Raw genomic sequence first — 56,545 nt, 5'->3', positions numbered from 1 at the left:
TTCTGACCGAGTCTCACCGCCTGAGTAGACGAGTGGTTGCTGTCCTGCCCCGGGGTCGGCACGCACGCCTGATCCCGGGCGGCGATCGGCCTACCTTCGGCTGAGAGGGGGCGCGCCCGCACGCGGCGCCCCCGCCGCGCGACCGCGCCGGCGGCGGGGGCCCGGCCCGTGCGGGGAGTGACGTGCCGCGGCTCCAGCTGCCGGTGCCTGCGACAACTGCGCAGCATGACGGCAGGTCACCGGTTCTTCGTCGGGGCTGTGTTGTCAGTGGTGGGCGATACGTTCGGGGTCTTGGAACCGCTGTTGCACGACAGGAGTGGACGATGACCGAGAACAGTGTGCTGCCCGCGCTCAGGGTGGTGCTGACGGACCTCAACGAGCGTGTGGTGGAGGCGTGGCGCGCCGCGTTCGCCGACACCCCCGGCATCGAGATCCGCAAGGGCTCGATCCTCGACGAGGACGTCGACGCCTGGGTCACCCCCACGAACTCCCGGGGGCGGATGGACGGCGGGGTCGACGCCGTCATCAAGCGGTACCTTGGGTCCGGCATCCAGGTGCGCGTTCAGCGGGCGATCCGCGACCGGTTCGCCGGTCCCATGCCGGTGGGCAGCGCGGTCTGCGTCCCGTCCGGCGCAACCGTCCCCCGGTACCTGATATCGACGCCGACGATGGTGCGGTCCTCGCAGAACGTGAGCGCCACGCTGAATGTGGCGCTGGCCTGCGCGGCCGCTTTCCAGGCCGTTCACCGGCAGAACCGGAAGAAGCCGGGCAGTATCCGGTCCGTGGCGCTGGTCGGGATGGGAGCGCAGACCGGCCAGGTGCCGGCCCGGGTGTGCGCCAATCTGATGTGGACCGGCTACACGCTCTTCCACGACCACTGGTTCGAGGACGACGACGAGCTGCGGTCCACGATCATCTCCCAGCTTCAGGGGATCGAGAAAGCGCCCGTCGACCGGCGGGTGCGCATCGTGCCGCCGGCGGCCGTCACGCCCGTCGCCCCCGCGCCGGCACCCGAAACTGCCGCTCCCGCTCCCTCCGCGGCCCCCTGCTCTCCTTCTGCCACGACGAGTGAAAGCGCCTCCGCCATGACTGGATCGACGACCGGCGCCCCGGCTCCGGGCCAGCCGCTGCAGCCCCATCCCGATGCGAACGATCCCCTCGCCCTGACCGAGCTCTTCGACGGCGGCGGGGAGGCCTGGCTCCCGCTGCTGAAGCCGGTCATCGAGGCACAACCGGACGCCGCACGGTTCATCGGGAAGGACCGCAGCCACGAGGTGGTCCCAGTCCGCGAGCTGACGTTCCAGGCGCTCAAGCCGAACCCGCCGCACAAGTGGAAGGTCGTGGTCTTCGGTCAGAACCCGTACCCGCGGCCGGAGAGCGCCACCGGCATAGCCATGTTCGACAACACCTTCAGCGACTGGAAGGACAGCCAGTTCGGCCGGGTCGTCAGCATCCGGTGTCTCATCAAGGCGGCGGCGATGTGGAAGTACGGCATCGCCAAGAAGACCCCGATCGCCGACGTGCGGGCGCTGCTGAAGGAGCGGGACACGGTCCAGCCGCCGGAGTGGTTCCAGGCGATGCTGACGCAGGGCGTGCTCCTGCTGAACGCGTCGCTGACCGCGAGCGGCGACGGGGCGATGGGTGCGGACCAGCACACGGCGTTCTGGCGGCCGGTCGCCGAGCGGATCGTCGAGGAGATCCTCAAGGCCAAGCAGGACGCGACCGAGGAGGACCGCGGGGTCGTGTTCGCGTGGTGGGGGGCGCACGCCCGCAGCCTTAAGCGGGTCGTCCTGCGGCTCCAGCAGAAGTACCCGGACGTCGAGGTCCGCCACCTCGACCACGCGAACCCGGCGGCACAGGGCGACATCTTCTGCGAGGGCGACCACTTCGCCCAGGTCAACGACGCCTTGACCTCGCTGGGCGCCGACCCCATCGACTGGCTGCCGAGCAAGGGGTGGAACGTGTCGGCGGCCGGCGTGGGCGGTGCGGACGGGGGTGTCTCGGCGCGCATGGGCGCTTTCATCGAGTCGACCATGAATTTGCACCAGCTGTACCTGGAGCGCCTCACCAGCGTCAAGGACGAGGGCCTGGTTCTGCCCGCGATCACCGGTGTCTTCGACACCCCGGTGATGGACTTCCAGGACGCCGTCGCCCCGGTATCCGCGGCACTGTCCGGGCTCGCCGGGCACATCCAGCGCTCCCACGACTTCGGCAAGCTGCGTGCCGACCAGGCGGCCGGCGACGGGCTGTCCGCCGACGCGATCGCCGCGCTCCACCTCTACACCTGTGAGTCAGCCTTCTACCGCGAGATCAACAGGGTTCTGCGCTCCCCTGACCGCACCAGGGTCACGCCCTACCTGCCGTACCTGCGGCTGCTGTTCTCGGCGGTCTCGCAGCTGCCGGCCTACACGCAGCCGTTGTGGCGCGGGGTGTCGCTGGACCTTCGGGCGCAGTACCCGGTGGGCCGGACGGTGACCTGGTGGGGCGTCTCCTCGTGTACCTCCGAGCTGAAGGTGGCCAGGGCGTTCTTGGGCAGTCGCGGCAAGCGGACCCTCTTCGAGGTGACGCCTGCCCGGGCGGTCGGGATCAAGAGCTTCTCCGCCTTCACCGGCGAGGAGGAATACATCCTTACCCCGGGTACCCAGCTGAAGGTGACGGAGGTAAAGCACGAGCTCCGCGGGCTGTGCACGGTCCGGCTGAGCGAGGTCACGGACAACGCTCCCGTGGTGTCCTGAAACCGCCCCTGCCAGCCCACGGTGGTCACAGTCGTGGCTGTGGAACGCTCGTGCCCGGCAACCATGCAGCAGAGGCCGATACCGGTTTCGTCGCTGCCCCAGCTGCAACCTGGGGTGGCTTCGTTCACGCATTGGCGTGAACAAAGCCACCCGGTTGTGTTCCGACCCTCGCCGACGGCTGCCCCTCAAGTCGTCGCCGCGGCGAGACGCGGCGCCAGCGGTGGCCCAAGACCCAAGTTCGTGACACGACCTGTCAGTTCCCTCATCCAGGGTCGCCCGCATGGCTGAGCCCTCGTTCCCGACCGCCGTCCGTGAGTCGGACGACACGGACACCGCTGATTACCTCGAACGCGTCCCGCCCCCCACCGAGATGGACCCGCTGGCTTTGTTCATGACCATGAGCAGCCGCCTCATACCCCGGCGCTCCACGAGCGGCGGGTGCCGCCACCGTTGATCGCATCGATCGGTCGAGAGGGGCTGCATTCAGCTCGGCCCGCGAGGCCCCCGCTCGCGTTCGTCCTGACCGCCGGGCAGGCTGCGGACAGCCCTCAATTCATCCCCGTGCTCCAGGAAGTGCGAGTTGTTCGGGCGGTGGCCTGCGGTGTCGTAGATCGCATCCCTGGGTCACCGCTCGCTCGGCATGAGAGGCGGGTCGGCCTGCATCCCGTCGCACAGCCGTTCCAGTGTGCGCAGATTCGGCACCTGGGCAGACCAGGCTGTCATCAGTTCCGGGCCGTGGCTGAGCGGACCTCCGTCCGCGGGGCCGCAGCGCACAGTCACCAGGCCGCGGTTGCCCTTGGGCGGCGTATCGTTCCACTGGTAGCCGTAGAAGATGAGCGGCTTGGCGGACCACGGCACGAGTTCGCCGTCGCCGCGCAACCCGTTGCGCGAAACCGTGAAGGGCCCGAACCGGGCCTCGGCACCCTCCGCGATCTGCCGGCACAGGCGGGCCATCTGGGCGGCGGCGACTTTGTCTCGTACCGCGCTGACGAAGGGCGCAAACTCATGCCGTAGATCCTCGCGCATGCCGTGTACGGCGTAGTCGGAGGCCAGCGTGCGGTCGGGTGCGTCCCACAGTTCCAGGCTGAGAGCAGCACTGCCGTCGATGCCGAACGTCAAGAAACGGCCGAACTGGTGGCGGACACTGCCGATGTCCAACTGAGGGTCGATGCGAACATGCACGTCGAACAGCAGCGAGTGCACGTCTTCCCAGTAGGGCGCGGCGACGACACGGTCGCGGCGGTCGGTGAAGACCGCGCCGTCGTCGAAGGCATACAGGGTCAGCCGTCTGCGTTTGGGGCGGCCGCCACCGCGGGCGTACGCGATGGCCCGGCCAAGACCCAGTTCGGCGACAGCCTCGCTTACCTCGTCGGGCAGGGAGACGGGCACCAAGTGGCGCGGTATTCCCTTCGCGGCTTCGGCCATGTGCCGGCTCCTCTTCAGACTCGTCGCCGACGCTTGCCCGGCGGATTCTTGCTGACCTTCATGCCTAGTGCCTCGCCGTTTCGCTCGGGTACGGCTGGCGTTGGGGCGGAAGCGCGAAAGTGAAGTTCCTTCCTGACCTGGGACGATGAACCTTGCTGAGGGGTTCTGTCGGTCCAGGCGGAGGGCACTTCTACGTGCAGGCTATCGGGTTGCGTCCCAAGGTCTGTGTGAGAGCCGATGGTTCGGGGGTCGTCGGGCATGCCGGGGCACGGTTGCCGGCGGATCTCGCCGACGCCACAGGGCTGACCGCCGCGTACTCCGCCGCTCTCGGGCCGCTTGGCCGCACGGGACCGGACATGATCCGGGCCGGGTCGCCATTGCATGGCGGCTTCTGGATCAACATCCACAACCCGGGCTGCCCGAACGACGCGCAGCGGTGGCGTCGGCAAGGGCAGCGACCCGAACGCCAGTGCCATCCGGGGCGCCTTCGCAGCAGCTCCAGTCCAGCGGTACCGCGCAAAACGGCTGACTTGCTTGCCAGAGCTGGGGAAGGATCTCCTCATGCGCCGTAAACGGCAGGAGGAGAGCAGTGGTTCGGCGGGATCGAAGGCATTGACCCCACTCTCTTCCTCCGCACCGAGCAAGCTGACGCGCCCGATCACGGACCGCCCCCGTTGATCTTGGATTTCCCCACTGTCGGCTGAGCGCAACTGATCCATGTACGAGCCGCTGGTCGGACAAGTGCAGAGAAGGTACAAGGTCCGCCGCCGGGACACCACCGAAGCGGTCATCGGCGCGATCACCGGAACGCTTGCACATCCGCAGAGCCTGCTGCAGGGCCGGTACGACGCGACCGGCGCCCTACGCCCGGTGGCCCGCAGTGAGCCTCCGCCAACTTGAAGCCGCAGGTCAAAGGGCTGGTGTGCCTCGTGCTCGGGGGACTCACGCAGCTCATGAGCGACTGTCTGCGCAGTAGATCGTTCGTCAGGAGTTGCTCTCGTTGGAGGAGGCACCGACGGCGGGGTGAAGGAATTCGTCCTGAGGCACCTGTGCGATTACGGTGGCGCGATGGTGCACGTGCGGGAGATGGATGCGGCCGACGTCGAGGCCGTTTCGACGATCCGAGTCCGGGGACGCAGGCGGCGTACGCCGGCATCGTTCCCCAGACGTATTTGGATGCCATGACGGTGGAGGGTGATGCCAGTCAGCGGCGGCAGTGGGTTTCTCAACCCGGACGACAGTCACGAGATCTTGTGGCGCTCGGTGACCGTGGCCTTGTGGGGTGGATCTGCTTCGGGCCGTGGCGAGGTGAAGTGCCTGGTCCGGGACCGGTCGGTGAGATTTACGCCCTGTACGTCTCGCCGGATCTGATCGGCCAGGGCATCGGCCGGAGGCTCCTGGAGGAGGCCCACGCGCAGATGAAGAGTCAGGGCTTCGAAGTGTCGGCCTTGTGGGTTCTCTCTGACAACCAGCGAGGCCGGCGTTTTTACGAGCGGTCTGGCTATCAAGCCGACGGTGCTACTCAGGACGACCCCTACGACGAGATCACGCTTACTGAGCTTCGCCACCAGCGTGTGCTCTGAGTTCAGCGGCAACGGCCCTGCACTCCCGAAGCTGCCGCGAAGTGACAAGTAACTCGCGGTAGCCGAACTGACGACCTGTTGTCACAGCTTCCTGCATTCACCTTGTGGTGCACTGCACTGCTGGGTTAGGAGTAGAAGCCCTGGCCGTAGTCCTCGCGTGACACCGCGAAGTCGTCCGGGCGATCCCGGCGGAGCTCTTCGTAGCGTTCGGCGAAGACGTCCAGCGCCTCGTGGAGTGTGCAGACGCGTGCCTTACGGATCGCCTTGAGAGCGTGGATGATCCGGTGGTTCACGATGTCGCGATCGACACTCTCGGGCGGCTGTTCCATAGGGCCGACAGGGTAACTCCCCGAGCTTAGGGTCAGCGGGCTGCGATCTCCCGTCGGGCGGCATCCCAGACTTCCTCGAATTCGTGCGAGGTCAGCTGATCGGGTTCGTGGCCCTCCCACTGGGACACCGGGAGGCTGGCGGTAACCCCGAACTTCCTCTCGTGCTCGGCCAGACCGCCTGCCTGCTGGGCGCGCTGCCATTCGTCCAGGGAGGCAGCCACGATCGGGATCGGCTCAGAACCTTGAAGTTCGACCTGCCGGGTCACCCAGCCTTCGGCACCGACCTCGAAGTAGAACCAGGTGACTTCCTCGTCCCAGTAGCAGCGCATCCACGTCGTCACCGGTGGGCCCTGCCTCTGTGACAGGGCAATGCGACGGCGCGTGAGATCGACATCGATGATCTTCACGGTGAGGGCGTCGCCGACCTCGACGACGCCCTCGGGCGATTGATCCAGCTCGCTGGTGTGCACGAGCCCCTCGAAACCGTCCAGCCGGTCTTCGATGCGGACGAAGACGCCGAACGGCACGGTCTTGGTGACCGGCCCGGTGACCACCTGCTCGATCCGCTGTGCTACCTGTGGCCATCGGTCCTCCTGCACTGCTCGCAGCGACAGCGGCGGGTTCATCTGCGCTGGGGGCGCGGGCGATGGCGGGTTGCCCGCCGCGCCGGGCCGGCTACTTCGGCCGCAAGTCCACCGCCCGTGCCCTGCGGGGTCTCGTGGGCCCGCTCGTGCGGGACTTCGCCGAGGCGGATCCGCTGTGCTTCGTCCTGCTGCCCGCTCCGGTCTTCATGCTCCGCCCGACACCTCGCCCCGGGACGCGTAGCAGCTCGCGGACCTGTTCAAGGCCGTCCTGTGCGTGCCCGCCGAGCAGGCGTACGAGACGGCGCTGGCCCGGCTGGCCGAGCAGCGTGATGTCCTGTCGCCGTACCTGGTCGACCGGTTCCGGGACGGCAGCGGTGCCCCGCACGATGGGGCCCGGCGACAGCTGGCGACCCTGGTCGAACCCGACGGTTTCCGCGAGCTGACCTTTCGACAGGCATCCGCGGTGGTGGCGGCGTTCGAGGAGGTCATGGCATGACGGACACCCTGGCCGGGACCGGGACCCGCATCGCGCAGCGTCCGATCCGCATCGCCCTGGAGGAGCCGTTCGTCAGCAATCGCGGTGTCACCACGCACGTCCGGCAGGCCGTCCTCCGCCTGGACTGGCAGGGCCTGACGGGTTACAGCACCGCGCTCGCCGCCGACGCCGCGGAACTGGCGGACTGCGCGCGCCTGCTCGCCGGCGCCGGGCCGTACGACCTGCGCCGTGTCCTGGACGCGCTGCGGGACGCCGGAGTCCGGCCTGCCGTGACCGCGGCCGTCGACATGGCCCTGCACGACCTGCTCGGCAAGGCCGCGGGCGTGCCTCTGCATCGGTTGCTGGGCCTAGCCGGGCTTCCCCTCGCCGCGACCGCGCTCTCCCTGGGCGCGGGTGACGAGGCCGAACTGCTGTGCAGCGCACGGCAGCTGGCCGACTGGCCGGTCCTCAAACTGAAGCTGACGCCGGACGACGACGGCAGCCGCGCGGGCCTGCTCCGCTCGGTCTACGGCGGCCGGATCTGGGTCGACGGCAACGGCTCCTGGAACCCGCGGCGCGCGGTGAGGGTGGCTCGCGAGCTGGCCGAGCAGGGCGTCGAACTGTTCGACCAGCCCGTGGCCCGCGGGGACCTGGAGGGGCTGGCCCATGTGCACCGGCACACGCCGGTACCCGTCGTCGCCGACGAGGACTGCGTCCTACCCGAGGACGTGCTGTCGCTGCGTGGCCGGGTGTCGGCGGTGAACATCAAGCTGACCAAGTGCGGCGGACTGCGCGCCGCCCTGGACATGATCACCGTGGCCCGGCGGGCCGGCCTCGGCGTGATGCTCGGCTGCAAGACCGAGAGCGCGCTCGGCGTGACCGCCATGGTCCAGCTGGCCCCGTTGGCCGATTGGCTCGATCTCGACGGTCATCTCGGTCTCAAGGACGACCCGTTCACCGGGGCAGTGATCGACCGGGGCAGGATCGTGCTGCCGGGCGACCCCGGACTGGGCGCCCGGCTCTGTCCCGACAGCGTGATTCCCTGGGAGGAATGACATGCAGTTCCGCTGCGCCGTACTCGACGACTTCCAGAACGTGGCGACCACGTCCGCCGACTGGTCGGCCCTCGGTGACCGCGTGGAGGTCGTCTCCTTCACGGAGCACTTCACCAGCGAGGACGACCTGGCTGCGGCCCTCGCCGACTTCGACTGCGTGGTCACCTTGCGCGAGCGGGTGCCGTTTCCGGCCACCCTGCTGGACCGGCTGCCCCGCCTGAAGCTGCTGATCGCCTCCGGCATGCGCAACTCAGTGATCGACTACGCGGCGGCGAAGGCCAACGGCGTCACCGTGTGCGGCACCCAGAGCTCCTCCACCCCGCCGCTCGAACTCACCTGGGCCCTGCTCCTCGGTCTCGCCCGCGGCATCGTCCAGGAGAACAACGCCCTGCGCGAGGGCGGTCCCTGGCAGTCCACCGTTGGTGCCGACCTGGCCGGCCGCACGCTCGGACTGCTCGGCCTGGGCAAGATCGGCAGCCGGGCGGCCCAGGTGGGACTCGCCTTCGGCATGGACGTCACCGCCTGGAGTCAGAACCTCACCAAGGAGCGCGCCGACGAGGTGGGCGTACGTCTCGCCCCCTCCAAGGAGGAACTCCTCGCGAGCAGTGACTTCGTGTCCGTGCACCTCGCGCTGAGCGAGCGCACCCGCGGCCTGATCGGGGCCGCCGAGCTCGCCCTGCTCAAGCCGACGGCGTACCTGGTCAACACCTCCCGGGCTGCGATCGTCGACCAGGACGCGCTGCTCGCCACGCTGCGCGAAGGCCGCATCGCCGGCGCGGGCGTCGACGTCTTCGACGTCGAACCGCTGCCCGCCGACCACCCGGTGCGCACCGCGCCGCGGCTCCTCGCCACCCCGCACCTGGGCTATGTGTCCCGCGCCAACTACGAGCGCTACTACGGCCAGGCCGTGGAGGACATCCAGGCCTACCTCGACGGCGACCCGGTCCGGGTCCTCGCCTGACGTCTCGTCGTGAGTTCGGCGGCCCACCTGCCCGCCGGGCCGCCCCACCCGTCCCACCGTTTCCCGTACGATCGGAGACCACCACGGTGAGCGCGTCCCGCCGCATGATGAAACTCGGCGACCTTCTTCTCAGCCCGCGTATTGATCTTCTGCACCAGCTGGATGAACAGGTCCACCAGCGAGTCGGTGATCTCGGTCTCGCGCACGTGGCACAGGGCCGCAAGCGGCGTGTACCGCACCAAAGCTGGCGCGGCCACCAGGTCGGACGGATACTCCTTCGCCGCCCGCGCCCGCCACGCCGACACCAGCTTCTCCGAGAACTCCCCGAACAGCTCCGGCGGCAGCTCCAACTGCCGCACGCTCTGCAGCTTGTTCACCTCGGTCAGCAGACTGTCCAGGCCCAGCGCGCCGGGGTCCGCCTTCAGCTCGGTGAAGAACGTCCGGCCCCCGCCCACGCCGCCCTCATCCGAGTCGTGCTCGGCCACCAGGTCGTCCAGCCGGGACCGGGAAGCCGCGGACAACCGCTCCACCGTCGTCGCACAGAACCTCTCCTCGAAAGGGTTCCCCGCCGAGGCGACCAGACGCGTCACCCTCGCCGGCGCTGGCGGCTCCAGGCGGTCCTTGCGGCACCGGGCTACCACCGCCTCGGCCAGCCGGTCCCGGTTCAACTCCACCGGGCACAGCTTCGCTGCCAACCACTGCGCGAGCTGGACCTGGTCCTCCTGCGTGCACTCGCGGAACCCGAACGCCGCGCGGATCTCCATCCGATGCCGCTTGATCGCCCGCCCGGACCAGTCGTAGACGCCCCACTCCTCAGCCGGTACCTTCACCTGCTGGGCCACGTACGACACCGCGGCCGCCGGGACCTCCGCGGCATCCTCCGTGAAACGCGCCTCCACCTCGAAGAACTTCAGCAGCAGGGCGAAGCCCAGCCGGTTCGCCCCCGGCTTGTTCCGGAGCCGATCCTGGTCCTCCTCCAGCAGCGTCCAGACCTCGATCAGGTCCTCCGGTTCCCAATCCCGACGCACGCCCAGCTCCTCGCCTCGATCACCCACAGCGCGACCACGGTGACGCGAGCACAACAGAGCTCGGAGCAGAACACAGGAAACCGGGACAACAGGACATCAGATCGGCCACGGACAGCTACTTGTCACTTCGCGGCAGCTTCGGGAGTAAAGGGCCGCAACGGGTGATCCTGGTCAGCTGGAAGACCGCTGTCTCTCGTTCCAATGGTCAGCTTGCTGATTCTCGCTCGCAGCAGTTCGGTAGCCTTCTACGATCCGGTGCATGCTGGATCCCGAGCTGCTGGAACGGATCACCGCGCGGCGCGCGGAACTGGACGAACTCGAAGATCAGCTGGCCAAACAGCTGGCGGAAGTGCGGGCCGAGCGGGACGAACTCGCCGTCGCTGAACGTGTCCCTGAACGGATGACGGGGCAGCTCGCTGAGGAGCGTTCGTCAGCCCGGCCGATGCCGAGGCAGGTGGGCGGACGGGCGGTGATGCTGATCCCGCACCGCGAGCCGGGCGTGGAGGAGGACCCGCTTCCGTGGGACTACCAGCGCATCATCGCCGCCGTGCGTCAGGCCGCTGGGCCGGTCATGGCCCGCGAGGTCGGCGAGGTAGTGGGAGTGGACGTCAGCGTGCGGTCCAAGCTGGAACCGCTGCGCAGCAAGCTGGTCGGACTCGTCGACCGGGGCTGGCTCCGGAAGCTGCCCGACGGCCGGTTCACCACCCGCCTCTGACCAGAAACAACGCCACTCGGAGCAGCTCGGCCCGGGCGTAACCGGCGTGCCCCCGGCGGCCGTTGGCATTGTGTGACGAATACCAAAGAACGCGCCGAGGACACCTGCCCGCTTGTCTACCAGTGCCGTCTGCCGCTGTCCACGCGCACCGTCAACCACCTCGCCGATCTGCTACGACATCACCTCAAGGCAATTCGGTCCAGGTGGCGGATCCTGCCGCCGGGGAAGATCGCGGTGATCGTCCTGGCCGTACTGCGCCACGATCAGCGCCTGGCCGACATGGCCGGCGGGAACGACGTGTCCGAATCCACCGTCCGCCGCTGGCGCGACGAGCTGATCGGCCTGCTCGCCGCCCAGGCACCGCGCCTGGACCGCGCCCTGAAGAAGATTGCCAAGCGGGGCGGGGAGGTGGTCCTGATCGACGGCACCCGCATCCGCACCCAGCGCCGCACCGGGAGAGCCGACCGGCGGAACTATTCCGGCAAGCGGCGCAGCCATGGCCTGCACTTCCTCGCCCTGACCGACGAGAAGGGCCGCCTGATCCGGATATCCGCCGCCCGGCCCGGCCGCACCCACGACAACACCGCCGCCCGCCACGACCACATCCTGGCCCACCTGCGCGCCGCTGACCTCGGAGCGTTGGCCGACCTCGGCTTCCGCGGCCTGGACAACGACATTCTCGACCCGTCATCGTCACCGGCTACACCGCCAACCGCACCCACAAGCTCACCCCGGGCGAGAAGGAAGCCAACCGAGTCCTCGCCGTCGGTCGGGCACCGGTCGAGCACGGCTTCGCCCACCTCAAGAACTGGCGGATCCTCACCAAGCTCCGCACCGATCCTGCCCGCGCCACCCGACTTCTGCGCGCTCTGCTCGTCCTGACGAACCTCGAAGTCAACCGCTGACGGATGATCTTCTTCGCGGACTCCCGCCCACGACCAGCGTGAGCATCCAGAGAACGGGTCACACCAGCTCTTTGACCTGCGACTTCAAGTTGGCGGAGGCTCACTGTCCAAGCCATCGCCGGACTGCTGCCCCATCAGCAGACCGCGGACCTGACGTCGGCACGGCAGATGTGAACACTGAGCCCCGCCGACGTCCTCGACGTCTCACTGCCTACCATGCACGAGCTCGTCAGCTGGTCCAGCAGCTCCGCCATGATCCTCAGCCGCTGCATGCCGTCGATGCACTCGGCCCCGATGACATGCAGCAAGTCGTCGAACGGCCGCCCGCCGGGACGCACGGCGACGGCGTCCGCGCCGAGCACGATGTGCCCCGCGGCACCGAAGTCCTCGGGCCGCTCGGCGAGCATCCGGGCCAGTTCCGTGTTCGCCTCGGTGTCTCCGAGGTAGCCCCGGCCGGACCAGAGCCGGCGCGGGGCGTCGGCGGGGGTGGCGAGCCGGGCGAGTGAGGTCGGCCGCCGTGACATCCACGGCCCAGCCACGGGTGGGCTGGGCAACGTGCAACGGCCGGAGGCTGAGGACGGACTCGGTCGGGAGCAGGACCTCTGCCGACGAAAAAATCAGATTCACGCCTTTTCAACGCGTGGGACTGCGGAGCGTGACGCTTCGCGGAGCCCCGGCGCCGTACCCGTGGCCGGCACGTGCCGGTGGGGGCGTGCTCACCGCGTCGCGCCACCGGGCGAGGTGGCGGATCACCGTCCCGGCCCTGACCGAGGCGCCCCACGCGTACGATCCCGCGGGGGTCGCGACGCCTGAGTGAAACCAAGAGAGGCGCTCGCGCCGTGGGCTCGAGGTGCCTGTCAGCGGATAGGCAACTACTCTCTAAAAAGGATGAGGTCGCGGTTCAGGACACGTCCCGCAACGGGCTCCCACACCGGTGGGCCTGCTGCCGGGCGACGTGCATCCCTCGCTTTCACGAAGCGACCTCGACGACAGCGCCGCATCCCTCTTCGAGCGGCGCCATCAGCCTTCGCCGGACCTCACGCTTCGGCGGTGAGGCTGCGGCCATCCCATTCGTGCTGGGACAGCGCGAGAACGAGGAAGAAGGAGCAAAGCCATGCGAGCACATCGCGCCAAGCGCGCCTTCGTCTGCGCCGCGGCCGGCTTCCTGCTGGTTGGCGGCACCGCAATCGGAGTGGCGGGCACGGCCGCAGCAGCCGCCCCCACCACGACGACCGTCTCGGTTCCCGAGGGCTGCTGGTGGCACAGCGGCTGGTACGACAAGTACCACCACTGGCACCAGGGCTATTGGGTCTGCCGCTGAACGGCAACGCCCACAGGAAAAACCGCTGAGACCTGCCCGCCGTCCGGGCGAGTGGCCGCCGGTACGACTGACGTCAGTCAGATCTCCCTCATCTGCTGTTGCGACGGCACTGAAGTCGGATCCGGCCACTGCTCGGAGTAGTCCAGGCCGGTCGCGAAGCCTGCGCGGTAGGCAAGTGTGGGGCTGTCCTCGCTACTGCTACAGGACGCGAAGGCGTAGGCAGCCACAAGCGTGATCGCTGGGACGTCGCGGGCCAGCCGGCACCAGGCCGGGGCGTCACGCGGGTGCGGGCAGCGGTCCTTGCCGGTACGGATCCTCCGGCGGAGCTGGTCGCGGATGCAGGTGACGACTCCTGCCTGGTTCCACCTCCAGAAGAACCCGCAGACCGTCTCCCACGGTGGGAAATCCGCGGTGATCTCCCGCCGTGGCCACTTCTTCGGAGAGCTGGGCGGTGGCGAGCTGGGCCCATTCGTCGTCGGGGTAGCGGGCCAGGTGTGGATCGAGCGTGCCCGTGATCACCCGGGTCAGCCGTCCGAGGATCTGCCGGAACGGCCGCTTGTCGTACTCGACTCCAGTCTGCGGGGTCGTCGGAGAACATGAACCCGTCCCGGCGGGTCCAGGTGATCGGGGTCAGGTTCTCTGCGGCGACGACGTCGCGGGCGTGCCGGATGCCCCGGCCGACCTACGAGCGGGTCAGGCGGGTGGCGGCCACGAGCTGCTAGGTGTGCAGGCCCGCGAGGCGTGCTTCCATCAGGGCGAGGCGGACCAGATCGCCGTAGTGCTCGGCCAGCGGCCTAGCCTCCCCGCGCCGGGGCACGGCTACTCTCGCTTCGAGGAGCTGCTCGCCCGGGGTGAACTCGCCGTTGTCTAGGGCGCCTGCCTCAAGGATCCCAGAGCAGGGGGTCTTCTGGTGGTACCGGGCTCGTGGGTTACGGACCTCCGAGCGGTCAGCAGGTCGACCACCTTGCTGTGATCGGTGTCGGCGTGGGAGTCCCAGGTGAGCCGACCAGGGCGGGTCGTATGGCCTGTGACCCAGGCGGGCACGAGGTCGAAGCGGTACCACAACGGCATGGAACGCATCAGGAGAGCGCTGCGCAGCGGCGTGCTGGAGGTGAACGTCCAGCATTCGCGGTGCGCCGCTTCCTCGTCGGTGAGGTGAGGCTGGCTCCACAGAGGTGAGCGTCCGTCGCACTGACGCCAGTCGGTCTCCTGCCGGAAGAGCAGTCGCATGATGTCCGTGCCGTGCCAGCGGCAGGAGTCGACAAGATCGAGGCGGCCTCCGGTGGGCAGGTGGAGCAGGCGTACCCCTCGGCAGATGAGGCTGATCGGCCGCAAGCCAGGAAGTCCCCATAGGCCGTGGTCTTCGTGGCGGAAGGGCAGAAAGCGGCTGGCGACGCGGCATGCCGTGTTGGTTGGATCTCCAGGTGCGCCGGCTGGTGGCAGATGGAGTTCAGATAGCCGCTGATGCCGGCCATCGCAGTCTTTCCCGGCTGCCCGAGAGCATGTGGGTGCTCGCGGTTGCTCATCAGGCACTCGAAAAGGAAGCCGTGAAAGGCCACTTGTCCGCGGTCCTTGGGATCCAGGGTGGGGGTTGCCGGTTACCTGGAGCGGGCGGGTGCCGACGTAGAAGGTGAGCTCGCTGTCGCTGATGGTGATGCTTTCCTTGACCCAGCCGTGTCCTCGGTAGGTTTACAGGAAGGAGTTCATGCGGTCTGCGAAGAGGGCGCAACGGTCGGCCGGGGAGAGGCCGACGGCTTGGTGCGGGGGCTGGGCCTCGGTGATGTCGTTCAGGGCCTGCTGGGCTGATGCGACGGTCTGGGTGGCCTCGATGCGGCGTTGCAGGATCTCTTCGATAGCCGGGAAGGCGGTCATCTCCTGTTCCATCTGCGCGATGTTCCCGGCGAGGTCTTCCAGTGCGGTCGTGAAGGAGGCCAGTTGGGCAGCTCGTTCGTTGTTGATGCGCTTGGCCAGTTCGGCTTGCTGCTGTTCCAGGTGAGTGCGGCGTTCGGGGGCGGTTTGCAGATCGCTGGCAGTGCGGGCGATGACGTCTTGCAGTCTGCCAGTTCTGATTCCGAGGAGCAGACTTCAACCTGGGCGCGGCGTCGGCGTTGGTCGTCGCTGACGGGCTCGTTGCAGAGGTAGCAGGCGTCGTCGTCGTGGGGACGGCGTGGATCGGCATTTTGTTCGCAGGCGGGGCAGAGCCGGACAGGCTTCCTTCTTGTTATTGACGACCGATGCCCGTTTTGTGGCCAGGGTGTCCCCTCCGCGTCAGCGGGGTTGCTCCGATGGACGGCGCACAGCTCGCCAACACCGCAGCATCAGGTCTGGTCGCCCTGTGCTGCCTCACGCGGTCATCCCGCTGCCATCCGACCAGACCGGCCACCGTCTGCGGCGGTGCTTGCCGAGGAGGTCACCCCGCCCGGCATCGTCCGGGCGCCTACAAGCAGCGGCAAACATCGTCGAACGATGCGTCTTCCACCTTCGGTCGGTGGCGCCGCCTGACCACGCGAACCGACAAGCCCGCGATCGCCTGCCGGGCCGCACTTCACCTCGTCCCCGTCCTCATCCGGGCACAGCGCCGACCAAAGGAAAAGAACCTAGACGGTGACGGTCTCCCGATCCTCTATCGGGTGTGCGGAGTACCGGTAGGGAGAACGGCGGACGGGATGGGTGAGCACACGTGGCTTGTGGTCTTCACGGGGTTGCCCGTGCTGGGCACCGTGTTGGGCGCAATCGCATACTGGTTACGGGAGCGGGCTCGTTGGACCGCTGTGACAGCTGTGCTCAGGCAGGCGCATCACGGAACGCGGGTGCGTTTCAAAGCGGTCGACGGCCTGGGCGGGGCGACAACGGAGTGGGAGATCACCCTTCCCTCAACGGCTGGGAGCCACGATGAGCCCAGCCTGTGATGAACCGCTGCCGAGGTCGGAGGGGGCAGCACGGGAGAGGCAGATCGAGGATCTGTATGCCTCCTTTCACGAGGAAGTGCTGCGCAAGGCCACGCTCGCTGCCGCAGGTTGCACCGCGGACGCCTGGGACGCTGCCCAGCACGCTTTCATCCAAGCGTGGCAGCACCTCCAGCGGACCGACATCGACAACTGGGCCGGCTGGTTGGTGAAAACGGCCGTCCGGCATGTGGTGTTCCATCGCCGTCGCCATGCCCGCCACGTGCCGCTACAAGACACCGACCCTGTGGACAACCAGGTCCTGCTGGAGGACCACGTGGTACTCAAAGAGACTTACCAAGGCATCTTGGAGGCGATTGGGCACCTCAGCGAACGACAGCGCCAAGCGCTGGTTCTGGTTCACATCGCCGATTGCTCGACCGCCGAGGCGGCCGCCGACATGGGGGTGTCCCCCAGCACCGTACGAAACCTCATTCACCAGGCCCGGGCTCGGTTGAAGTCCGCGATCGGGGAGGCGAACCATGACTGACGACGCCACCACGCCGCAGGACAACACTCTCGACCGTGCCCTGCAGGACACCGAAGCTGCCGTGGGGCAAGCCCTGGGCGCCGTCTTCGACTCCCACGCCGGTCTCGAACAGATCAAGCAACGCATCCGCCAGGTGGCGCAGCGTCCCAGCCCGCCAGAACCTGAGGCCCAGACCGTGCTGCAGGCCGAGGAAGCCCACGACCGTCGGACCGACTGGCCGGAGGCGCCGCACAACGCGGCCACCGAAACACCTGTTTCCGACCGACGCTCAGACGGTGACCCATCCCTGGTCCAGCCCGCTGTGCTCAAAATCTTGGTGGCCGGCGGTTTCGGCGTGGGCAAGACCACCTTCGTCGGCTCAGTCAGCGAGATCGAGCCGTTGTCCACCGAAGAGGTGCTCAACAAGACGGGCCTCACGACAGGCGATACAAGTGATGCGGATGGGAAGCGCACCACCACGGTGGCAATGGACTTCGGGCGCATCACGCTCCAGGAAGACCTCGTGCTGTATCTCTTCGGCACGCCCGGGCAGGATCGCTTCCAGTCGGTGTGGGACGACCTCGCCGCAGGTGCCCTGGGCGCGATCGTGCTCGCCGACACCCGTCGCCTGGAGCACTGTTTCGCCGCCGTCGACTACGTCGAGCAGCGTTCCATCCCCTTCGTGATCGGCGTCAACTGCTTCGACGGAGCGGCCCACTACCCCGCCGAGGACGTCCGCCAGGCCCTCGGCGTCGGCCCTGAGGTGCCGGTCCTGCTGTGCGACGCGCGGCAGCGCGTGTCCGTCACGAAGGTCCTCGTCTCGGTCGTGCGCCACGCGATGCCGCAGGCGATCGAAGAGCGCGAGGGCGTCAGGACCTGACGGGTCCCTCACCGCCGGCGCGCACGTCACGATCGCGCACGGGGACAGCCCGTGCCCTCACCGGCAGGGTACGGGCTCCCCCCCCCAGCGGAACGTGCGCGGTCTCCACGCCTTGCAGCCGGTGCGCGCAGCAGCTGCTCGCCCGCCGTCCATGACGATCCGCCTTCCAGCCACCACCGGCAATGCGGGCTTGGACAGGCCGTCTTGGGCTTGCCCGCCTGGTCGGCCGCCGCGGCTTGCCCGGGTCAGGTGCGGAAGCGGCAGAGCCAGCCGCCAAGCCTCCTGGCCCGCACCGCGTACCGGATCGAGTGCGGCACCGCTTCGGGCCGGCGTCCGGCAACGACCCGAAGCTCGAGGACCCGCTCGGCCGGTACGTGATCACGACGTTCGTGAAGGGCACGAACATGACCTTCGCCGAGGCGTCCCGCCACATCGCCGGCGTCTCCGGCCACGAGCTGTGCGGCCCGCCGGCACATGACCACCGTGAAGCTCAACGAGGCGATCGGGGACGTCGTGGACCTGCACGCCGAGCTCGACCTGTCCCGCGCGTGGGGCAACGGCACCACCGCCGCAGCCGACCGCACCCACATGGACCCTACGGTGCCCTGCCGGAGGCTGTGACCGACTACTCGAAACGACGGCCACGAGTCGGGCGTCCTCGAGTCAGCTCATCGACTCAGCGCTGGACTCTCCCACCGTGGGAGAGTCCACCATTGTGGCGTGCAAGACGAACTTCTCACCATCGGGCGCTTCGCCCGCCTGTGTCGCCTCAGTGTGAAGCAGCTGCGGCACTACGACGAGTCCGGTCTGTTGGCGCCGGCCCGTGTGGACGCCGGCTCCGGCTACCGCTACTACGCACCCGAACAGGCGCGTGATGCCCTGACCATCGCCCTGCTGCGCGAGATGAACCTTCCCCTGGCCGTAATCGCCCAGGCGCTGGCTGCTGGGCCTGAGCGCAGGGCAGGCATCCTGCGCGCTGAGCGTGACCGGCTGGCCGAGCGGATCAGCAGGGACCAGGCCCGGCTGGAGATGCTGGAGCGGCTGGCAGAGGGAGGTCTGCCCGGCTATGAGGTGACACTGGGCAGGGAGCCGGAGCAACAGCTGGCAGTGGTACGAGCGGTCTGCACCCCCGCGGAGATCGGGGACAGGGTCGGGGAGTGCGTAGGCCGGCTGCTGCCCGTACTCGGCAGGACGGGTATCGCATGGAAGCCACCGCTGTGGGGGCTGTATCCGCTGGACCTGGAAGAGCGGATGGAGATCACCGTCGGAGCGCAGACCCCGCGTGGGGAAGGCATGCCCGGCCTGGAATTCGAGGTGCTGCCCGGCGGATTCGTTGCCGAGACCATGCACATCGGGCCCTACTCGCAACTGCCGTTGGCTTACAACGCGCTCTTCGCCGCCATCCACGAGCGCGGACTGCGCCCGCAGGCACCCGTACGCGAGGCGTATCTCGTCGGACCGGCAGACGCACCGCAAGAAGAACTGATGACCCGACTGATCATCCCCGTCCAGGAGAGCACGGCATGACCACGGTAGTAGGCATCGATGCACGCGGTGCGCAGCACTGCGAGACGACAGCCCTGGGGGTGCTGCTGCGGCACCGAGGACTTGATCTGTCCGAGCCCATGCTGTTCGGTCTCGGCTCCGGTCTGTCCTTCATCTACTGGGACGGCAAGAACATGGGCTTTCCCTTCCTCGGGGGGCGGGTCAAGCCTTTCGACCTCACCAGAAACCTGGCCACCAGGCTCGGGCTGGAGCTCCTGATCCAGGAGACTGCCTCCCCGCGCAAGGCATGGGGCAACGTGGCGGCCTCGATTCGCGCCGGCCACCCCGTCGGACTCCAGCTCGACAGCTACTACCTGGACTATTTCGGTTCGAAGGTCCACTTCGGCGGCCACGTCGTCGCCATGTACGGCTACGACGACAGCAACGCCTTCCTGGTGGACACCGACCAGCAAGGAGGAGCGGTCTCAACCAGCCTGACCAGCCTCGCCCGGGCCAGGGCAGCACGTGGCCCGATGACCGCCAGGCACCGGTCCTTCGCCCTCGCCGCTCCGACAAACCTGCCCGCCCCTCACGGGCAGATCGTCCCCGCCATCACCGCCTGCGCAGACGCCTTCCTCAACCCGCCCATCGCCAACCTCGGCCACCGCGGCATCGAAAAGGCCGGCAAGCTGGTGCGCACATGGCTCCAGCGCACCGACAACCCACAGCGAGACCTGCCACAGGCCGCCCTTTTGATGGAGAAGGCCGGCACCGGCGGCGCCCTGTTCCGCAACCTCTACCGCGACTTCCTCGCCGAATGTACGGAACTGCTCGACAGTAGCCACCTGCGTACCGGCCGCACGCTGTACGCCGAGGCAGCCACCATGTGGACGGACGTAGCAGCACTGATCAAGAAGGCTGGTGAATCGGGCGATGCGCAGTGCCTCGTCCAGGCCGGCTCGGCCCTTGGCGATCTCTCACGTATAGAGCGCGAGGCCATGCAAGCACTGAGCCGCCTGGGGAGTGAGACCTCAAGCATGATTCGTCCCTGACAGCCTTCAATGGACCCTCGTTCATCGAAGATCGCCGCACGGGTAGCCGGAAGGCCCTCAGACCTTCACACTCCCTCAAGAACCTTGATGGTTCAACAACCCGAGATCACCGTTGCCTGCCAGGGTTCCGGGCGTGAGCACGCCACTTGAAGCCGACGCCTTCGACCTCCTGGTCGCCGCACCCCCAGGCCTGACCGAAACCCGCATCGGTCGCGCGCGGGTGTCCACCGGCTGCCAGAAAGCTCGACCGTCAGATCGACGCCCCCACCGCCGGCGGGCGCTTGAACTTTCACGTCCCTCCGGGGCCTATGAGGCGCGGCGGCAGACGGTGGCGGGGCCGATGACGCCCGGGCCGTACTTGTCACGGAACGCGGTCGACCGCCTTCTCCGCGACCATGCGCGCCTCACGGCCGGTATCGGGGCTGATCTGCCGGGCAGCCTTCGGTGTCGATGACGTCCTCGCTCTTCAGCCTGATCCGGGTCAGACGGCCGCGCTGAAGGCCGGCGGCGTCCATCAACTGGCACGCGGGGGGCGCAGGTCGTCGTCATGCCCGGACGGCTCGGGCAGACGGCGGGTCTTCTCCCACTGGCCACCACAGGCGAAGGCGAGCTGGAGGCTGAGGGCGCGGACGGCCTGGCCGCGGTGGCGCGGCAGCAGCCCGAGGTCGACGACGAGGCGGAGCAGGGCGCCGCGGACGTCGGCGCTGTCCAGGACGTGCCGCTCGAGGATGTGCCGCACGGTCGCGGAGGCGGGCAGGGCGCGGGGGACGGCCAGAGGGGGGTCGATGCCGCGCGCGGTCGACGGCGGTGCGGCCGAGCCGGCCGCCGAGCAGCCGCTGCACCGTTGGCGGACTGACCGCGGCGAGCAGGCCGACCGAGTGGATGCGCTTGAGTTGGCGGAGGTGAGCGCCTCAGTTGGCGGGCAGTGTAGCGATGGAGGTCATAAACTGTGCGTCTTTCAGCGACAAGGTTCTCCCGCTTCGCCGAGTACATGGAACCTACGGTTCATACTCGGCCTACTGACAGCTCGCCTGTGTGGTAGCTCTGCGAGGATGAGGAAGCCATGGCCTTGAACCGCAGGTAGGGATCCCGTGAACGAGGTACAAGAAGGGCTGTGTTTCGCGGGCCCCGCCCAGATAACCGTGTTCGTGATCGGCGCAGGCAACGAACCGCTGCCGCCGGAGGCTTTCAACCTCGCCGGACTCGTGCCCGACGAGGTGCGCCCGTTCATGCTGGAGGGGCAACCGGAAGAGATCGCGCCGCTCGGCCTCATGTCGTACGACCTCACTTTTCGCGACATCTCACTTGATCTGCACACCTACACGTGCCAGGTCCTGCGCCGCCTGTCCGCGGATGGCCGGGCCGCGGCCTGGGCCGGCTTCGAGGGGTCGTTCCATTACGACCACCTCCTCACCGAGGACATCTCCTCTTCGGTCTACGGCTACTGCGTGGGCGGCGCGGACCCCGTGGCCTCATGGGACATGGCTACCCTGCGCAGCGCCGCCTGGAAGGAAGCCATAGCCGAGACCCGCGCGGCTCTGGAGGAGCTGCTTCCCCGGCCCTTGACCAAGGCGAATGTGACCAAGTAGGACGCTCAGTCGCAGTCATCGACTTGCTCGGACGGTCCAAAAGGGACGCCGTCCTGGCCCGTCTACGCTGCCTGATCCCTCGGCGGGGTCAGGCAGCGTCTTCGACGCCTCATCCCGCCCGGCACGCGGCTCCAAGCGCCCTGCAAGGGTCGGGCGGCCGCGGGCCGGCGGGCGACGGCCCGGCTGCGACCACCGTACGGAGCGGGCAGGGCGCGACCGATTACCGCTTCGGGGGTTCGGTGGTCGGCTGATGCAGACCGGCCGTTGACGGCCTGCCTCCCTGCCCTTGACAGGCAGCGCGGAGGTCAGGCGCTCGGACGCACGACGCCCCGCAGCATCCAGTGATCGCTGAGACGGCCGACGTCATAGCTCCTCGACCCGACGTAGATGGGTCGACCTTGCACCAGGTCCCAGCCGCGGTCGCTGAAGAAGATGTAGTCGAGCTTGTCGCCGGCCACATTGCGGCATCCCTTGAGGTACCAGGGACCCGTGGTGGTGCACTTCTCATCCCAGTCGGCCTCGAAGTTGCCACTGCCCAGGAGCCGAATTGCACTGTCGGTGGGCTTCAGGTTGAGGTCGCCGCCGATGATGGTGCGGTAGCCGCCGTTCTGCCAGTTCCGAGCTTGGTTTCGGAAGTCCCGCGCGGAGGCCCTGCGCATCTGCTTGGTCGGGTCGGCTTTGGCGTTGGCGAAATGACTGGTGCAAACGAGCAGTTTGTTGCCGCGGTCCTCGAGGCATGCAGCGCCCTGCGTGTGCTTTCCCCTGGGTTCCGAGGTGCTGGTGAAGGTCATGTCCCACCCCGGTTTGCCCTGGTCGTCGTAGACGATGTCGTTGCCCGGGAGCTTCTTCATCGCGACGGCTACGCCTGCGTCCAGCTTGCCTGTCCTTGGGCATCGGACGGGGTTATCCGTTCCCGGAGCTTTGGCGGTACGGTGGCGGACCACCCACTCGCCGGCCCCGGCTCGATTCAGCGCGGCCTGAAGCGGCGTCGAGTGCAGGCTGTTGCAGGCTTCCTGAATCATCACGACAGCGATCGAGCGGTCGCTCCGGACCCGGCTGACCAGTTCCTTGATCTTGCCTCGGCTGGTTCCCGGACAGCTGGGGCTGCCGTCACGACTGAGGGCTCCGCAGATATTCCATGTCAGTACACCGACCCTGGTCGGTATGCTGCGCGGCGCCGCATCAACAATCCTTGCCGATGGCGAGTGGTCGGGCGTCTGCGCGCCTGCCAGCTGTGGCACAAGTGCTAAGTAGCTGTTGTCTTTCTGATCTTGAGAGATGCGCGTCGAACGGGAGTCCCGATTAGGTGGTCCTGGGTGCTTGGGGGCGCGTTCGCATCCCGCGGATCCGGGGTGACCCCCGCGCCGACGGTGTTGCCGCCGTCCGGAGCCAGCACCGTGTTGACCCGCCTGCGGGCGATCGCCCACTCCTGCCATTCCAGCTCGGCCGCGGCCAGCTCGGCCTGGATACGGCAGCCTCCTCACGCAGCCCGTCGACTCGACGGCGAGCGGCGAACTCGTACTGTTTCCAGTAGCCCGACCCCGACGGCATTCGAGGCCTCCCGGCGAGCGACAACACAACAGGCCACAGCTCCCACGGAATCACCGACCTCAAGTTTGACCAGCTGAAACGCCGTCCTCAAGTTCGGCAAGCCAACAGCCACCCACCCTTACCGCTTCAGGGGCGGCGGCGCCGTGCTGCTTCTGACCACCAGGCGGGTGGGAACGATGTCCGTGCCGGATCGAGGGACGTCGTGTTCGTGGATCTGCCGCAAGACCTCCTGGGCACTTTTCCGGCCCACCTCGGCGAAGTCCTGGTGGACGGTGGTCAGGGGCGGGGCGAAGTGGGCGGCATCGGGGAGGTCGTCGAAGCCGACCACGCTGATGTCGCCGGGGACGGCCTTGCCTCGTTCTTGGAAGGCGTGCAGGAGACCGAGTGCCATCTGGTCGTTGGAGGCAAACACCGCGGTGCAGTCCGGCTCTTGTGCGAGTTCGAGGCCGGCCGCGTAGCCCGATTCGGCGGTCCAGTCGCCGTGCAGGGGCGGTGGCACAGGCCGTCCGGCTTCCTCGAGCACGGTCTGCCATGTCTGGGCTCGGCGCTGGCTTGCGTACGACGTCTCCGGACCGGTCACGTGCCAGACGGTCTCATGTCCGAGTTCCAGCAGGTGGCTGATGGCCTCTCGGGTGCCGCCGGCCTGGTCGGTATCGACCACGCGATAGCGGTCTCCGGCGTCGGAGTCCACGACGACCACGCGCACGCCGGGCGGCAGCTTCACGGTTCCCGCGTCAAGCAGGTGGACCTCGATGAAGACGATGACTGCGTCGACGGCCAGTTCGCCCATCCGGGTGAAGGCGCCCAGCACACTGTCCTGGGTCGGAATATCGACGGGGATCACCGTGATCGCGTATCCCTCGGCCGCGGCCTGGGCCGCGATCGCTTGCACGGTGTCGCTGTGGCCGGTGGCGGAGAGGCTGTGGAGGATCACGCCGATGGTCTTGAACTGCCCGTACCTGAGGGCGCGCGCGGCACTGTTGGGCCGGTAGCCCAGTTCCCGCATCGCAGCCTGCACCCGCTCCCGGGTCGAACCGATCACGCTGGGATGGCCGTTGGCCACCCTGGACACGGTCTGACGTGAAACGCCGGCAAGCGCGGCGACGTCGGCCCTCGTGACGTGCTGCCTTTGGCGCCCGCCCGGTACGGCCGAACCGACTTGCTGTGCGCCCACCGCAGGACCAGGATCCTGCTGTCCCAGCTCACTCAGGTCCATCGAGCCTTCGCTCCTGTCTGTCCACTCGTCGCCGTCCGCTGAAGGCTGGGGCGGAAGTTTTAACGTGCGAGAAACCTTGACCTCCCACTGTGACGGGTGCCACGCTACCGCATCATGTTCACGTGACCAACCGTCTGCGGGCTGAATGGTCACGTGAACAAGGTTCGGATCGGTGCCGCTGAGCCGGACTCGATGTTCACGTGACCACGCAGTGTGGTCAGCGTTCGCGCAGCAAGGAGTGAAGCGGTGGTCGCAGCACCACAGGCAGGGGTTCTAGGTGCCAGGAGGCCATCGGCCTCGAGACGGCGGTCATGGGTCGGCTGGCGGTTCGTCGGGCCGTTCGTGGCGGTGTTTGCGCTGGTCTTCCTCGCACCGATCGGCTACTCGATCTACCTGAGCCTGTTCCGTACCCGGCTGATCGGCGGAACGGCCTTCGTCGGTGCCGACAACTACACCGAGGTGCTGGGGGACGCGCAGTTCTGGTCCGCCTTCGGGCGGGTGGCGGTCTTCCTGGCCGTGCAGGTCCCGATCATGTTGCTCCTCGCGCTTCTGCTGGCCCTGGCGATCGACAGCGGCCGCCTGTACGGGGCGGGCTTCTTCCGGATCTCGGTGTTCCTGCCTTACGCGGTGCCGGCCGTCGTCGCAACGCTGATGTGGGGCTTCATGTACGGAACCCGGTTCGGCCTGGTCGGCAACATCAATGAGGCGTTCGGGATCTCGCTTCCCGACCCGCTGTCGCCCGATCTGGTCCTCGCGTCGATCGGCAACATCGTGACCTGGCAGTTCGTGGGCTACAACATGCTGATCCTCTACTCGGCGCTGAGGGTGGTCGATCCGGCGCTGTACGAGGCCGCGGAGATGGACGGGGCCGGGCAGCTGCGGATCATCTGGGCGATCAAGCTCCCGGCGCTGCGCGGGGCTCTGTCGATCGCGACGATCTTCTCGATCATCGGCAGTTTCCAGCTGTTCAACGAGCCGAGCGTCCTCAAGAGCCTGGCGCCCAATGCGATCACGTCCTACTTCACGCCAAACCTCTACGCCTACTCGCTGTCGTTTGCCGGACAGAAGTTCAACTACTCGGCCACGGTCGCCATCGTCATGGGTGTGATCACGATGATCATCGCCTACGCCGTCCAGCTGCGCGGCCTGCGGAAGGAATCCTGATCATGGCGACCACGACTCCCCGCGTCGGGCACAAGCCGCGCACGGCACGGCACGCGGGTGCCTCTTCGGGCCCGCTGGTGGTCCGCCCCGCCCGGCGCGCCTCCCGCCGGAAGAGGCGCAGCGCCACGCTGACCGCCCTGACGGTGATCATGCTGGTGTACACGTTGCTGCCGCTGGCGTGGCTGGCGATCAACGCGACCAAGACGCAGAAGGGGCTGTTCGACTCCTTCGGCCTGTGGCTGGATGGCGACTTCGCCCTGTTCGGCAATATCGCCGACACCTTCAGCTACAACGACGGGATCTTCACCCGCTGGCTGCTCAACACCGTGCTGTATGTGGTGGTCGGGGCGGGCGGCGCTACGTTCCTCGCGACGCTCGCCGGATACGGGCTGGCCAAGTTCGACTTCCCCGGCAAGAAGGCCGTGTTCGCGACTGTCATCGGAGCGGTCGCGGTGCCCGGTACCGCACTGGCGGTTCCCACCTTCCTGATGTTCTCCGAGATGGGGCTGACCAACACCCCGTGGGCGATCATCATCCCGTCGCTGGTCTCGCCGTTCGGCCTCTACCTGATGTGGACCTTCGCCACCGACGCCGTCCCGAAAGAGATCCTGGAGTCGGCGCGCGTCGATGGCGCCGGCGAGTTCCGCACGTTCTTCCGGATCAGCCTGCCGATGCTGGCGCCGGGAATCGTCACCGTTCTTCTCTTCAACGTGGTCGCGACCTGGAACAACTACTTCCTGCCGCTGATCATGCTGAAGGATCCCGACTGGTACCCGCTGACCCTCGGCCTGAACAGCTGGAACGCCCAGGCTTCCACCGTGGGTGGCGAAGCGGTCTTCAATCTCGTGATCACTGGATCACTGCTCACCATCGTCCCGCTGATCGTGGCGTTCCTGCTGCTCCAGCGGTACTGGCAGTCCGGCCTGTCCGCCGGGAGCGTCAAGGGCTGATCTGCGCCCGCCGACTGCAACCCCTCCCAGGCACACCGCACGAAAGGGAACACCCCATGACGAGAACCCGTCGTCACGCCCTGCTGCTGGGCGCCGCGGCCCTGTCGGTGGCACTCACCGCCACTGCCTGCAGCTCCTCCGGCACCGAGGACTCGGGCAGCGCCAAGCCTGCGTCCAACGCCGACATCCAGGCCGCCCTGAACGCCGGGGGCGAGATCACGGTCTGGGCCTGGGACCCGACGCTGAAGAAGGTCGTCAGCGATTTCGAGGCCAAGTACCCCAAGGTCAAGGTCAACCTGGTCAATGCCGGTACCAACAACGACCAGTACACCGCGCTGCAGAACGCGGTCAAGGCCGGATCGGGTGTCCCCGACGTCGCCATGATCGAGTACTACGCCCTGTCGCAGTTCTCGCTCGCCAAGTCCCTCACCGACCTCAGCGCCCTGGGTGCGGACAAGCTCAAGGGCACCTTCTCCGCCGGCCCGTGGAGCGCCGTCCACGCCGGCACCGAGGGTATCTACGCCCTGCCGATGGACTCCGGCCCGATGGCCTTGTTCTACAACAAGGAGGTCTTCGACAAGTACAAGATCAAGGTGCCGGCCACCTGGGAGGAGTACATCGCCGCGGCCAAGAACCTGCACAAGGCGGACCCCAAGGCGTATCTCACCGCCGACACCGGCGACGCCGGCTTCACCACCAGCATGATCTGGCAGGCCGGCGGAAGGCCGTACACCGTGAACGGAACCCAGGTCGGTGTGAACTTCGACGACGCCGGGACCAAGAAGTTCACCACCGCCTGGCAGCAGCTCATCAGCGACAAGCTGCTCGCGCCGGTCCCCCCCTGGAGCGATGCGTGGTACAAGGGCCTCGGCGACGGCACGATCGCCTCCCTCGTCACCGGCGCATGGATGCCCGCGCCCCTCGCATCGGGCGTCAAGGCCGGCGCCGGCAAGTGGCGTGTGGCGCCCATGCCGCAGTGGAAGAGCGGGCAGGAGGCCACCGCCGAGAACGGCGGCAGCTCGCTGGCCGTCATGCAGGCCAGCACCAAGAAGAAGCTCGCCTACGCCTTCCTCAAGTACGCCACCGTCGACGAGGGCGCGCAGACCCGCGTCGACGCCGGGACGTTCCCCTCCACCACCAAGCAGCTGAAGTCCCCGGACTTCCTCAATAAGAAGGACCCGTACTTCGGCGGCCAGAAGATCAACGAGGTGCTCGCCGAGTCGGCCAACGACGTCCTCATCGGATGGTCGTACCTGCCCTTCCAGGTCTACGCCAACAGCATCTTCAACGACAACGTCGGCAAGGCCTACGTCAGCGACACCACCCTGCAGGACGGCCTCAAAGCCTGGCAGGACGCCTCCCGCAAGTACGGCCAGGAACAAGGCTTCACCGTCAAGTAACACGCCCCCGGCCCGTGTCCCGCCCGCCTGTTGGCGGGACAGCAGGACCGTCCAACGGCACTTCTTCGCACCTCCACCCTGAGGGCACGAGGCCGCACGACCGGCCGCCAACGGCCGCCGCTGACGACGACCTCAGCGACCCGCCCCCACCATCGCCCCGCCGGCCACCTGACAGGCCGGCGGGGTCCCACCCCGGGCTCACCAAGCCACACGCGGCCTCCCTCCCCCATGCCCTGAGCCGCCCGTACCCGAAGGAGCAACCCGGATGCGCGGACGCTCGCCCAGCATCCTGCCCAGGCCACCGCCCGCGCGGATTCGGGCACCGGTGGTCGCGATCACCGCGGTCGGCCGCGCAGCCGCCAACAGCATCCCGTGCCCGCCGCCCCGAGCAAGGACACTCAGCGGGCGGTGACAACGCCGTAGCGGGCCCCACCCGCAGTGGCCCCTTCTCCACAACAAAGGCCGTGCCCGCCAGCCCAAAGCGAGCACGTCAACTCAGCCGACCCCACGTTCCCCGGCCGCCCGGCGCCCATCACCACCTCGCGCCGTGCCTTCTCCGGAACACACCCAGGCGACACCACCGCATCACAACCGCCCACCGCGGCAGATCGCTTCGTGGCGCCCAAGGCGGCAACGACCGCCTGCACAGAGCCGCATGCAGAAAAGGAACACGACATGCCCAACTCCCAACGCACCCGGCCAGGTCCTCATTCCGCCGTACTGCCTCCCGCCCGTACCCACTTCCTCCGCCGCGCGCTGGCCTGCCTCGCGGCCGCACTGATCGCCGCGCCGATCACCATGCTGTCCACCGCGTCGCCGGCGGCGGCGGAAACCAACCCGACGGACGCCAGCAAGTTCAAGGGCGTGAACTGGGCCGTGCCGGGGGACAACTATGTCCACGGCGCCGTCGTCCCCGAGGGGTTGGACAGCTCCGACAGCTACGACACCGTCAAAGCCAAGGCCAACTCCATCCTCGGCGGATTCCAGAGCACGCTCGGCGCCAACACCGTCCGGCTGCCGATCAACACCCACTCCGTCCCCGGCACGACGTGGGGCGACAAGTACACCGGCGCCATCGACGCCGCAACCGCCAAGGGCTTCAAGGTCATCCTCTCCTACTGGGAGGACGATGCGGCCCAGAGCGGCAGGATCACCGATATGGCCGCCTTCAACTCGATGTGGGACGCGGTCATCGGTAAGTACGGCTCCAACAGCCTGGTCTACTTCGAGCCGATGAACGAGCCCAACGGCTACAGCGCCACCGACTGGGCGAACCTCGCCGCCAAGTGGATCACCGACCGCCCCTCGGTCCCCAAGAACCGGATCATCGTGAGCGGACCCGGCTCGAACGACTACGTCACGACCGTGTGCGCCGACTCCCGCCTCGACGGGACCTACCTCTCGCTCCACCACTACGCCTTCGGTAAGCCGGCGAAGACCTACAGCGAGTGGGTCACCGACTTCAAGAGCAAGGTCGGCACCTGCGGCACGCGTACCATCCTGGACGAGTTCGGCGCGCCGATGGACACAGGTCTCAACTACAACGACGCTACGAGCACCGACAACTTCGTGCGGTACCTGCGTGCCGACACCGACACCGCCCGTTCCCTCGGCATGGGCGCGGTCTACTGGCCGGCCCTCGGCGGTAAGCGCATCGACCGGCCCACCTACGACTGGTACTCCCTGTTCGACCTCAAGGGCAGCGGCACCAACCTGGCGCTGGGCGTTCGCAACATCAGCGGCATCGACCTGCTGAAGTACGCCTGGGGCAGCGACCCCGGCTCGCATATGAGCATCCTGCGCAACGTCGGCAGCGACGGCTGCCTCGACGTCCCCGACCTCAGCCACAACAACGTCCAGGTCCAGGTCTGGGCCCAGTGCTGGGGCGGCGACAACCAGCAGTGGACCCGGACGTCCTCCGGGCAGATCACCGTCTACGGCGGTACGAGCACGAAGTGCCTGGACGCCTACGGAGCAGGCACCAACGACGCCATCGTGGTCGGCACCTATGACTGCAACGGCGGGGCCAACCAGAAGTGGATGTTCTACTCCGACGGCACGATCCGGGGAGTGCAGTCCGGTCTTTGCCTGGACAGGGACGGGGCTACCTCCAAGGTCCAGCTCTGGTCCTGCTGGGGCGGCAACAACCAGAAGTGGCAGACCAGCTGAGAGGCCACCCCCCGCCTGACACACCCACAGGCCGGTCGCGGACGTCAAGAGCCGCGACCGGCCTCATCCCCGGGGCGCTCCCCTCCGGGCCCGAGCAGCGGACCGGTCCATCCACGGTCCCATCGGCACTCCGAACGTCTCCCCACCACGAAGCGAGGAAAGCTGTGCCCCTTGACGACCTGACCGCATTCCACTCCGGCTTTGCCTGGGGAGCGGCCACCTCCGCCTACCAGATCGAAGGCGCGGTCGCCGAGGACGGCCGAGCACCATCCGTCTGGGACACCTTCTGCAAGCAGCCCGGCACCATCGCCGGCGGGGACACCGGCGACATCGCCTGCGACCACTACCGCCGGTGGCCCGACGACGTGGCGTTGATGAAGGCCCTCGGCCTCAACGCCTACCGATTCTCCATCGCCTGGCCCCGCGTCATGCCGGACGGGGACAACCGCGTGAACCCGGCAGGGCTGGCCTTCTACGACCAACTGGTCGACGCACTGCTGGAAGCGGGCCTTGCTCCTCATGCCACCCTCTACCACTGGGACCTGCCGCAGGCCCTCGAGGACCGCGGCGGCTGGCCCGCCCGCGACACCGCCCTGCGATTCGCCGACTACGCCACCGTTGTCGCCGACAGGCTCGGTGACCGGGTCACCAACTGGGCGACGCTGAACGAGCCGTACTGCTCCGCATGGCTCGGCCACCTCCAGGGGGTCATGGCGCCGGGCCGCACCGACCTGACCGCCGCCGTGCGCGCCTCACACCACCTGCTGCTCGCCCACGGGCTCGGCGTCGAGGCCCTCCGGTCCACGGCCTCACAAGCGCGGGTCGGCATCGTCAACATCCTCACGCAGTCCGAGCCCGCGAGCGACCGGCCCGAGGACATCGCCGCCGCCCGCCGCGACGACGGGCACAACAACCGCTGGTGGCTCGATCCCATCCACGGCCGCGGTTACCCGGCCGACATGGTCGAGGTGTACGGGACCGAACCACCCGCCAAACCCGGTGACCTGGAGACGATCGCCGCGCCGCTGGACTGGCTCGGCGTCAACTACTACAAGCGGTCAGTCACCGTCGACGATCCGCAGGGGCCCGCACCGTTCGCCCGTCCCGTCACACCGCCGGGCACACCCCGTACCGGAATGGACTGGGAGGTCCACCCGGACCGGCTGGAACACCTGCTCGTCCGGATCAGCGAGGACTACGCACCGCGATCGATCTTCGTCACCGAGAACGGCTCCGCCTACTCCGACCGTGCAGCGCCCGACGGCAGCGTCCAGGACGTCGAGCGCATCGCCTTCCTGGAGTCCCACCTGGCAGCCTGCGCGCGGGCTGCCCGCCGCGGCGTCCCGCTCGACGGCTACTTCGCCTGGTCCCTGCTGGACAACTTCGAATGGGCCTACGGCTACTCCCAGCGGTTCGGCATCGTCCACGTCGACTACGAGACCCAGACACGCACCATCAAGGACAGCGGCCACCGCTACGCCGAGATCATCCGCGCACACGGGCGCACCACACAACACGCAGCTTCCGTCGCGATTCCCACCCCCGAGAAGAGAGCCTCTATTCGGAGGAGCGGCGCAGTAACTGAAGACCCTCGTCACCAGGGGACTGTCTGACGCTTACATGTCCCGGGCCGACAGGACGCGGCGAAGCGGTGCATGGATGCCGCCGAGGCCGAGGCTCTTGGTAGCTGTTGTTTTTCGATCTTGAGAGAAGCCCGTCGGGCGGGAGTCCCGATTGGGTGGTCGCGGGATGCTTGGCGCATACGGGTGGGGCCTCCTGAACAGCTCGTTGGTATCGAATCACCGAGCAGCAGGAGGCCCTGATGCAGCAGTCTTCCGTATGGAGCTGCTGGTGCTGTCCGCAGCTGCCGGCAGCTCCGCCGAGGACGGGCTGCGCCTGTTCGCGGGCGTGGGTGCGGACAGCGCAGACGCGTATCCCACCATGAACGCTCATCTCCGCGAGTGACCCGCCGTCGACCGATCCGTCACCTCGTTGCTGTTGCTGGTCCGGTACGACGCGGCCGGTGGCCCGCCGCCCCCCACTACAGTCCGAACCGGTCCGCCCCCGGCGGCTCTGAGGGACGGACGGGTGGCTCGGACCTTCGGGCACCCGCCCGCCGGTCCGCTCCCGGCACCCGGATGACGACAGCCTGGACCGGCCGTCCGGCCGCGACGACCTGGCGGCGTGTCAGCGTCGCGGGTGGGAACCAGGGCGCCGTCCACGATGTGCACCGTGCCCGTGCGGAAACGCTGTCGCTGCACGAGTGCGAGCAGTGGGCCGGTGCGGGCGACGATCCGGTTGGCTGGTGACCAAGGAAAAGCCGAACGGCGGGGCGAGTTGCCACAGCGTCAGGTTGGGACGCCGGCAGGCAGCGACGAGCAACACCCGGTCCTGCAGCGGCCATGGGACGTCCCGGCCGTAGCACTTCTGGCTCCTTCACGGCGCAGCATCGTGATCGACTTGCGGAAAGCGCGCGGGCCCAGCCCGATGGACGGGGCCGCCTATGACGGCTCCGACACCGTGAACACTGCTCTCGCACCAAGATCGTCCCAGCACCCGGGGAGCCCAGACTTCCGGAGGTCCCCGCGTGCCGGAATTTCGCTGGGCGGTCTCGTCATCGGCCGGTATCGTGCGGAGCAGGGCCAAGGGGGATGGGCTGGTGCGTCCAGTGCTGTTGGTGGATGTGGACCGACCGCTGAATCCGTACGCCGCGAAGCCGCACCGTCGGCCCGAGGGCTATCAGACGCACCGTCTGCTGACGCCTCGCTGGGAGGCCGCCGAGCGGCGCCGGATGACGGCCGGGCGTTCGCCTGGGTCGACGACGAGATCTCAAGGGCCGATCGTGCCTGGGTGAAGGAACACCACGACGGTCCCGCCTGTCTGCATCGGATCGACCCCCGACGGGGCCCTGCCATCGACGGCTTCGCCGCGCTGACAGCATGGGCGACAAGCCTGGACTGACTCCGCGACGAGTCGCCAACTGCCTGCGACGCCGTTCGGCACGAGCGTTGCGCGACATCCCTTCATCACTGGAATGGGCAAAGTGGCCTTGCCATACTGGTGCGATGTGCTTTCGTGGGGGGACTCCTAACCGGCATTACGTGTGCTTGCCCTGCCGTTCTGCGTTCAAGAAGCGCGGCACGTGGGCAAGCCGATGTCCGCGCTGCGGTGGAGAGTTGATCGATGCGGGCCAGGACCTCGCTGTGCCGAAGCGGTGCGACTCCGCTGGGTGGCGGACGTTGACTGCCCTACTGAACGCGGGTGTCACGTTCCACTCTGGCTGCTGTGACGGGCCCGGCTGGCGGCCACGGACACCCCGCGAGGTACGCGAGCGGCTGGCCGCCGCGGCCGGCACCGGCGTGCCGCTGAGCGTGGCGCTGACGACGGTCGACACTGACGAGCTCCGTTCACGGCACACCGCACGCTGAGTCATCGGCGTGGCCCGTCCCATACTCGGACGCGCGCCGCCCGCCAAGGCCCCCAAGTCGGCCTCCAGCGCCTTCGAGCGGGGCGTCGGCGGCCTCGGCGCAGTACAAGGACCCCACGCTCCCTGGCTCAAGGCCCACGTAGAACGGCTGGAGGACGGGACGGAGGTCAAGCTCGGGGTGTTTCTGCGCTACAGCAAGAGCAGGCGCGGGAGGCCCACCACCGACAAACTCGGCAGTTCCCCGCGCGCTTGGGCGCTGTTGACGTGAGACTCGCCCGCTCGATCGTTCGGTCCCCCACGGTGCCAACGCATAGGTGTTCGTACTCAGGGGGCGGCCGGACCATCCGGGTACTCCAGCGCTTACCCGGCCCTGCCGCCCCCGGCTTGGATCGGCCCATGGCCTACCGCACCGCAACCGCAATCGGCGCCCTCTTCCTCGGCGTCCTCGCCTTCGGCGCCAACGGGTGTACGTCGCTGGAGGGCGGCCCCGTGCGCTCGGCGAGCGAGTACCGAGCGCGCGTGGACGCGACCGAGGAGGCCGGCGTCCGGACCGTCCTGGCGCTCAGCCCGGCGCCCGACCTCGGCGGGCACCGGCCGGACGAGCTCGCGCACGAAGAGGGCAGCAGCTCCTGTGTGGACGACTTCGGCGTCGATGACGGTGACGTCACCCGTGACCAGCCGACCTACAGCTGGGACCTGTACTTCACCGACCCCGCCGCATACCGGGCCGCCGTCGACCACCTGCGGCGCACCTGGCGGCAACAAGGCCTGACGGTGGAGGAGCTACCCGCACCCAAGCAGGGCGAGCCCGGCGCGGGCCTGCCCGGCATCACCACCACCGACGAGGACGGCATCGACCTCACCCTCCGCCCCGACTGGTACTCCGGCAAGCCGACGGTCCGAGCGGACGGCGGCTGCATACGCCACCACGGCGCGTACGACGACGTGGTCGGCGCCGGCGAGAACGGCTAAGGGTTGTCCCGTAAATGATCTCTGAGTCGGCTCGGACTCGGTCACGTGCTGTGCCGCCTTCTCGCTCAGCCAGCAAGGATGAGGTTGTGGAGGCGGGCGATGCCGCGCATGGCGTGGTAGACGCCGTCGCCCTTGAGGCGGCAGTCTCGAAGGATCTTCCAGCTCTTCATGCGGGCAAAAGTGTGCTCCACCCGGGCACGGACCTGCTTGTGTGAGCGGTTGTGCTCCTCTTTCCAAGCCGGGAGTTCGGTCTGTCCACGATCGCGACGGTGCGGGATGACCAGGCCCGTGCCCGGGTAGCCGCCGTCGGCGATCGTGACGGTGTTACCGACGGCCGCCTTGGCTCCGGACTGCTCCCACGCCTTGCAGTCGTTGCGATTGCCGGGCAGGGGCCGGCCGACCACCACGACGAGCCGTGTGTCGGCGTCGATGACGACCTGGTGGTTGGTGGAGTACCGGTAGTTTTTGGACTGCTCGGCGATCGCATGGTCGCGGGTCGGCACCAGGGTGCCGTCCACGATGAGCACGGCGTCGTTGCGGAACCGCTCGCGGGGCCGGAGGGCGAGCCACGGCCCGATGTGGTCGATGATGCGGTCGGCTGCGGACTTCGAGACGCCGAAGAGTGGCGCCAGCTGTCGCAGCATCAGGTTCGTGCGCCAGTACGCAGTCACCAGCAGCACCCGGTCGTCCAACGACAGGCTCCAGGGCCGCCCTTTGCGAACCGGATCCGCGCCCTCGTGGCGCAACGCAGTGATCAGCTTGCGGAAACAGCGCGGGCTCAGTCCGGTGAACGGGGTTATCCAAGACGACTCCGATGCCGTGATCACACCAGCCACGGCGAGATCGTCTCACCCGCGGTTCCGCCTCACCCAGGCGAGGCAGAGTCCCCGGCCGCCCGTCGCTGGCCCGGCCACATGTCGTCATACGCCGCGTCGAAGAACTGCACTTGCGGCGCGCGCAGCGCGGACGCGTCGGCTATCGCACCCCGGGCTGCCTCAGCGAGGCGGGATGCATAACGATAGGCGGCTCCTCGCAAGGGCTCGCTTCTGGCCGCCAGGTCGATCTCCGCATGCGCCAGCCACAGGTCATCGACGAGCCGATCGAGCACGGGATCCGCCGAGGTGTCACCACTGCTCGGCCGCACGAACGCTGCCTTCTCCACCTGCGACGCAAGGCTGAGGAACTTCAGGACGGCGTTCTTCAACTCAGCGCGATGGGCAGCTGACTCCTGCACTTCGAGCTGTCGGGTACTCGCTCGCGAGACCAGGTACTGACCAAACAGCGACCCGCCCGCACCGAGAGCAACACCCGCCAGAGACAACAGTGCCGGCCCCAAGGCTCCCCAAGATCCCATGGCTGCAGTCTCTCAACACCGGTTCACCTCTGGGCGAGTGCCGGGATGTCCGCCGACGGCTCACGCCATGCCAGTTACGGGACAGCCCTCAGCGATACCAGTCGTCCCCGTCGCCCGCCAACGCCCGCCCGAGAAGTCCCTCAGATCCCGCGCCGTCCCTCGGCGGCTGTCGTCCTCGTGGTCCCAGAGGAAGACGTCCACCCGGCGCGGGGCGCGGACCAAGGTGAACTGGTCGCCGCCGCCGTTGTCGCCGAAGAACAGCAGCGCCTCGAAGGGCATGGACAGCTCGGCCAGGCACGCGTCGTTCCAGAAGGCGAGGTTCTGCTTGACGATCTGATCCAGCGGCCAGACAGTGCCCACGCCGTCCGGTCCCACGATCCCGTCGGTCTCCCCCGGCCGGCCCGCCAGCTCGGCCGGGAGCGGGAGGGGACACCCCAGGGCCCGCTCCGCCGCGGCCAGCGCCTCCGAGCCGACAGGCTCACCGAACTCCGCCTCCAGGCAGACCCCACGCGCAATCTCTCGCCACATCCCGCCCAGCCTAGGCGTCTCTCTCCTCCCCCACCGTCCAGCAGGGCGAATCCCTCGGGGGCGCCGGCCGCAGTGGCAGCCGGGCGAAGTCGATGCCGGCGTCGGCGTTGGGGTCTCCCGTCGGCAGGCGGTCCTGTTCGTCCGGTCGGTAGTACGCGCCGTACGCCCAGAACTCCGGCACCTCGTGCGCCATGATCCGCACGCCGCGAGCGTCCTGCCCGTACGTCGCGTTGATCCTCGCCACGGCCTCCGCGCGCGAGGTCCCGCAGCGTTCGATCAGTACGTCCGCCATCTCCCGGAAGTAGGCCAGCATCTCCGCGTCGAGCGCGACCAGGTACTCCGTGTCCGACGACGCCTCCCCTGGTCCCCGCGCCTCCCCCGCACCCCAGCCCGCCTGCAACTCGTCCACCGTTCACCTATCCGAGAAAGGGCCAGTCGCACCTGGCTCGAGCACCGTCGCGAACCGGCGCCGTCGGTCAGCGCCTAGATCAAACCATTCTGGCGGTGCATACGCCCGCATGAAGGCGACACCCCCTGTCCCCTGCCCGGGTCGATCGGTGTTCCCTTCCCAATCAAACACAGTGTGGTGGCACAGGGCTCGGGCGTCAGGAGGGGACACCGGCGGGAACGCGCCCGGCCGGGCAAAGGCGTACTTGTAAGCCGTCGTATCCCTGTTTCCGGTGAGCCGACAGGGACACGGCAGCGCACACCACGTAGCGTCCGTCCCTGTCGTGGTGACGGCATGCGAGCACAGCGAACGCACCCGAAGCGTGCCGTTGCAGACCAGTTCGGCCAGGGGTGTTGCGCTGAAGACCGAACGCGCCGGGTCAGCGAGTACGGGCGCCGGGCATGCGCCGGTACTCGCCGACCCGGCGCGCGGGGCTCACCTCCACGACTGCCGGGGTGCGACGGAGGTGGTCATTGCACTCGGAACGGACATCCATAGCGGTGGTTGCCCTGCCCCCGAGTGGGCCACGGTGGCTCGGAAACAGGAGGGAACGCCGGACGTCGGCGCCGTCACCATCTCGTCCCGTCCTGCGGAGGACGGGTGAACTGGTCGGATGCGGATACCCAGGGCATCACCCGTGCCAGGTCTCGGTGGACGCGGTCGGCTTCACTGCGCACTTGGGCGGGTATGTCGCCGCGCTCGGCGATGAGACGGCTGAAGATGGGGGTTTCCTGGAACACGCTGCAGTCTTCTTTCTACTGGATGGCGAACCGTCGGTCAGTGCTGGGTGCTTACAGGCGCGTGGGACAGAAATGGTTGATCAAGTCGGCGAAGACCCTCCTGGGCGCCTGCGCGCAGCAGGGCATGCGGGCTCTTGCTCGGTGGCACCCTGAATCCCCGTCAGATGCACGGCGATGTCCACGTGCAGGAAGGCGGGGAGTACCAAGGTGCTCGTGCATTCGAGTTCGCGAGTGGGTCATGCCCGGCACCCTACGGCGTGGCAGTGACAGGTGCGCCTCCAGCCCTTCGAACGTGAGGTGCCGCGCCCGAGGCAGGCCAGGCGGGCACCGCTCTGCCGGTGCCGCCGACACTTGCCGGTCCTGCACCATCGAGTACTCGGTGACCACTTGGGCTGCCGAACACGGCCCACTCCACACAACACCCCGGCCACAGCTCGCCGCGTACCTCGAACGGGAGGTCCGTACGCTCTGGCAGCCGCAGATCCACGCACGGGCCGGACAGGCCGCGGCCGCCACGGCCGGCATCGTGATCGATGTTCAGGCCCGTTTCGGCCACACCGCCGCCTCGGGTGGCGCAGGCGTGGCGGCGGCGGGCTCCTTGGCTGAGCCGGCCGCGTTCGCCTGCCGGCCGTACACCGCACGGCGCGCGGGCCAGGTGGTCCGGGCGGTGCTTACGTGCCGCGCTGGCAGTGGGCGTCCGTGCGGCACGGACGGCGGTTGCCGGACTCGGCGCCCGCACCCGAGGCCGCCTGCCGCCTGCCGCCTGCCGCCGACGGGGGCCCGGTCTACGACAAGGCAGGCGAGCCTGCCAACGGGGCCTCTCTCCCTCGCTGCTACTCTCTGCGGGTTCACATGACTCAGGGGGAAGTCCTTGCTCACGTCGGTTGCCACCGAATGGCTGTGGCTGCTGGCCGTCACAGCCCTCGTGATCCACTGCTCCGCCATGGCGAAATGGATACCGGTCCAGAGATTCTGGACGGTGTACCCCTTCATCTGGGTGGTGTGCGGCACCGGAGCGGTGACGTACGGCGTATGGCGCGGCTTCGCCACGGAAGACATGCTCGTCGTGTGCTCGTTCGCGCTGATCGGACTGACGATCGGCATGTACCCGACTCGCAAGCTGTTCGCGGAGTGGGCACGGGAGATCAACGAGGGAGTGACACGCGAGCGGTACGACTACCCTCGCTCACACCTCGCGTTCTGTGGCGCATCCGTGCTCGTGATGTTGGCCGCCGCGGTCCTGCTGACCCGCTGACAGGCCACAAACCGTGGCGAGCAGACCCTCCGCCCCGAGGAGACGCCGTAGGGCATGCGGTCAGTGGCTGGCCGGACGCCCAGTGGCCCATTGCCGGGTCGGTGCGTAGGGTCTGCCACGATCAGGCGGGGCCCGGGGCCGTGCACCCCCGCCGTGGCGGAGCGGTGGCTTGCCTGGACGGCAGCCGGACTGGCGGGCCTGTGCTTCAAGCGGCCCCATGAGCCGTACCGACCGGTGAGGCCGTGACGGAGGTACAGGACGCGGGTGACTACCGAGGCCATCATCGGCGGCGTCACTGGCCACCTCGCCGCTCCCCGGACGGCGGTGCCGCTGGGCCGCTACGGCACCGCGGGCCGCCCGCAAAACACCGCTCGCGACCACGCTGACCAGGCCGCCGGCCGCGCCTTGGCCGACCTGTTGGCCTCGTCGGCGGACACCGCACCCATACGGTCTCCGCCAATCCCGACTAGCTCGGCATTGACCCGAACCGGATCGAACCAAGGGTTCGCGCACTCCCGTCCGGTGAACGGTGACCGCTCGCAGAACGGAGAGCACACAGCGGGCCAGGCACCTGAGCAAGAGGTGGCGGTCACCGTGGTGACGTCGGTCAGCGGCTCATGGGGTCCGCTCGTCCCGGGCGAAGAAGTTGATCAGGTCCTCTGGTGTGAGGTTGGCAGGGATTTCCGCTCCAGCCTCGCCGACCGCGGTGCCGCGCAGGAACAGTGCTTGCTCGTATTCGGTGAGCGCGGCCTCGATGTCGTCGGGGTGCGCGGCGAGGGCCTTGCCGAGTTCGGCGCCGTCGAGCATGGCCAGGTTGGCGCCTTCGCCGTTCGGGAGCGTGAGGTGGGCGGCGTCGCCGAGCAGGGTCACCCCCGGCACCCGGTCCCACCGGTGCCCGGTCGGCAAGGCATAGAGGGGGCGCAGGGCCGGCGCGACATCGCTGTCGGTGATCAGAGCGGTGAGCTCCGGCGCCCAGTCGTCGAACTCCTGCGCGATCCGCGCGGTGGCCGCGGCGGGATCGGTGAAGTCGATGGCGGCGAACCAGTCCCGCGGCTCGGACAGCCCCACGTAGGCGTGCAGGGTGTCGTCCCTTTCCCGGTGAGCGAAGATCTCCCTGCCCGGCGTGAGCGCGATCATCGACCCGCCGCCGACCGCCTTCGCGGCGGCGGGGTGCCGGGTGTCGGCGTCGAACAGGTAGGTCTCGACGACCGACTTCCCGGTGTACTCGGGTGTGGCCGGGGAAAGCAACGGCCGGATGCGCGACCACGCGCCGTCCGCGCCGATCAGCAGGCTGGTGACAACCGTGTTGCCGTCGGCGAACGCCAGCTCGTGGCGTCCCTCGCCGAGGCTACGGGTGCTGCGCACCTTGTGCCCCCACCGGACGGTGCCGGGCGGAAGTGAGTCGAGCAGGATCTGTCGCAGGTCGCCGCGCATCACCTCGGGGCGTCCGCCCGTGCCGTCGTCGCCTTGGTCGAGCCGGACGGTGCCGTCCGGGTCGAGGATCCGCATCGTCTGGCGGCCCTCCAGAATGATGTCGCGGAACTCGTTCATCAGGCCGGCCGCCTGCACGGCCAGTTGGCCGTTGTAGTCGTGAATGTCGAGCATCCCGCCCTGCGACCGCGCCGTCGGTGAGGTCTCCGCCTCGTAGACCGTGGCCGGGATGCCGTTGACGTGCAGGACACGTGCGAGCGTCAGTCCGCCGAGTCCGGCGCCGACGATCGTCATGTGAGTGGTCATGGTGATTCCTTGCCTGTGGTACGCCTGCCGGACGGGCATCCGGCAGCATCTCCAGCAAGACTCCAGGCCCCCGCCGACAAGCCGCCGACACCGGACCGACAGCGCCGACAGAGCGCCGACACCGGACCGACAGCCCCGGCATACGACCGACACCGTGGCTCCCGCCGTGCGGAAACTCAGGTGGCCTCAACGCGCCGTCTGGGTAGAGTCGGGCAGTGCCCGAGTTGAAGCAGTTGCATGGTGGTCATGCCCCGGCGGTCCTTGCCTTCGAGCTGGCGAACCGCGCCTATTTCGCTGCCTCGGTCTCCGACCGCGGCGACGACTTCTTCGACCGGTTCACCGACCGGTACAACGCCTTGCTGGCTGAGCAGGAGGCCGGCATCTGCGCTTTTTACGTGCTCGTCGCCGAAGACGGCTCGATACTGGGCAGGTTCAACCTGGTCGACATCGAGGATCGCACTGCGGAACTCGGCTACCGGGTCGCACAGGACGTCGCCGGCCGCGGCGTGGCGACCACGACCGTTCGGGAGCTGTGCCGGCTGGCGGCGTCGCGGCACGGGCTGCGCACACTGCGGGCGGCCACCGCCCACGAGAATGCCGCGTCCCAGAAGGTGCTGACCAAAGCCGGGTTCGTCTTGCTCGGACCAGCCGACCCAGCCGATCTCGGGGGTAAGCAAGGCAACTGGTATCAGCGCGACTTGGTTTCCCAGCCGTAATCCGCGCCAACGAACACACCCGTCACCCCTCACCCGACGGGCTCGTCCCGCTCACCTGCAACGCCACCCGGTGACCGTTCACGACGCCGGTCGTCCAGCCCGTGCACGACGTCGCCCGCCGGCTCGCCCAGTCCGCCTGGCGACGTCGCCACCAGCCCCGAGTCCGTGCCGGTTGTTACCGGAGGCAAGCCGCGAGTCCGCCATGAAGATCACGACCTGCCGCTGGAGTACTGGTTCGAAGCACATCTCGACACCGGAGATTGAAGAACAGGTCAGTTGATCAGGCCGACAACGCCGACTTCGCCGAGGCCGTCAGCACACTGCAGGACGTTGGCGTTCGACCGGGATGTCCAGCGCGCCTGGACCGGTCTGGACCGCCTGGCCGTCCCCGCATTTCCGTGCGAGGTCGGGGGCATCGGCGCCGCCGCACTGGTTGAGCGCGCCGCCGAGGGGCAGTCCGGCGGGGTTGCCGTCGGCTGTGCCGGTGCCCCGCGTGGTGCTTCCGATGGCGTGAGCCCCGTCCTGCGAGACGGCCGACGCGATCGGGCTCCCTGGGGCGTCATTCCCACCGCTGCGCGTTGCTGTCGTCGAGGTTGCCCGGCGGGCGCGGGATGACACAGAAGAGGAGGCCCGCCGGATCGCGCATGATCCACCAGGAGTGGACACTGCGCACCCGCGTCGCCCCCAGGCGTCCCAGCCGGGCCACCTCCGCCTCCACGTCGTCGGTGTGGATGTCCAGGTGGACCCGGGGCCCGCTCTGCGAGTCGAGGCGCTGGAAGTACAGCCACACGCGGGGGCTGTGCAACGCCGCGCTGGTGTACGCCGGGGAGTCGGGCACCACGGCCGTCGGTGTGCCGGTGGCGGCTCCCCAGAAGGCCGTGACGCGGTCGTGGTCCGCCGCCGGTACGTCGATGACCTCCTTGCAGATCCTGCTGCAGTGAGCCATGCCGGGACTGTCTCCTCGTCCGGGGGTGCGGTGGACTCCGTGGCCGCGCGGATCAGTGGTCGGCCCGCTTCGCGTCGAGCCGCCGGATCAGGTGCCGGGACTGCAACCGCAGCGTCGCGTCCAGGAGGTCTCCCGTCGTCAGGCGCTCCAGCAGGGCCGCGGTCGCCCGGCGAAGGTGTCTGTTCGGCCTCGGCCCTGGCCGACGCGCGTGCCGTCTGCCCGTGCGCTGGCAGCGGACAGCGCGCCCACCGGGACACCGCGGCGACGGCCCCCGCCCCTGGACGGCGGTCCATGCGGCTCAAGGTCGACTGTGCCGATGTGAGCTGTGGCATTGCCGGCCACAGCGGCCAGTTCCACCATGGCCTGCTCAAGGACATCAAGGAAGGCAGCTCGTCATGGGCGATCATGTGCACGTGCGACTCAACCAGGGGCTGAGCGTGTCGGAGGACGGGGAACTGATCGAGCACTCCCGCTGCCGTTGCGGGGCAACCTTCAGCAGGGTGTTCGACGCCGACGGCGGGGAGCCGGAACGCCCGACCGGGTCATGATCCGCGCTCCGGGCGAGAAGTACGGCCGCCGCCGGACCGAACGGCCTGTTGCCGTGCGGCCGCCTGGGCGCGGCGATTGGTCGCGACGGCTGCTGGTGTGATCGGGGTGAGACGCGGCAACGGCTCGGTCGCCCGCTTGCCGTTCGCTCGGCGCCTGTACATGGCCCCGGTGTCCCAGCTCAGACACCAGCCGCAAAGTAGGTCTCGGGTAGCTGGACGAGTCCCGTTTCCCTGTCCTGGGCATCGTCGTTGGCCTGATCGAGTGATCGAGGCCAAAGGGGCGTGCGTGCGGCAAGAGTGGTCGCCAGAGGAGCTGTTGGCGAACTGGACGCTGGTCGACGGCGACTGGGACCTGGTGGCGAACAAGAGCGGGACGACCCGGCTCGGCTTCAGCCTCTTGCTGAAGTTCTTCGAGCTGGAAGGCCGGTTCCCCGATGTGCTGGAAGAGGTCCCGCCGGCCGCGGTGGAGTACGTCGCCGAGCTGGTGAAGGTCCCGGCCACCGAGTTCGCGAAGTACATGCTGGTCGGCCGGACTGCCGAGTACCACCGCAAGCAGATCCGTGAGGCCCTGGGATTCCGGCCGTCGACGGTTGCGGACGAGAAGGCGCTGGCCGAGTGGCTGGCCGTGGAGGTCTGTCCGGTCGAGCTGGTGGAGGACCAGCAGCTCGAGGCCCTACTGGTCGAGTGCCGGGCCCGGAAGATCGAGCCGCCGGGCCGTACCCGGGTCGAGAAGGTGCTCGGCGCGGCGCGGGGGAAGTGGGAGAAGACGTTCTGCGCCCGCGCGATCGGCCGCCTGGGCCAGACGGGCACGGCCCTGCTGTTGTCCCTGGTGGCCGAGGACAACGAGGCGGGGACCGCCTTGCTGGCCGCGCTCAAGCGCGACCCGGGCGCGGTGGGCCTGGACTCCTTGCTCACGGAGATCACCAAGCTCAACGACGTGCGCAAGCTCGGGCTGCCCGACGGGCTGTTCGCGGACTGCTCGGAGAAGCTGGTGGCCGCCTGGCGGGCACGGGCGATCAAGATGTACCCCTCGGACTTCCGCGACACGAGCGAGCGCGTACGGATCACCCTGCTCGCGGCGCTGTGTCGTCCCGTCAGGCGGAGATCACCGACGCTCTGGTCGACTTGCTGGTCGCCCTGGTCCACAAGATCAATGCCCGTGCCGAGCGGCGGGTGGAGAAGCAGCTCACCGCCGAGTTGAAGAAGGTCCGCGGCAAGGAGGGCATCCTCTTCAAGCTAGCCACAGCCGCCGTCGAGATGCCCGACGAGGTCGTACGCCCGGCTCTGTTCCCGGTGGTCGGCGAGAAGACGCTGCGCGAGCTGGTCGCCGAGGCGAAGGCGAACGAGAAGGTCTTCAAGGCCAAGGTCCGCACTACCCTGCGCTCCTCCTACAGCTCGTACTACCGGCAGATGCTGCCGCCGCTGCTGAACACTCTGGGCTTCAGGTGCAACAACACCGCCTATCGGCCGGTGATGGACGCGATGAGCTTGCTGAAGAAGTACGCCGACGTCGACGGCACGACCCGCTTCTACGACGCACCACGGATGTGGTGCCGATGGACGGAGTGGTGCGCCAGGACTGGCGCGAGGCGGTCGTCGACGACAAAGGCAGGGTCGAGCGCATGCCGTACGAACTGTGCGTCCTGGTCGCGCTGCGAGACGCCGTACGGCGTCGTGAGATCTACGTCGAGGGCGCGGCCCGCTGGCGCAATCCGGAGGACGACCTGCCCGGTGACTTCGAGGCCACCCGCGCCGTGCACTACGCCGCGATCCGGCAGCCGCTGAACCCGCGGGCATTCATCGCGGACCTGAAGAAGCGCATGACCGCGCGCCTGGACCAGCTGTCCGGCGCACTCGCGGACGGCTCGGCGGGCGGGGTGAAGGTCACCACCCGCGAGGGCGAGCCGTGGATCACCGTTCCGAAGCTGGAGCCGCTGGCCGAGCCCACCGGCCTGGCGGCCCTCAAGGAGGAGGTCGCACGCCGCTGGGGCGTGCTGGGCCTCCGGGACGTGCTGAAGAACGCCGACTTCCTCACCGGGTTCACCAAGGAGTTCTCCTCAGTGGCCGCGTACGAGTGCATCGAGCGTGACGTCCTCCAGCGCCGCCTGCTGCTGGCCCTCTTCGCGCTGGGCACGAACATGGGCATTCGGGCGATCGTGGCGACCGGTGAGCACGGCGAGAGCGAGGCCGCGTTGCGGCACGTGCGGCGGCACTTCATTACCGTCGACAACCTCCGTGCCGCCGTCACCAGGCTGGTGAACACCACCTTCGCCGCCCGCGATACCGCATGGTGGGGCCGCGGCACCGCGTGCGCGTCGGACTCGAAGAAGTTCGGGTCCTGGTCCTCGAACTTCAAGACCGAGTACCACGCCCGCTACTGCGGCAATGGCGTGATGATCTACTGGCACGTCGAGCGGAAGAACGTCTGCATCTACTCTCAGCTCAAGAGCTGTTCGTCGTCCGAGGTCGCCGCGATGATCGAGGGCCTGCTGCGGCACTGCACCGACGCCGAGATCGAGTCGAACTACGTCGACACCCACGGCGCGAGCATCGTCGGGTTCGCCTTCACTGAACTGCTCAACTTCCGCCTGCTGCCGCGGTTGAAGAACATCGGCAGCATCCGCCTGTACCGCCCGGACGACACCCCGCCCGGCTGGCCGGAGCTCGGCGCTTCGCTGACGAGGCCGATCCGCTGGGAGTTGATCGAGCAGCAATACGACCAGATGGTGAAGTACGCGACCGCGCTCCGGCTCGGAACGGCGGAGGCGGAGCAGGTGCGGCGGCGCTTCACCCGGGGTGGCCCCAAGCACCCCACCTACCAGGCCCTCGAAGAACTCGGCCGGGCCGTGCGCACGATCTTTGCGTGCGACTACCTGGCCAGCCCCGGCCTGCGCCGCGAGATCCACGGCGGGCTCCAGGTCGTGGAGAACTGGAACAGCGCGAACACCGCGCTCCACTACGGCAAGGACGGCGCCCTGAGCGGCCCGGACAAGGAGCACGCCGAGACGTCGATGCTCGCCCTGCACCTGCTCCAGTCCGCGCTCGTGCACGTCAACACTCTGCTGGTGCAGCAGGTCCTTGCCGAACCGGAGTGGGCGAAGAAGCTGAGCGACGAGGACCGGCGAGGCCTGACCGCGCAGTTCTGGTCGAACGTCAACCCGTACGGCACGTTCCGCCTGGACATGGACGCCAGGCTCGACCTTAAACCGGTTGCCGCCGTGCCCCGCCCCCGCACATCTGCCGGCGCCGCCGACCGATCACGCACGCAGACACGATGAGGGACTTCCGGGTTTCATCGACCGGGCGCCCGACCCCCCGAGCCGGCCTCGCAATGGTCTGATTCAGATACGGAGAAACAGTCGCCGCGTCGCAGATCTCAGTGGCCCATGGCCATCAAAGGATGCTCGCGTCAGCGTGCAGACCGGAGAGCTGCTGCTGGTCACCGGCAACTAAGCCGCTCACCGGGTGGGCTCGCGGTTGTAGAGCTTCTTGGCCCACAGGTAGCCGCCCAGGGCGATCAGGGCACACCAGCCGATGGCGAGAATCGCGTTGTTGCCGATCGGGGTGCCCATCAGCAGCCCGCGCAGGGTCTCGATGAACGGGGTGAACGGCTGGTAGTCGGCGAACCATTGAAGCCCGACGGGCATCGAGTCGGTGGGAACGAATCCGCTGCCCATCATCGGCAGGATCATCAGTGGCGTCAGCATGTTGCTCGCGGCAGCGACGCTCTTGGCCATGATGGCCAGCGCGACCGACAGCCAGGTGAGCGCGAAGATGATCAGCACGAGCACGCCGATCACGCCGAGCCATTCACCGAAGTCCGCGGTGGGCTCGAAACCCACCAGTAGTGCGACGCCGGTGACGATTGCCATGCTCAGCAGGGTCTGGGCCAGGCTGCCCAGCACGTGGCCGGTGAGCACCGAGACCCGGGCGATGGCCATGGTGCGGAACCGGGCGACTATGCCCTCGGTCATGTCGAGGGCCACCGAGATCGCGGTGCCCTGGGCCGCGGTGGCCGCAGTCATCAGGATGACACCGGGCACGACGTAGTTCACGTACGTGTCACGGCCGCCCGACGGCCCGCCGAGGCCGCTGCCGAGGATGCCGCCGAGGACGTAGACGAACAGCAGCAGGAAGACCACCGGGACCCCGGCGGCGGTGAGGGTGAGCGTCGGGTAGCGCAGCATGTGCCGCAACTGGCGGCGCAGCATGGTCGCCGAATCGGTGAAGGCGTGGGTGGCGATGCTCATCGGGCGGGCTCCTGTTCCGCGACTGGGTTGCCCGTCAGTGCGAAGAAAACGTCGTCGAGATCGGGGGTGTGGACCTGGAATTCGTCCACGGTGAGCGAGGCGCGGTCGAGCCAGTCAAGGAGTGCGCGCAACGACCGGACGTCGCCCTGGCTGGCGACCTGCAGAGTGAGTGCCTCATCGTTGCGGGACACCACGTCCAGGGTCTGGGCCGCGTAGTCATGGCCGCGTGCGTCGGTGAACCGCAGGGTGATGTGGCCGCCGCCGACCTGCCGCTTGAGTTCCTCTGCCGTGCCCTGGGCGACGAGCTTGCCCTGGTGCAGCACCGCGATCCGGTCGGCGAGCTGGTCGGCCTCCTCGAGGTACTGGGTGGTGAGGAAGATCGTGACGCCTTCGTCGGTCACCAGCCCGCGGATGATCTCCCACATGGTCCGCCTGCTGCGCGGGTCCAGCCCGGTGGTCGGCTCGTCGAGGAAGATCACCCGGGGTCGGCCGACCAACGTCATCGCGAGGTCTAGGCGGCGGCGCATCCCGCCGGAGTACGTCACCGCGGGCTTGCGGGCCGCCTCCACCAGGTCGAATCGCGCCAGCAGGTCGGTGGCGCACTGCCGCCGTTCCCGGCGGGGCAGGTGGTGCAGGTCGGCCATCAGCAGCAGGTTCTCCTCGCCGGTGAGAAAGCTGTCAACCGCGGAGAACTGGCCCGTGACGCCGATCGCGGCACGGACCGCGTCCGGATCACGGACCACGTCGTGGCCGGCGACCCGCATCTCCCCGGCGTCGGCGCGGATGAGCGTGGACAGGATCTGCACCATGGTGGTCTTGCCCGCGCCGTTCGGGCCGAGTAACGCGAAGACCGACCCTGCGGGGATGTCGAGGTCGATGCCGCTCAGCACCACGTGGTCGCCGTACGCCTTGCGTACCGAGGTCGCCGTGAGCGCGGGGGGATCGAGGTCGGTAGTCATGGGTTTCGCTTCCGTCGATGAGCTTCAGACCTTCACAGTTCTGTAAAAATTACGTTGCATACATCAACACGTCAATCATATTCACGTGAAGCAACGGAGTATTTCCAGGTAGATGAGGTAAATCGTTGCATGGCGCATGTCGGCTAATGCAACGGATCGCGTTGCATTAAGCTGGCTCGGACGACAACAGCGGAGGACACCCGATGCCTGGTGACCGACTCACCCTCCAGGACCGGCGGCAGATCGCCACGGGACTGCGCGAGGGACTGACCTACGCCGCTATCGGCCGCCGCATTGGGCGCCCGACCTCGACCGTCACCCGCGAGGTGGTGCGCAACGGCGGGCCTCGCGGCTACCACGCCGAGGCGGCCCACCAAGCCAGCACACGGCACGCGCGGCAGGGCAGGACCACTGCGCTGACAACCTCACCGGGAAGGGGCGACCTCAGCGGGCGTGATCCACGGCTCGTGGACGAGGTGGGTGCGCAGAGCGTGGAACTGATGATTCAGGCCGGGCTCCCGCCGATGATGGCCAAGGTGCTCGCCGTGCTCTTCACCACCGACAGCGGCAGCCTCACCTCCGCGGAACTCGTGCAACGCCTGCACGTCAGCCCCGCCTCCATCTCCAAGGCCATCGGCTACCTGGAAAACCAGGCACTCATCAAACGCGAACGCGACCCCCACAGTCGCGCCGAACGCTACGTCATCGACGACGACGTGGTGTTCAAATCCATCATGGCCAGCGTGCGCAACCAAACCCAGATCGCCGAGACTTGCATGACCGGAGCCCAAAAACTCGGCACCGCCACCCCCGCCGGCGCTCGACTGGAAAACACGAGCCAGTTCCTCCTCCACGTCATCGATGACCTGGCCCGCTCGGCTGAGCACTGGCACAAGATCTACCCCACCCGCCCTCGAAAGGCGTCCGAAACCGACTGAGCGGGTCACATTGGTCGCAGGTCTCGCCCTACCGCTTCCGTGGCAATGTCCACCTTCAGAGCTGAGATCCCCCGAGGGGTCGACATCTTGACGGTCTCCCAACCGCATTCGATCCCAGGGGTCGCGTTTCACAGGTGGTCGCTCGTGAAACACCCGGCCGCCCGGCGGCCCACCTGCGGCGATCATGTTTCATGAGTTGTTGCAAACGGCTAGATGCCTGAAACACCCTCATGAAACGATCCGGGGTCGTGAGCGACGACTTCAAGCGCGTGGAATCGCACGACTGCCCGATGTCCACCTGCGCCGCTCCGGCGGGCTCCCCGTGCCGGACCGGCAAAGGCAAGGTGGCGATCCAGTACCACACCGCCCGCTTCCGCCTCGTGCCGCAACTCGCCAAGGCGCTCAGTGTGCCGACCCCCGCCGTACGCAAGCCGGGGTCGGTCTGGACCGAGCTGCCCCGTCCGGTGAGCGCCTGCGCCGAACCGGTCGGGCACGTCCGTCTCGGATACGCCCGCGCCTCGACCGCCCGGCAGTCCCTCGACGCACAACTCGACTCCCTCGCCGAGGCCGGGGTGACGCGGGTCTACTCGGAGAAGATCTCCACCCGCGCCACCCGGCGCCCCGAGCTGGAGGCCGCCGTGAAGCTCGCCGGGGAGATCCGTTCCTCCGGCGTCGCCGTCACCCTCGTCGTCCACGAACACAAACGACTCGGCCGCGGCATCGAACTCGCCATGCTCGCCGAGGAACTGAAGGCCAGCGACGTCGCCTTGGAGTTCCTCACCGGGGAGCTGAAGGGTTCGCACGACCCGTCAGGCATCGTGTTTACCGTGCTCGCCGCGATGTCCGGCATGGAACGCGAGTACATCCGCGACCGTACCCTCGAAGGCCACGAGTCCGCCCGCAAGCGAGGCAAGACCATCGGCGGCGCGGGCGTCACCGACGAGTCCATGGTCTCCATGGCTCTCCACCTGCGTGACCAGGAGATGAGCCTGCGCGACATCGCCAAGCGGCTCGTCATCACCACGGGCGCGAAGAAGGGCCAGCACCCATCACCCGCCACCGTCATGCGGATGCTGCGCGAACACGACGAACAGGCCGCCACGGCAGCGGGCGCGTGATCACCAGGCTAGTTTGCGGCTGGTGTCTGAGCTAGGACGACAAGGCCTACATGGCGTGCGAACGCACGGCCCGACCCTCGGTCGTCTCGCCGTTCCCCGTGGATGCGTCAGCGGCGGAAGCCGTGCAGTCGGGAGATGGTTCGCTCGACAACCCAGCGGAAGATGTCCAGTCCCGTGCCGTGTGGCCGGCACCGTTCGGCTCGGGGTCGATTGATCGGGCTTCCGATGCCTCACGGCTCGGCGGGGTGGGTGCCGCAGTGAATGCCGGATTCACTGCGGCAGAGCCGGACGGGGCGGACCTCCTGGGCCAATCCGATCGAGGCCCACTTCGGCCGGCTGCGCCAGTTCACCCTGGCCAACTCCCATAATGGCAGCCACCCCGCACAGGCCCAGGCCACTGCACCGCTACCGTCGGGGCGGACGCCCCCTCGCAGTCGCGACCTGGACTCGAGGGCGCCCTCGCGTCACCGTCGCCAGAACAGGTGGTGCGTCACGCCGCTCGGGCTGGGCACGACCTCCAAGTGGTACCGGTCGAGCAGTTCATCAGGGGACTCCCACAGGCGAAGGCCGGACCCCAGCTTTACCGGCGAGACCGCCACATGCATCGTGTCGACGAGGCCGGCGTCAAGGAACTGCCGGATCGTATTGACCCCGCCGCCGAGCCGGACGTCCTTGCCCTCCGCCGCTTCGCGCGCCCGTTCGAGGACCGTGGCCGGGTCGCCGTCGACGAAGTGGAACGTGGTGTCGCAGAGCGTGAACGACGGACGCCTGTGGTGCGTCATGACGTACACCGGGGTGCGGAACGGGGGCTCCTCCCCCCACCAGCCGCGCCACTCATGGTCTTGCCAGGGCCCGCGCTGGGGCCCGAACTTGTTGCGGCCCATGATCTCGGCACCGATGTTGCGTGCGAAGTCTCGCGTGAAGCAGTCGTCGAGGCCCCGGCTCCCTCCGGGTTCCGTGCGCATGGGCCAGCTCGCCGTGGCGCCCGCCCAGGCAAACAGCCTCTCGGGGTGGTCGTGGCCGAACGGCCGCTCGAGGCTCTGGTGCTCACCGGCACCGATTCCGTCACTCGAGACGTTGAAGTTCATCACTCTCAGCAGTTGATCCACGTGTTTCCTCGCCAGCCTGTCGTGTCATCGTGCGGCAAGGCGCCGCACATCATGACGTCGAACGGGACGAGGCCCAATCGACAGCGGCCCGCAACTTTTTTCCAAGGCGCACCAGGAAGCTCCCGCCGGGTCGGCCGCCGCGACCATTCAGATGCGTCGCAAAGGACGTCACCGCCCGTCCCGCCGTCACCACCGCCAACCCGGCGAATCGTCCTGGTCAGAGCACCAGAAGCAGTCCGGGCCCGGAGAGGGCCGAACGGGCACCGGCTCCCTCCGCCAGCTCCCCACCGCGCCGTCCGAGCACCGGTTCTCGGGCGCCCACGCGCCATGCCCAGCAGGTCGACGATGATGCCGCCCAGCAGGTCACCGTCAGCCTGCCCGAGCGGCACTACGAACTGGCCGGACAGGCTCCTTGCCCAGGCCCTGGAGGATTCGGAGGCCACCGGTGCACCGGTGCGCACATGTCTGCACCGAAAGGCCGGCGAGCTGGGGGCACGGTTCGGCGCCCAAGAGCAGGCAGGTGTGTTCGACCTGCTGGAGCGCTACGGATTCGAGCCGTGCCACGACGGTGACGCCATCCTGCTGGGCAACTGCCCCTTCCACGCGCTCGCCCGCGAGGACACTCAGACGGTGTTCGGCATGAATCTCCACCTGCTCGGCGGCGTTCTCGACGGGCTCGGCGAATCCGGCCTCCAGGCGCGCCTGGCCCCCGGCCCCGGCCACTGCTGCGTCCGTCTGGAACCGGCCCCCTCCCCGCCCGCGGCCGCACGGCCTTCCTGAGTGGCTTTCGGGCCAGAGAGCTGGCGGCGCGGCGCGTGCCACGGGCACGTGGTGGGCGAGTCAGGATCTGGACGCAGCTCACTCCGTCCCTGGGCAGAAGGCGGAGGTCCTGGACGTGCTCGAGGGGAAACTGCCGGAGGCCGACGTCCAGGGGGTGCCCCTTTCTTGTCGCACTCTCGGTGGCGGTGGCTGTCGAACTGCCCGTCGCACTCCTCATGGGACGGGGTGCGACGGGCAGGGCTGTACGGGCTTTGCTGGAGTTCGAGCGCTCGGCCTCAGCCGGCCAGGCGCACGCCGAACAGCGGGGAGCCGGCGGTGGAAACACCGGTGCCGGAGGCGCTGATTGCGGGTGTGCCGGTGGCGCTGGGACCGTTGCTGCCGCGGAGGTAGACAGCCGCCCCGTCGCCCGCGTTCTCGTCGGGAACGCCGACGAGCAGGTCCCAATCCAGGTCGTTGTGGGTATCGGCCAGATGGAGGGAGCTGCCGAAGTGGTCGCCGGTCTCGTCGTTGCCCGGAACATTCGGTGTGCTCTGGGCGAAGAACCGGGCGGACGTGGTGCTGTCGGCCCCGATGGCGTCCAAGCCCTTCTCACCGCCGAAAACGAGGGTTACCGCACCAGTTCCGGTGGCACTGCCCAGGCTCTCGCCCGGGGCGCCGATGGCAAGGATCTGGGAACCGTATCCGCGGGACGCCGCGACTTCCAGGGAGGCGCCGAAGCGGTCGCCGGGCTCACTGGTGCCCGGAATGTTGGGCGAGTCCTGCGTGACGGTGTACGAGACGGTGGCGGACGGTCCCTTCGCGTCGCTGTGGAAGACGCGGACGGCGCCACCGCCCTCGTTCGGGGCACCGAGCGCGATGTCCTCGTAGAAGTTGTTGTCGAAGTCGCCGATCGCGACCGAGGTGCTGGTGGGCAACTTGACGGTGCCGGCGGGGTCCAGGCCGGTGGCGGAGCCGAGGGCGTAGTACGTGCTGGGGCCGGTGACGACGATGTCGGCGATCAGGTCCTCGCCACCGAAGTTGCCCGAGGCGATGGCCGTCGGGGCACCCGTGACCGAGGCCGGCGGTACGAAGCGGTAACCGCCACCGTTGCCGCCGGCCTTGGTGAAGCCGCCGCGGTAGACGTCGATCGTCGCAATGTCCGAGCCGATGGCCAGATCCGGCTTCTGGTCGCTGTCGACCAGCGCGGCGAGGACCCGGCCGAACTTGTCGTGGGAGCCCGACGCCGGGTCGGCCACCGTCACCCCGCTGGTCAAGCCCGCGTCGGAGCCCCACAAGATGGCGACCGTGCCGCCGTCGGTGTCGGTGCCGAGGTCCTCGCCGGGGGCGCCGACGGCGAGGTCGGCGTAGCCGTCACCATTGAAGTCCTGCGCCACGACGGCGTCGCCGAAGCGGTCCTGGGCCTCGGACCCGCCCGGGACGCCGGGGCTGTCCTGGCTGATGACGGTGCGCCGGGTGTTGTTGGGATCGGTGGTGCCGCCCCACAAGATGACGACCTGCCCGGCGGCGGACTTGCCGGCCACGTAGGCGCCGGGGGCGGAGACCGCGATGTCGCGGTAGCCGTCGCCGTTGAAGTCGCCGGCCACGTTGGATCCGGCGGCGGTGGCGGCGCCTGCCGTAGCGGTGAGCAGCCCGCCCGTCAGGGCCGCGACGGCGGCGATGGCCAGGGTTCTGCGAAGGTGCTGGGGCACGCTGGGTCTCCTGCTTGGTACATGCGTCGAGAGAGAGCCGCCCGCGCCGGCCGGAGCCGACCTCGTCCCGGCGGCAGGCGGCGGTTGAGCGATCAAGGAGACCTGTGACCACGCGCAAAGGTTGTACGAGGGATGTGAGCGCGGCGTCACCGCGCCCAGCGGCGTCCCGGCCTGTGTCCAACGGCCCACCGGTTCGCTGGCGCGGGCAGCAGGATGAGCACGCGCAGGCCGCCGACCAGCCGGCACACCATCGTCCCCACTCCCCTGGCGGGAGCCGCACACCATGACACAGGCGACGGCCAACGCCCGTGAGACCCCCGGCACACCTCAGACCGGTGCCGGCGTCCCGCTCATGGCGCCAGACATCCGCTCCGGCCGGCGCCGACAGCGCCATGGTTTCGGCGGACGTACCGCACGGGTTCTCGTGGAGGGCCGAGGTGCCGATCCAGGGCGAGTGTCCGTCCACCGATTCGGTCGGGAATGTGGGTCGTACTGCACGACGACCGTGCCGCTCCCGCGGCGTACGCGCAGGTCGACGGCGGTCCGGCGGACCCGTGATGGATGAGGATCGTCGGCGAAGACCGGCCCCGGCCCTCATCCGCCGATCTGTTCGGACAGGCCGAGCCGTCTCCCGGCCCACCGCCACGCGGCGTGACCGGATCCGCCCCGGTTTCGCCTGTCGGCAGGCTGCGCATCGGCTTGGTGCGCACCCCGCCGAAACGATCCGGCCTGCAATGCGAAACGATGATCACATGAGTGAAGAACGGGGAAGCATCGAAGAGGAATCCATCGCGGATCTCGCCCGGCGACTCGTCACGGCGGACACCGGCGGCTGGACACCGGACGGGGTGAGGGCGCTGGTGGCCGAGCTCGGCTGGGCCTGGAACGGGACGCCGCACGATCCCGTCCTGACGGGTCGTTCCTCGGGTGACGCCCGCCTGCGCCCGGTCGGCGAGTTCGAAGAGCGTTACGTCGGCGGCGAGTCGTACGTGGAGCTCGCGGTCCCACTGACGACCGCCTCATCGGACGCCGTGGCGCAGGCCGCGGCCTTCCACGCCGCCCAGCAGGAAGTGACCGCGGCGCTGGGCAAACCGTCCATCATGGGTTCGCACGGCGACATGGGGCCCTTCTACGACAGCGGGCCGGTCTGGGGCGCGCCCTTCATGCGCTGGCGTGGAAGGCCGGACACGCTGGAACTGCGTGGGGGCAAGACGGGGCCGGAGCTGGTTTTGCAGCCCACCGGCCCGGCGGAGAACTGGTTCTGGCGTCAGGGCATCGGCGAGGAGCACTCGATCAGCGGCTTCTTCGGCAGCAATCGTGACCAGGCCAACGCCGGCCTCGGCTTCCCCGGCGGCTGGCGGGCCGGTAGCTGGGAGACCGTCACCCGATCGCTGGGCGATTTCCTGGGAGCACTGCCCGCCGAGACCACCGCCCTCGGCATCAGGATAGGAATGCCGTTCTACGGGCGCACCGACCGCGGCGCACCCATCCTGTTCGACGTGACGTGCGGTGATCGGCTGTCGATCGGCTGCTTCGCCCCGGCCGACGTCGATCCGGCGGCACTGGGCTGGGGCACGGTTGCCGAGCACCCGGGCACGGCATCGGTCTTCGGCGACGACGATCCTGTGTGGCGCGTGGACGGGGGCGGCCCCGGCGAACCGAAGGGCCGTGCCCTCGCGGAGCTGCTCGTGGCCACGGCCAGGGCTGTGGGGGTGAGCAAGCCAACCGATCTGATCGTCGGCGGCGAGGCCGAGTACGTGGACGGTTACCACGTCACCTACTACGGACTGGGCCTGCCGACCGGCTGACCGTTTCCCCGGGGTGTGCGCCGCCCGTGCCCGCGGCGCCGGAAGTCAGGCGCCCAGGGTCCGGGCGGCCGGCAGGAGACGGCCGTCCTCCCGGCCCCTGGGCGATCTGCGGCCGCCCGGCCGTGACTTCGGCGGCACGGCCGCCGCGCGGCGCGGATCCACCAGGGGTCCAGTGCATGGTCTCCTCGCGCGGGATACGGCATGAAGGACCTGCTGGAGAAGATCGAGACACGGCAGCGGCTGGTCCGCGAGACGGTCCTGGAACCGGCCGCCGAGCTGTCTCCCGTTGCCCGAGCGGAATCCTCACCGAGCCCGGTCTCTCACCCTGCCGCGGCCTGCTCGACCCGCCCACACCCCGCGTCAACCAAGGAGGCAGCGACTCGCAGTCGATGAGGCAGGGGCCAGGCTTGGCGGAAGCCGGCGGCATCGAGGCTCTCGCCCAGCTGGCTTGTTTCGTAGGACAGTTGACAGCTCTAAGCGAGGACGTCAGAGTCCCGGCGTGAGCGAGACCAATGATCTTACGCCGGCCGAGGCGCGTGTCTGGCGAGCCTTTCCACGAGTCCAGTCCGTGGACTTCCGCGCCGCCGAGAACGAGGATCCGGCGCTGGGCACCACCTGGGGCGCCGAGCGAACCGTACGGGCGAGTGTCCTGCGGGTACGTCTGCTCAAGGCTCCGCAGGAGGAGGGGGAGATCGCCGCGCTCAAGATCACGGGAGCGCGGATCACCGGCGTACTGGGGCCATCAGCGCCGATACACCTCATTGAGTCAGCTGTTGTCAGCGGGCAACCGTCCAGAGGCGGATCTGGTTGTCGGCGCCGGCGCTGGCGAGGAGCTTGCCGTCGGTGGTGAAGGCGACCGAGTGAACGGCGCCCGAGTGGCCGACGAGGGGGTAGCCGAGTGGTTTCGGTTCCGCCGGGTCGGCCAGGTTCCAGAGGCGGACCTTCTTGTCGGCGCCGGCGCTGGCCAGGACTTTGCCGTCGGTGGTGAAGGCGAGGCAGTAGACCGCGCCCGTGTGACCGGATAGGGGGGCGCCGATCTGGGTCGGGTGCGCGACGTCGGTCACATTCCACAGACGGACCGTCCGGTCCCCGCCTGCGCTGGCCAGGATCTTGCCGTCGGGGCTGAACACCACGCTGTGGACGCGGTTTTTGTGGCCGGGGACGGGTGCGCCCACGGTGGCCGGCGGGGTGGCCACGTTCCACAACAGGATCGAGTTGTCGGCGCTGCCGGTGGCCAT

51 protein-coding genes and 8 pseudogenes are annotated in these 56,545 nt (G+C 68.5%); 35 read left to right on the top strand and 24 right to left on the bottom strand.

Going from position 1 to position 56,545, the window contains the following annotated elements; translation table 11 throughout:
- The first annotated feature begins 323 nt into the window (after nt 1-323).
- Together ACZ7DL_RS36585 and ACZ7DL_RS36580 are read left to right on the top strand one after the other, a co-directional pair.
- Nucleotides 324-2,735: an ADP-ribosyltransferase domain-containing protein gene (locus tag ACZ7DL_RS36585; RefSeq protein ID WP_470781030.1), complete on the top strand. Its 2,412-nt coding sequence runs from the start codon at nt 324-326 to the stop codon at nt 2,733-2,735.
- A 280-nt stretch (nt 2,736-3,015) separates the two neighbouring features.
- Complete coding sequence (locus tag ACZ7DL_RS36580) at nt 3,016-3,189, top strand: hypothetical protein (protein WP_470781029.1); 174 nt, start codon at nt 3,016-3,018, stop codon at nt 3,187-3,189.
- A gap of 170 nt (nt 3,190-3,359) precedes the next feature.
- Here ACZ7DL_RS36580 and ACZ7DL_RS36575 read toward each other — a convergent pair whose 3' ends face one another.
- Nucleotides 3,360-4,160 carry a hypothetical protein gene (locus ACZ7DL_RS36575; RefSeq protein ID WP_470781059.1) on the bottom strand — a complete coding sequence of 267 codons (801 nt, stop codon included), beginning with the start codon at nt 4,158-4,160 and terminating at the stop codon, nt 3,360-3,362.
- Between the two features lie 1,181 nt (nt 4,161-5,341).
- Here ACZ7DL_RS36575 and ACZ7DL_RS36570 point away from each other — a divergent pair.
- Nucleotides 5,342-5,743 carry a GNAT family N-acetyltransferase gene (locus tag ACZ7DL_RS36570; RefSeq protein ID WP_470781028.1) on the top strand — a complete coding sequence of 134 codons (402 nt, stop codon included), beginning with the start codon at nt 5,342-5,344 and terminating at the stop codon, nt 5,741-5,743.
- Between the two features lie 125 nt (nt 5,744-5,868).
- On the opposite strand, the gene ACZ7DL_RS36565 is transcribed toward ACZ7DL_RS36570, so the two are convergent.
- From ACZ7DL_RS36565 to ACZ7DL_RS36555, 3 genes and pseudogenes are all read right to left on the bottom strand, one after another.
- Nucleotides 5,869-6,072 (bottom strand): hypothetical protein, encoded by a 204-nt coding sequence (locus ACZ7DL_RS36565; protein WP_470781026.1) that lies wholly within the window; start codon nt 6,070-6,072, stop codon nt 5,869-5,871.
- A 32-nt stretch (nt 6,073-6,104) separates the two neighbouring features.
- Nucleotides 6,105-6,401: a hypothetical protein gene (locus ACZ7DL_RS36560; RefSeq protein WP_470781055.1), complete on the bottom strand. Its 297-nt coding sequence runs from the start codon at nt 6,399-6,401 to the stop codon at nt 6,105-6,107.
- Nucleotides 6,402-6,443: 42 nt separating this feature from the next.
- Nucleotides 6,444-6,698, bottom strand: a pseudogene (locus tag ACZ7DL_RS36555) (S1 RNA-binding domain-containing protein); the annotation flags it as partial.
- On the opposite strand from ACZ7DL_RS36555, the pseudogene ACZ7DL_RS36550 reads away from it, so the two are divergent.
- The 4 genes and pseudogenes from ACZ7DL_RS36550 to ACZ7DL_RS36535 form a co-directional block, all read left to right on the top strand.
- A pseudogene (locus ACZ7DL_RS36550) lies at nt 6,641-6,871 on the top strand (DUF6025 family protein); the annotation flags it as partial. The pseudogenes ACZ7DL_RS36555 and ACZ7DL_RS36550 sit on opposite strands and share 58 nt — an antisense overlap.
- 38 nt (nt 6,872-6,909) lie before the next feature.
- Nucleotides 6,910-7,152 carry a DUF6025 family protein gene (locus ACZ7DL_RS36545; RefSeq protein ID WP_470781054.1) on the top strand — a complete coding sequence of 81 codons (243 nt, stop codon included), beginning with the start codon at nt 6,910-6,912 and terminating at the stop codon, nt 7,150-7,152.
- Nucleotides 7,149-8,186, top strand: a complete 1,038-nt coding sequence (locus tag ACZ7DL_RS36540) for a mandelate racemase/muconate lactonizing enzyme family protein (protein WP_470781024.1) — start codon at nt 7,149-7,151, stop codon at nt 8,184-8,186. The genes ACZ7DL_RS36545 and ACZ7DL_RS36540 overlap by 4 nt, the downstream gene beginning before the upstream one ends.
- A 1-nt stretch (nt 8,187) precedes the next feature.
- Nucleotides 8,188-9,147, top strand: coding sequence for a D-2-hydroxyacid dehydrogenase family protein (locus ACZ7DL_RS36535; protein ID WP_470781023.1), 960 nt, complete (start codon nt 8,188-8,190; stop codon nt 9,145-9,147).
- On the opposite strand, the gene ACZ7DL_RS36530 is transcribed toward ACZ7DL_RS36535, so the two are convergent.
- A complete protein-coding gene (locus tag ACZ7DL_RS36530; protein WP_470781021.1) occupies nt 9,111-10,175 on the bottom strand; it encodes a DUF4158 domain-containing protein in 1,065 nt (354 codons plus the stop codon). The two genes, ACZ7DL_RS36535 and ACZ7DL_RS36530, sit on opposite strands and share 37 nt — an antisense overlap.
- A gap of 259 nt (nt 10,176-10,434) precedes the next feature.
- Here ACZ7DL_RS36530 and ACZ7DL_RS36525 point away from each other — a divergent pair, with 259 nt between their 5' ends.
- The 3 genes and pseudogenes from ACZ7DL_RS36525 to ACZ7DL_RS36515 all read left to right on the top strand — a co-directional run bounded on the left by ACZ7DL_RS36525 (nt 10,435) and on the right by ACZ7DL_RS36515 (nt 11,795).
- The gene (locus tag ACZ7DL_RS36525; RefSeq protein WP_470781019.1) at nt 10,435-10,890 is read left to right on the top strand and encodes a hypothetical protein; all 456 of its coding nucleotides are present in this window, start codon (nt 10,435-10,437) and stop codon (nt 10,888-10,890) included.
- Nucleotides 10,891-11,169: 279 nt separating this feature from the next.
- Nucleotides 11,170-11,499: pseudogene (locus ACZ7DL_RS36520) on the top strand (transposase family protein); the annotation flags it as partial.
- A gap of 80 nt (nt 11,500-11,579) precedes the next feature.
- Complete coding sequence (locus tag ACZ7DL_RS36515; protein WP_470781053.1) at nt 11,580-11,795, top strand: transposase family protein; 216 nt, start codon at nt 11,580-11,582, stop codon at nt 11,793-11,795.
- 134 nt (nt 11,796-11,929) lie between these two features.
- Here ACZ7DL_RS36515 and ACZ7DL_RS36510 read toward each other — a convergent pair whose 3' ends face one another.
- Nucleotides 11,930-12,319, bottom strand: coding sequence for a hypothetical protein (locus ACZ7DL_RS36510; RefSeq protein ID WP_470781017.1), 390 nt, complete (start codon nt 12,317-12,319; stop codon nt 11,930-11,932).
- Between the two features lie 590 nt (nt 12,320-12,909).
- On the opposite strand from ACZ7DL_RS36510, the gene ACZ7DL_RS36505 reads away from it, so the two are divergent.
- Nucleotides 12,910-13,116, top strand: a complete 207-nt coding sequence (locus ACZ7DL_RS36505) for a hypothetical protein (RefSeq protein ID WP_470781016.1) — start codon at nt 12,910-12,912, stop codon at nt 13,114-13,116.
- A gap of 661 nt (nt 13,117-13,777) precedes the next feature.
- Complete coding sequence (locus ACZ7DL_RS36500; protein ID WP_470781014.1) at nt 13,778-13,987, top strand: hypothetical protein; 210 nt, start codon at nt 13,778-13,780, stop codon at nt 13,985-13,987.
- Here the strand turns inward: ACZ7DL_RS36500 and ACZ7DL_RS36495 are convergent.
- A complete protein-coding gene (locus ACZ7DL_RS36495) occupies nt 13,984-14,451 on the bottom strand; it encodes a hypothetical protein (protein ID WP_470781013.1) in 468 nt (155 codons plus the stop codon). The two genes, ACZ7DL_RS36500 and ACZ7DL_RS36495, sit on opposite strands and share 4 nt — an antisense overlap.
- Before the next feature lie 354 nt (nt 14,452-14,805).
- Nucleotides 14,806-15,000: a hypothetical protein gene (locus ACZ7DL_RS36490; protein WP_470781011.1), complete on the bottom strand. Its 195-nt coding sequence runs from the start codon at nt 14,998-15,000 to the stop codon at nt 14,806-14,808.
- A 51-nt stretch (nt 15,001-15,051) separates the two neighbouring features.
- Between ACZ7DL_RS36490 and ACZ7DL_RS36485 the strand changes: the two genes are divergently transcribed.
- The 6 genes and pseudogenes from ACZ7DL_RS36485 to ACZ7DL_RS36460 all read left to right on the top strand — a co-directional run bounded on the left by ACZ7DL_RS36485 (nt 15,052) and on the right by ACZ7DL_RS36460 (nt 19,947).
- Complete coding sequence (locus tag ACZ7DL_RS36485; protein WP_470781009.1) at nt 15,052-15,258, top strand: hypothetical protein; 207 nt, start codon at nt 15,052-15,054, stop codon at nt 15,256-15,258.
- Nucleotides 15,259-16,008: 750 nt separating this feature from the next.
- Complete coding sequence (locus ACZ7DL_RS36480; RefSeq protein WP_470781007.1) at nt 16,009-16,551, top strand: RNA polymerase sigma factor; 543 nt, start codon at nt 16,009-16,011, stop codon at nt 16,549-16,551.
- A gap of 286 nt (nt 16,552-16,837) precedes the next feature.
- Entirely contained in the window at nt 16,838-17,410 is a 573-nt protein-coding gene (locus ACZ7DL_RS36475; RefSeq protein ID WP_470781052.1) for a GTP-binding protein, read from the top strand.
- Nucleotides 17,411-17,881: 471 nt separating this feature from the next.
- Nucleotides 17,882-18,031 (top strand): annotated as a pseudogene (locus ACZ7DL_RS36470) (Tn3 family transposase); the annotation flags it as partial.
- A gap of 99 nt (nt 18,032-18,130) precedes the next feature.
- Entirely contained in the window at nt 18,131-18,937 is an 807-nt protein-coding gene (locus ACZ7DL_RS36465) for a MerR family transcriptional regulator (RefSeq protein WP_470781005.1), read from the top strand.
- Nucleotides 18,934-19,947 carry a BtrH N-terminal domain-containing protein gene (locus ACZ7DL_RS36460; protein ID WP_470781003.1) on the top strand — a complete coding sequence of 338 codons (1,014 nt, stop codon included), beginning with the start codon at nt 18,934-18,936 and terminating at the stop codon, nt 19,945-19,947. Before ACZ7DL_RS36465 ends, ACZ7DL_RS36460 begins: the two co-directional genes overlap by 4 nt.
- Before the next feature lie 514 nt (nt 19,948-20,461).
- Here ACZ7DL_RS36460 and ACZ7DL_RS36455 read toward each other — a convergent pair.
- Entirely contained in the window at nt 20,462-20,686 is a 225-nt protein-coding gene (locus ACZ7DL_RS36455; RefSeq protein WP_470781001.1) for a hypothetical protein, read from the bottom strand.
- 352 nt (nt 20,687-21,038) lie between these two features.
- Between ACZ7DL_RS36455 and ACZ7DL_RS36450 the strand changes: the two genes are divergently transcribed.
- On the top strand, nt 21,039-21,536 hold the full coding sequence (locus tag ACZ7DL_RS36450) for a hypothetical protein (protein WP_470780999.1): 498 nt from the start codon (nt 21,039-21,041) through the stop codon (nt 21,534-21,536).
- Between the two features lie 305 nt (nt 21,537-21,841).
- Here ACZ7DL_RS36450 and ACZ7DL_RS36445 read toward each other — a convergent pair whose 3' ends face one another.
- Both ACZ7DL_RS36445 and ACZ7DL_RS36440 read right to left on the bottom strand, forming a co-directional pair.
- The gene (locus ACZ7DL_RS36445) at nt 21,842-22,777 is read right to left on the bottom strand and encodes an endonuclease/exonuclease/phosphatase family protein (RefSeq protein WP_470780997.1); all 936 of its coding nucleotides are present in this window, start codon (nt 22,775-22,777) and stop codon (nt 21,842-21,844) included.
- Nucleotides 22,778-23,205: 428 nt separating this feature from the next.
- The gene (locus ACZ7DL_RS36440) at nt 23,206-24,303 is read right to left on the bottom strand and encodes a LacI family DNA-binding transcriptional regulator (protein ID WP_470780995.1); all 1,098 of its coding nucleotides are present in this window, start codon (nt 24,301-24,303) and stop codon (nt 23,206-23,208) included.
- Nucleotides 24,304-24,549: 246 nt separating this feature from the next.
- Between ACZ7DL_RS36440 and ACZ7DL_RS36435 the strand changes: the two genes are divergently transcribed.
- From ACZ7DL_RS36435 to ACZ7DL_RS36415, 5 genes are all read left to right on the top strand, one after another.
- Complete coding sequence (locus ACZ7DL_RS36435) at nt 24,550-25,467, top strand: carbohydrate ABC transporter permease (RefSeq protein WP_385790943.1); 918 nt, start codon at nt 24,550-24,552, stop codon at nt 25,465-25,467.
- 2 nt (nt 25,468-25,469) lie between these two features.
- Nucleotides 25,470-26,417: a carbohydrate ABC transporter permease gene (locus tag ACZ7DL_RS36430; protein ID WP_030147258.1), complete on the top strand. Its 948-nt coding sequence runs from the start codon at nt 25,470-25,472 to the stop codon at nt 26,415-26,417.
- 56 nt (nt 26,418-26,473) lie between these two features.
- On the top strand, nt 26,474-27,817 hold the full coding sequence (locus tag ACZ7DL_RS36425; protein WP_470780993.1) for an ABC transporter substrate-binding protein: 1,344 nt from the start codon (nt 26,474-26,476) through the stop codon (nt 27,815-27,817).
- Between the two features lie 675 nt (nt 27,818-28,492).
- Nucleotides 28,493-29,986, top strand: a complete 1,494-nt coding sequence (locus ACZ7DL_RS36420; RefSeq protein ID WP_470780991.1) for a ricin-type beta-trefoil lectin domain protein — start codon at nt 28,493-28,495, stop codon at nt 29,984-29,986.
- Nucleotides 29,987-30,150: 164 nt separating this feature from the next.
- Nucleotides 30,151-31,599 (top strand): GH1 family beta-glucosidase, encoded by a 1,449-nt coding sequence (locus ACZ7DL_RS36415; protein ID WP_470780989.1) that lies wholly within the window; start codon nt 30,151-30,153, stop codon nt 31,597-31,599.
- A gap of 579 nt (nt 31,600-32,178) precedes the next feature.
- Here ACZ7DL_RS36415 and ACZ7DL_RS36410 read toward each other — a convergent pair.
- Nucleotides 32,179-32,475: pseudogene (locus tag ACZ7DL_RS36410) on the bottom strand (helix-turn-helix domain-containing protein); the annotation flags it as partial.
- 948 nt (nt 32,476-33,423) lie between these two features.
- Between ACZ7DL_RS36410 and ACZ7DL_RS36405 the strand changes: the two are divergent.
- Together ACZ7DL_RS36405 and ACZ7DL_RS36400 are read left to right on the top strand one after the other, a co-directional pair.
- Nucleotides 33,424-33,681 (top strand): hypothetical protein, encoded by a 258-nt coding sequence (locus ACZ7DL_RS36405; RefSeq protein ID WP_470780987.1) that lies wholly within the window; start codon nt 33,424-33,426, stop codon nt 33,679-33,681.
- A 128-nt stretch (nt 33,682-33,809) separates the two neighbouring features.
- On the top strand, nt 33,810-34,385 hold the full coding sequence (locus ACZ7DL_RS36400; protein WP_470780985.1) for a hypothetical protein: 576 nt from the start codon (nt 33,810-33,812) through the stop codon (nt 34,383-34,385).
- Nucleotides 34,386-34,450: 65 nt separating this feature from the next.
- Here ACZ7DL_RS36400 and ACZ7DL_RS36395 read toward each other — a convergent pair whose 3' ends face one another.
- Genes ACZ7DL_RS36395 through ACZ7DL_RS36380 form a run of 4 tightly spaced genes read right to left on the bottom strand, consistent with a single transcriptional unit; the run spans nt 34,451 to nt 36,676 of the window.
- Complete coding sequence (locus ACZ7DL_RS36395) at nt 34,451-35,221, bottom strand: transposase (RefSeq protein ID WP_470780983.1); 771 nt, start codon at nt 35,219-35,221, stop codon at nt 34,451-34,453.
- A 29-nt stretch (nt 35,222-35,250) separates the two neighbouring features.
- Nucleotides 35,251-35,739 carry a hypothetical protein gene (locus ACZ7DL_RS36390; RefSeq protein WP_470780981.1) on the bottom strand — a complete coding sequence of 163 codons (489 nt, stop codon included), beginning with the start codon at nt 35,737-35,739 and terminating at the stop codon, nt 35,251-35,253.
- A 60-nt stretch (nt 35,740-35,799) separates the two neighbouring features.
- On the bottom strand, nt 35,800-36,267 hold the full coding sequence (locus tag ACZ7DL_RS36385; protein WP_470780979.1) for an SMI1/KNR4 family protein: 468 nt from the start codon (nt 36,265-36,267) through the stop codon (nt 35,800-35,802).
- Nucleotides 36,268-36,277: 10 nt separating this feature from the next.
- On the bottom strand, nt 36,278-36,676 hold the full coding sequence (locus tag ACZ7DL_RS36380) for a hypothetical protein (RefSeq protein ID WP_470780977.1): 399 nt from the start codon (nt 36,674-36,676) through the stop codon (nt 36,278-36,280).
- A gap of 1,650 nt (nt 36,677-38,326) precedes the next feature.
- Here ACZ7DL_RS36380 and ACZ7DL_RS36375 point away from each other — a divergent pair.
- Nucleotides 38,327-38,710, top strand: a complete 384-nt coding sequence (locus tag ACZ7DL_RS36375) for a hypothetical protein (RefSeq protein WP_470780975.1) — start codon at nt 38,327-38,329, stop codon at nt 38,708-38,710.
- Nucleotides 38,711-39,325: 615 nt separating this feature from the next.
- Here ACZ7DL_RS36375 and ACZ7DL_RS36370 read toward each other — a convergent pair.
- Nucleotides 39,326-40,447, bottom strand: a complete 1,122-nt coding sequence (locus ACZ7DL_RS36370; RefSeq protein ID WP_470780973.1) for an FAD-dependent oxidoreductase — start codon at nt 40,445-40,447, stop codon at nt 39,326-39,328.
- Nucleotides 40,448-40,662: 215 nt separating this feature from the next.
- Between ACZ7DL_RS36370 and ACZ7DL_RS36365 the strand changes: the two genes are divergently transcribed.
- Nucleotides 40,663-41,163 (top strand): GNAT family N-acetyltransferase, encoded by a 501-nt coding sequence (locus ACZ7DL_RS36365; protein WP_470780971.1) that lies wholly within the window; start codon nt 40,663-40,665, stop codon nt 41,161-41,163.
- Between the two features lie 559 nt (nt 41,164-41,722).
- Here the strand turns inward: ACZ7DL_RS36365 and ACZ7DL_RS36360 are convergent.
- Entirely contained in the window at nt 41,723-42,109 is a 387-nt protein-coding gene (locus tag ACZ7DL_RS36360) for a VOC family protein (protein ID WP_470780969.1), read from the bottom strand.
- Nucleotides 42,110-42,973: 864 nt separating this feature from the next.
- On the opposite strand from ACZ7DL_RS36360, the gene ACZ7DL_RS36355 reads away from it, so the two are divergent.
- The gene (locus ACZ7DL_RS36355) at nt 42,974-43,858 is read left to right on the top strand and encodes a DUF4158 domain-containing protein (RefSeq protein ID WP_470780967.1); all 885 of its coding nucleotides are present in this window, start codon (nt 42,974-42,976) and stop codon (nt 43,856-43,858) included.
- Nucleotides 43,859-44,102: 244 nt separating this feature from the next.
- Nucleotides 44,103-45,935 (top strand): Tn3 family transposase, encoded by a 1,833-nt coding sequence (locus ACZ7DL_RS36350; protein WP_470780965.1) that lies wholly within the window; start codon nt 44,103-44,105, stop codon nt 45,933-45,935.
- Nucleotides 45,936-46,115: 180 nt separating this feature from the next.
- Here the strand turns inward: ACZ7DL_RS36350 and ACZ7DL_RS36345 are convergent, their stop codons facing one another.
- Together ACZ7DL_RS36345 and ACZ7DL_RS36340 are read right to left on the bottom strand one after the other, a co-directional pair.
- A complete protein-coding gene (locus tag ACZ7DL_RS36345; protein ID WP_470780963.1) occupies nt 46,116-46,907 on the bottom strand; it encodes an ABC transporter permease in 792 nt (263 codons plus the stop codon).
- Complete coding sequence (locus ACZ7DL_RS36340) at nt 46,904-47,866, bottom strand: ATP-binding cassette domain-containing protein (RefSeq protein WP_470780962.1); 963 nt, start codon at nt 47,864-47,866, stop codon at nt 46,904-46,906. Before ACZ7DL_RS36340 ends, ACZ7DL_RS36345 begins: the two co-directional genes overlap by 4 nt.
- 203 nt (nt 47,867-48,069) lie before the next feature.
- Between ACZ7DL_RS36340 and ACZ7DL_RS36335 the strand changes: the two genes are divergently transcribed.
- A complete protein-coding gene (locus tag ACZ7DL_RS36335) occupies nt 48,070-48,804 on the top strand; it encodes a GbsR/MarR family transcriptional regulator (RefSeq protein ID WP_470780960.1) in 735 nt (244 codons plus the stop codon).
- A 248-nt stretch (nt 48,805-49,052) separates the two neighbouring features.
- The gene (locus tag ACZ7DL_RS36330) at nt 49,053-49,922 is read left to right on the top strand and encodes a recombinase family protein (protein WP_470780958.1); all 870 of its coding nucleotides are present in this window, start codon (nt 49,053-49,055) and stop codon (nt 49,920-49,922) included.
- A 110-nt stretch (nt 49,923-50,032) separates the two neighbouring features.
- Here the strand turns inward: ACZ7DL_RS36330 and ACZ7DL_RS36325 are convergent.
- Both ACZ7DL_RS36325 and ACZ7DL_RS36320 read right to left on the bottom strand, forming a co-directional pair.
- Nucleotides 50,033-50,152, bottom strand: a pseudogene (locus tag ACZ7DL_RS36325) (IS5/IS1182 family transposase); the annotation flags it as partial.
- 234 nt (nt 50,153-50,386) lie between these two features.
- Complete coding sequence (locus ACZ7DL_RS36320; RefSeq protein WP_470780957.1) at nt 50,387-51,031, bottom strand: dihydrofolate reductase family protein; 645 nt, start codon at nt 51,029-51,031, stop codon at nt 50,387-50,389.
- 356 nt (nt 51,032-51,387) lie between these two features.
- On the opposite strand from ACZ7DL_RS36320, the pseudogene ACZ7DL_RS36315 reads away from it, so the two are divergent.
- Nucleotides 51,388-51,811, top strand: a pseudogene (locus ACZ7DL_RS36315) (helix-turn-helix domain-containing protein); the annotation flags it as partial.
- 275 nt (nt 51,812-52,086) lie between these two features.
- Here the strand turns inward: ACZ7DL_RS36315 and ACZ7DL_RS36310 are convergent.
- Nucleotides 52,087-53,499: an FG-GAP repeat protein gene (locus ACZ7DL_RS36310; protein WP_470780955.1), complete on the bottom strand. Its 1,413-nt coding sequence runs from the start codon at nt 53,497-53,499 to the stop codon at nt 52,087-52,089.
- Between the two features lie 860 nt (nt 53,500-54,359).
- On the opposite strand from ACZ7DL_RS36310, the gene ACZ7DL_RS36305 reads away from it, so the two are divergent.
- Both ACZ7DL_RS36305 and ACZ7DL_RS36300 read left to right on the top strand, forming a co-directional pair.
- Nucleotides 54,360-55,307, top strand: a complete 948-nt coding sequence (locus tag ACZ7DL_RS36305; RefSeq protein ID WP_470780953.1) for a hypothetical protein — start codon at nt 54,360-54,362, stop codon at nt 55,305-55,307.
- Nucleotides 55,308-55,806: 499 nt separating this feature from the next.
- Nucleotides 55,807-56,043: pseudogene (locus ACZ7DL_RS36300) on the top strand (membrane-associated oxidoreductase); the annotation flags it as partial.
- 40 nt (nt 56,044-56,083) lie between these two features.
- Here the strand turns inward: ACZ7DL_RS36300 and ACZ7DL_RS36295 are convergent.
- Nucleotides 56,084-56,545, bottom strand: a 462-nt coding sequence (locus ACZ7DL_RS36295) for a WD40 repeat domain-containing protein (RefSeq protein WP_470780951.1), incomplete at its 5' end; no start/stop codon positions are given.

The organism is Streptomyces sp. NPDC036984, from assembly GCF_055607665.1.
This window is presented reverse-complemented; position numbering and strand designations above follow the sequence as displayed.

Coding starts and splice junctions, on each gene's coding strand:
- ACZ7DL_RS36335 (WP_470780960.1), top strand. CDS start 48,070: ATGCCTGGTGACCGACTCACCCTCCAGGACCGGCGGCAGATCGCCACG.
- ACZ7DL_RS36580 (WP_470781029.1), top strand. CDS start 3,016: ATGGCTGAGCCCTCGTTCCCGACCGCCGTCCGTGAGTCGGACGACACG.
- ACZ7DL_RS36510 (WP_470781017.1), bottom strand. CDS start 12,319: ATGTCACGGCGGCCGACCTCACTCGCCCGGCTCGCCACCCCCGCCGAC.
- ACZ7DL_RS36385 (WP_470780979.1), bottom strand. CDS start 36,267: ATGTGGCGAGAGATTGCGCGTGGGGTCTGCCTGGAGGCGGAGTTCGGT.
- ACZ7DL_RS36440 (WP_470780995.1), bottom strand. CDS start 24,303: ATGGACCTGAGTGAGCTGGGACAGCAGGATCCTGGTCCTGCGGTGGGC.
- ACZ7DL_RS36505 (WP_470781016.1), top strand. CDS start 12,910: ATGCGAGCACATCGCGCCAAGCGCGCCTTCGTCTGCGCCGCGGCCGGC.
- ACZ7DL_RS36360 (WP_470780969.1), bottom strand. CDS start 42,109: ATGGCTCACTGCAGCAGGATCTGCAAGGAGGTCATCGACGTACCGGCG.
- ACZ7DL_RS36345 (WP_470780963.1), bottom strand. CDS start 46,907: ATGAGCATCGCCACCCACGCCTTCACCGATTCGGCGACCATGCTGCGC.
- ACZ7DL_RS36420 (WP_470780991.1), top strand. CDS start 28,493: ATGCCCAACTCCCAACGCACCCGGCCAGGTCCTCATTCCGCCGTACTG.
- ACZ7DL_RS36525 (WP_470781019.1), top strand. CDS start 10,435: ATGCTGGATCCCGAGCTGCTGGAACGGATCACCGCGCGGCGCGCGGAA.
- ACZ7DL_RS36560 (WP_470781055.1), bottom strand. CDS start 6,401: ATGCGCTGCTACTGGGACGAGGAAGTCACCTGGTTCTACTTCGAGGTC.
- ACZ7DL_RS36400 (WP_470780985.1), top strand. CDS start 33,810: ATGGCCTACCGCACCGCAACCGCAATCGGCGCCCTCTTCCTCGGCGTC.
- ACZ7DL_RS36565 (WP_470781026.1), bottom strand. CDS start 6,072: ATGGAACAGCCGCCCGAGAGTGTCGATCGCGACATCGTGAACCACCGG.
- ACZ7DL_RS36575 (WP_470781059.1), bottom strand. CDS start 4,160: ATGGCCGAAGCCGCGAAGGGAATACCGCGCCACTTGGTGCCCGTCTCC.
- ACZ7DL_RS36390 (WP_470780981.1), bottom strand. CDS start 35,739: ATGGGATCTTGGGGAGCCTTGGGGCCGGCACTGTTGTCTCTGGCGGGT.
- ACZ7DL_RS36570 (WP_470781028.1), top strand. CDS start 5,342: ATGACGGTGGAGGGTGATGCCAGTCAGCGGCGGCAGTGGGTTTCTCAA.
- ACZ7DL_RS36430 (WP_030147258.1), top strand. CDS start 25,470: ATGGCGACCACGACTCCCCGCGTCGGGCACAAGCCGCGCACGGCACGG.
- ACZ7DL_RS36535 (WP_470781023.1), top strand. CDS start 8,188: ATGCAGTTCCGCTGCGCCGTACTCGACGACTTCCAGAACGTGGCGACC.
- ACZ7DL_RS36370 (WP_470780973.1), bottom strand. CDS start 40,447: ATGACCACTCACATGACGATCGTCGGCGCCGGACTCGGCGGACTGACG.
- ACZ7DL_RS36425 (WP_470780993.1), top strand. CDS start 26,474: ATGACGAGAACCCGTCGTCACGCCCTGCTGCTGGGCGCCGCGGCCCTG.
- ACZ7DL_RS36340 (WP_470780962.1), bottom strand. CDS start 47,866: ATGACTACCGACCTCGATCCCCCCGCGCTCACGGCGACCTCGGTACGC.
- ACZ7DL_RS36585 (WP_470781030.1), top strand. CDS start 324: ATGACCGAGAACAGTGTGCTGCCCGCGCTCAGGGTGGTGCTGACGGAC.
- ACZ7DL_RS36480 (WP_470781007.1), top strand. CDS start 16,009: ATGAGCCCAGCCTGTGATGAACCGCTGCCGAGGTCGGAGGGGGCAGCA.
- ACZ7DL_RS36490 (WP_470781011.1), bottom strand. CDS start 15,000: ATGGAACAGGAGATGACCGCCTTCCCGGCTATCGAAGAGATCCTGCAA.
- ACZ7DL_RS36460 (WP_470781003.1), top strand. CDS start 18,934: ATGACCACGGTAGTAGGCATCGATGCACGCGGTGCGCAGCACTGCGAG.
- ACZ7DL_RS36540 (WP_470781024.1), top strand. CDS start 7,149: ATGACGGACACCCTGGCCGGGACCGGGACCCGCATCGCGCAGCGTCCG.